This window comes from Thermophilibacter immobilis, assembly GCF_015277515.1.
In the GTDB taxonomy this organism is placed as follows: domain Bacteria; phylum Actinomycetota; class Coriobacteriia; order Coriobacteriales; family Atopobiaceae; genus Thermophilibacter; species Thermophilibacter immobilis.
Genome location: NZ_CP063767.1, coordinates 1723776 through 1781446, shown reverse-complemented (window position 1 = coordinate 1781446; position 57671 = coordinate 1723776). Strand labels below are relative to the sequence as shown.

The 57671-nt window shown below is 64.4% G+C and carries 49 protein-coding genes (2 of these 49 cut by a window edge); 35 read left to right on the top strand and 14 right to left on the bottom strand.

Features of this window, described 5'->3' with window-relative positions; genetic code table 11:
• Both dcuC and INP52_RS07995 read right to left on the bottom strand, forming a co-directional pair.
• A protein-coding gene (gene dcuC / locus INP52_RS08000; RefSeq protein ID WP_228478313.1) for a C4-dicarboxylate transporter DcuC crosses the window boundary here: on the bottom strand, positions 1-31 show its start. 1346 nt of this gene lie to the left of the window's left edge; 31 of the gene's 1377 nt are visible here — the first part of the coding sequence; it begins with the start codon at positions 29-31; its stop codon lies off the left edge, out of view.
• Positions 32-114: 83 nt separating this feature from the next.
• Positions 115-1323, bottom strand: coding sequence for a mandelate racemase/muconate lactonizing enzyme family protein (locus INP52_RS07995; protein WP_194370687.1), 1209 nt, complete (start codon positions 1321-1323; stop codon positions 115-117).
• 460 nt (positions 1324-1783) lie between these two features.
• Between INP52_RS07995 and INP52_RS07990 the strand changes: the two genes are divergently transcribed.
• The 8 genes from INP52_RS07990 (at position 1784) to INP52_RS07955 (ending at position 10659) form a co-directional block, all read left to right on the top strand.
• Complete coding sequence (locus tag INP52_RS07990; protein WP_194370686.1) at positions 1784-2686, top strand: LysR family transcriptional regulator; 903 nt, start codon at positions 1784-1786, stop codon at positions 2684-2686.
• A 235-nt stretch (positions 2687-2921) separates the two neighbouring features.
• A complete protein-coding gene (locus INP52_RS07985) occupies positions 2922-3797 on the top strand; it encodes a MurR/RpiR family transcriptional regulator (RefSeq protein ID WP_194370685.1) in 876 nt (291 codons plus the stop codon).
• Between the two features lie 129 nt (positions 3798-3926).
• A complete protein-coding gene (locus tag INP52_RS07980; protein ID WP_194370684.1) occupies positions 3927-4874 on the top strand; it encodes a Gfo/Idh/MocA family protein in 948 nt (315 codons plus the stop codon).
• Between the two features lie 164 nt (positions 4875-5038).
• Positions 5039-6457: a PTS fructose transporter subunit IIC gene (locus INP52_RS07975; RefSeq protein ID WP_194370683.1), complete on the top strand. Its 1419-nt coding sequence runs from the start codon at positions 5039-5041 to the stop codon at positions 6455-6457.
• Positions 6458-7360 (top strand): ketose-bisphosphate aldolase, encoded by a 903-nt coding sequence (locus tag INP52_RS07970; RefSeq protein ID WP_194370681.1) that lies wholly within the window; start codon positions 6458-6460, stop codon positions 7358-7360.
• Positions 7361-7763: 403 nt separating this feature from the next.
• Entirely contained in the window at positions 7764-8195 is a 432-nt protein-coding gene (locus INP52_RS07965; RefSeq protein WP_194370679.1) for a hypothetical protein, read from the top strand.
• Positions 8196-9314: 1119 nt separating this feature from the next.
• The gene (locus INP52_RS07960; protein WP_194370672.1) at positions 9315-9761 is read left to right on the top strand and encodes a hypothetical protein; all 447 of its coding nucleotides are present in this window, start codon (positions 9315-9317) and stop codon (positions 9759-9761) included.
• Between the two features lie 49 nt (positions 9762-9810).
• Entirely contained in the window at positions 9811-10659 is an 849-nt protein-coding gene (locus INP52_RS07955; protein ID WP_194370670.1) for a pirin family protein, read from the top strand.
• A 61-nt stretch (positions 10660-10720) separates the two neighbouring features.
• On the opposite strand, the gene INP52_RS07950 is transcribed toward INP52_RS07955, so the two are convergent.
• Both INP52_RS07950 and INP52_RS07945 read right to left on the bottom strand, forming a co-directional pair.
• The gene (locus INP52_RS07950) at positions 10721-13090 is read right to left on the bottom strand and encodes a DEAD/DEAH box helicase (protein WP_194370668.1); all 2370 of its coding nucleotides are present in this window, start codon (positions 13088-13090) and stop codon (positions 10721-10723) included.
• Between the two features lie 15 nt (positions 13091-13105).
• The gene (locus INP52_RS07945) at positions 13106-14488 is read right to left on the bottom strand and encodes an ATP-binding protein (protein ID WP_194370666.1); all 1383 of its coding nucleotides are present in this window, start codon (positions 14486-14488) and stop codon (positions 13106-13108) included.
• A 216-nt stretch (positions 14489-14704) separates the two neighbouring features.
• Here INP52_RS07945 and nadA point away from each other — a divergent pair, with 216 nt between their 5' ends.
• The 5 genes from nadA to INP52_RS07920 all read left to right on the top strand — a co-directional run bounded on the left by nadA (position 14705) and on the right by INP52_RS07920 (position 19332).
• Positions 14705-15631: a quinolinate synthase NadA gene (gene nadA / locus INP52_RS07940; RefSeq protein WP_194370664.1), complete on the top strand. Its 927-nt coding sequence runs from the start codon at positions 14705-14707 to the stop codon at positions 15629-15631.
• 2 nt (positions 15632-15633) lie between these two features.
• Positions 15634-16929 carry an L-aspartate oxidase gene (locus INP52_RS07935; RefSeq protein ID WP_194370663.1) on the top strand — a complete coding sequence of 432 codons (1296 nt, stop codon included), beginning with the start codon at positions 15634-15636 and terminating at the stop codon, positions 16927-16929.
• Positions 16926-17780, top strand: coding sequence for a carboxylating nicotinate-nucleotide diphosphorylase (nadC, locus tag INP52_RS07930; protein WP_228478312.1), 855 nt, complete (start codon positions 16926-16928; stop codon positions 17778-17780). Before INP52_RS07935 ends, nadC begins: the two co-directional genes overlap by 4 nt.
• Entirely contained in the window at positions 17777-18316 is a 540-nt protein-coding gene (locus INP52_RS07925) for a transcription repressor NadR (RefSeq protein ID WP_194370661.1), read from the top strand. Before nadC ends, INP52_RS07925 begins: the two co-directional genes overlap by 4 nt.
• An 86-nt stretch (positions 18317-18402) precedes the next feature.
• Complete coding sequence (locus INP52_RS07920; protein ID WP_194370659.1) at positions 18403-19332, top strand: hypothetical protein; 930 nt, start codon at positions 18403-18405, stop codon at positions 19330-19332.
• Positions 19333-19421: 89 nt separating this feature from the next.
• On the opposite strand, the gene INP52_RS07915 is transcribed toward INP52_RS07920, so the two are convergent.
• Positions 19422-20846 carry a Sapep family Mn(2+)-dependent dipeptidase gene (locus INP52_RS07915; RefSeq protein ID WP_194370657.1) on the bottom strand — a complete coding sequence of 475 codons (1425 nt, stop codon included), beginning with the start codon at positions 20844-20846 and terminating at the stop codon, positions 19422-19424.
• Positions 20847-21296: 450 nt separating this feature from the next.
• Positions 21297-21977, bottom strand: a complete 681-nt coding sequence (gene trhA / locus INP52_RS07910) for a PAQR family membrane homeostasis protein TrhA (protein ID WP_228478311.1) — start codon at positions 21975-21977, stop codon at positions 21297-21299.
• A 108-nt stretch (positions 21978-22085) separates the two neighbouring features.
• On the opposite strand from trhA, the gene INP52_RS07905 reads away from it, so the two are divergent.
• The 6 genes from INP52_RS07905 (at position 22086) to leuB (ending at position 28178) form a co-directional block, all read left to right on the top strand.
• Positions 22086-22571 (top strand): hypothetical protein, encoded by a 486-nt coding sequence (locus INP52_RS07905; RefSeq protein ID WP_194370654.1) that lies wholly within the window; start codon positions 22086-22088, stop codon positions 22569-22571.
• 184 nt (positions 22572-22755) lie between these two features.
• Positions 22756-22992, top strand: a complete 237-nt coding sequence (locus INP52_RS07900; protein WP_194370653.1) for a DNA/RNA helicase domain-containing protein — start codon at positions 22756-22758, stop codon at positions 22990-22992.
• A gap of 417 nt (positions 22993-23409) precedes the next feature.
• The gene (locus INP52_RS07895; protein ID WP_194370652.1) at positions 23410-24945 is read left to right on the top strand and encodes a 2-isopropylmalate synthase; all 1536 of its coding nucleotides are present in this window, start codon (positions 23410-23412) and stop codon (positions 24943-24945) included.
• Positions 24946-25170: 225 nt separating this feature from the next.
• Complete coding sequence (gene leuC / locus INP52_RS07890; RefSeq protein ID WP_194370651.1) at positions 25171-26427, top strand: 3-isopropylmalate dehydratase large subunit; 1257 nt, start codon at positions 25171-25173, stop codon at positions 26425-26427.
• 14 nt (positions 26428-26441) lie between these two features.
• On the top strand, positions 26442-27044 hold the full coding sequence (locus INP52_RS07885) for a 3-isopropylmalate dehydratase small subunit (protein ID WP_332307363.1): 603 nt from the start codon (positions 26442-26444) through the stop codon (positions 27042-27044).
• A 3-nt stretch (positions 27045-27047) separates the two neighbouring features.
• On the top strand, positions 27048-28178 hold the full coding sequence (gene leuB, locus INP52_RS07880) for a 3-isopropylmalate dehydrogenase (protein WP_194370649.1): 1131 nt from the start codon (positions 27048-27050) through the stop codon (positions 28176-28178).
• 247 nt (positions 28179-28425) lie between these two features.
• Here leuB and INP52_RS07875 read toward each other — a convergent pair whose 3' ends face one another.
• The gene (locus INP52_RS07875) at positions 28426-28809 is read right to left on the bottom strand and encodes a VOC family protein (protein WP_194370647.1); all 384 of its coding nucleotides are present in this window, start codon (positions 28807-28809) and stop codon (positions 28426-28428) included.
• Positions 28810-28945: 136 nt separating this feature from the next.
• On the opposite strand from INP52_RS07875, the gene INP52_RS07870 reads away from it, so the two are divergent.
• The gene (locus INP52_RS07870) at positions 28946-30154 is read left to right on the top strand and encodes a MalY/PatB family protein (protein WP_194370645.1); all 1209 of its coding nucleotides are present in this window, start codon (positions 28946-28948) and stop codon (positions 30152-30154) included.
• A gap of 54 nt (positions 30155-30208) precedes the next feature.
• On the opposite strand, the gene mgtA is transcribed toward INP52_RS07870, so the two are convergent.
• The 3 genes from mgtA to nrdD all read right to left on the bottom strand — a co-directional run bounded on the left by mgtA (position 30209) and on the right by nrdD (position 36158).
• The gene (mgtA, locus tag INP52_RS07865; protein ID WP_194370643.1) at positions 30209-32938 is read right to left on the bottom strand and encodes a magnesium-translocating P-type ATPase; all 2730 of its coding nucleotides are present in this window, start codon (positions 32936-32938) and stop codon (positions 30209-30211) included.
• Between the two features lie 265 nt (positions 32939-33203).
• The gene (gene nrdG, locus INP52_RS07860) at positions 33204-33764 is read right to left on the bottom strand and encodes an anaerobic ribonucleoside-triphosphate reductase activating protein (protein ID WP_194370641.1); all 561 of its coding nucleotides are present in this window, start codon (positions 33762-33764) and stop codon (positions 33204-33206) included.
• A 171-nt stretch (positions 33765-33935) separates the two neighbouring features.
• Entirely contained in the window at positions 33936-36158 is a 2223-nt protein-coding gene (nrdD, locus tag INP52_RS07855) for an anaerobic ribonucleoside-triphosphate reductase (RefSeq protein WP_194370639.1), read from the bottom strand.
• Between the two features lie 260 nt (positions 36159-36418).
• On the opposite strand from nrdD, the gene INP52_RS07850 reads away from it, so the two are divergent.
• Entirely contained in the window at positions 36419-37579 is a 1161-nt protein-coding gene (locus INP52_RS07850) for a pyridoxal phosphate-dependent aminotransferase (protein WP_194370637.1), read from the top strand.
• Positions 37580-37613: 34 nt separating this feature from the next.
• Positions 37614-38198, top strand: coding sequence for a nitroreductase family protein (locus tag INP52_RS07845; protein WP_194370635.1), 585 nt, complete (start codon positions 37614-37616; stop codon positions 38196-38198).
• A 147-nt stretch (positions 38199-38345) separates the two neighbouring features.
• Here INP52_RS07845 and INP52_RS07840 read toward each other — a convergent pair whose 3' ends face one another.
• The gene (locus INP52_RS07840) at positions 38346-41291 is read right to left on the bottom strand and encodes an insulinase family protein (RefSeq protein ID WP_194370634.1); all 2946 of its coding nucleotides are present in this window, start codon (positions 41289-41291) and stop codon (positions 38346-38348) included.
• A 96-nt stretch (positions 41292-41387) separates the two neighbouring features.
• Between INP52_RS07840 and INP52_RS07835 the strand changes: the two genes are divergently transcribed.
• On the top strand, positions 41388-42350 hold the full coding sequence (locus INP52_RS07835; RefSeq protein WP_228478310.1) for a DMT family transporter: 963 nt from the start codon (positions 41388-41390) through the stop codon (positions 42348-42350).
• Between the two features lie 66 nt (positions 42351-42416).
• Here the strand turns inward: INP52_RS07835 and INP52_RS07830 are convergent, their stop codons facing one another.
• Positions 42417-43481 carry a coiled-coil domain-containing protein gene (locus INP52_RS07830; RefSeq protein ID WP_228478309.1) on the bottom strand — a complete coding sequence of 355 codons (1065 nt, stop codon included), beginning with the start codon at positions 43479-43481 and terminating at the stop codon, positions 42417-42419.
• A gap of 169 nt (positions 43482-43650) precedes the next feature.
• Positions 43651-44115 carry a universal stress protein gene (locus tag INP52_RS07825; RefSeq protein WP_194370633.1) on the bottom strand — a complete coding sequence of 155 codons (465 nt, stop codon included), beginning with the start codon at positions 44113-44115 and terminating at the stop codon, positions 43651-43653.
• Positions 44116-44300: 185 nt separating this feature from the next.
• On the opposite strand from INP52_RS07825, the gene INP52_RS07820 reads away from it, so the two are divergent.
• The 7 genes from INP52_RS07820 (at position 44301) to INP52_RS07790 (ending at position 52814) form a co-directional block, all read left to right on the top strand.
• Positions 44301-45242, top strand: coding sequence for an undecaprenyl-diphosphate phosphatase (locus INP52_RS07820; protein ID WP_194370631.1), 942 nt, complete (start codon positions 44301-44303; stop codon positions 45240-45242).
• A gap of 9 nt (positions 45243-45251) precedes the next feature.
• The gene (locus tag INP52_RS07815) at positions 45252-46700 is read left to right on the top strand and encodes a D-alanyl-D-alanine carboxypeptidase family protein (RefSeq protein ID WP_194370629.1); all 1449 of its coding nucleotides are present in this window, start codon (positions 45252-45254) and stop codon (positions 46698-46700) included.
• A gap of 85 nt (positions 46701-46785) precedes the next feature.
• Positions 46786-48006 (top strand): alpha/beta hydrolase, encoded by a 1221-nt coding sequence (locus INP52_RS07810; protein ID WP_194370621.1) that lies wholly within the window; start codon positions 46786-46788, stop codon positions 48004-48006.
• Between the two features lie 103 nt (positions 48007-48109).
• Complete coding sequence (locus tag INP52_RS07805; RefSeq protein ID WP_228478308.1) at positions 48110-50680, top strand: ATP-dependent helicase; 2571 nt, start codon at positions 48110-48112, stop codon at positions 50678-50680.
• 29 nt (positions 50681-50709) lie between these two features.
• A complete protein-coding gene (locus INP52_RS07800; protein ID WP_228478307.1) occupies positions 50710-51477 on the top strand; it encodes a mechanosensitive ion channel family protein in 768 nt (255 codons plus the stop codon).
• An 89-nt stretch (positions 51478-51566) separates the two neighbouring features.
• On the top strand, positions 51567-52055 hold the full coding sequence (locus INP52_RS07795) for an S-ribosylhomocysteine lyase (protein WP_194370619.1): 489 nt from the start codon (positions 51567-51569) through the stop codon (positions 52053-52055).
• 60 nt (positions 52056-52115) lie between these two features.
• The gene (locus INP52_RS07790; RefSeq protein ID WP_194370617.1) at positions 52116-52814 is read left to right on the top strand and encodes a 5'-methylthioadenosine/adenosylhomocysteine nucleosidase; all 699 of its coding nucleotides are present in this window, start codon (positions 52116-52118) and stop codon (positions 52812-52814) included.
• A 262-nt stretch (positions 52815-53076) separates the two neighbouring features.
• Here the strand turns inward: INP52_RS07790 and INP52_RS07785 are convergent, their stop codons facing one another.
• Positions 53077-53937, bottom strand: coding sequence for a DegV family protein (locus INP52_RS07785; RefSeq protein WP_194370615.1), 861 nt, complete (start codon positions 53935-53937; stop codon positions 53077-53079).
• A 136-nt stretch (positions 53938-54073) separates the two neighbouring features.
• Here INP52_RS07785 and INP52_RS07780 point away from each other — a divergent pair, with 136 nt between their 5' ends.
• The 5 genes in view from INP52_RS07780 to INP52_RS07760 are tightly spaced (at most 54 nt apart) and all read left to right on the top strand, a layout consistent with a single transcriptional unit that may run on beyond the window.
• Positions 54074-54697 carry a DUF1836 domain-containing protein gene (locus INP52_RS07780; RefSeq protein ID WP_194370614.1) on the top strand — a complete coding sequence of 208 codons (624 nt, stop codon included), beginning with the start codon at positions 54074-54076 and terminating at the stop codon, positions 54695-54697.
• 48 nt (positions 54698-54745) lie between these two features.
• Positions 54746-56161, top strand: coding sequence for a Na+/H+ antiporter NhaA (gene nhaA / locus INP52_RS07775; protein ID WP_194370612.1), 1416 nt, complete (start codon positions 54746-54748; stop codon positions 56159-56161).
• 52 nt (positions 56162-56213) lie between these two features.
• A complete protein-coding gene (amaP, locus tag INP52_RS07770; RefSeq protein ID WP_194370610.1) occupies positions 56214-56876 on the top strand; it encodes an alkaline shock response membrane anchor protein AmaP in 663 nt (220 codons plus the stop codon).
• A gap of 5 nt (positions 56877-56881) precedes the next feature.
• A complete protein-coding gene (locus tag INP52_RS09935) occupies positions 56882-57244 on the top strand; it encodes a DUF2273 domain-containing protein (protein ID WP_228478306.1) in 363 nt (120 codons plus the stop codon).
• A 54-nt stretch (positions 57245-57298) separates the two neighbouring features.
• A protein-coding gene (locus INP52_RS07760; protein WP_228478305.1) for an Asp23/Gls24 family envelope stress response protein crosses the window boundary here: on the top strand, positions 57299-57671 show its 5' portion. 197 nt of this gene lie beyond the right edge of the window; 373 of the gene's 570 nt are visible here — the first part of the coding sequence; it begins with the start codon at positions 57299-57301; its stop codon lies beyond the right edge, outside the window.

The window sequence follows — 57671 nt, the reverse complement described above, 5'->3', positions numbered from 1 at the left end:
CAAGCGTAAGGATTACCGCGAGTATTTCCACGTTATTCATCCCCCTTTTAGTTGGTGTAAATACGTATGCCACGAGCCGGATCCTGGGCGCCCGACTCGTGGCATACGTATGGGTTAACCGTTCAGGCCACGCTTGGCGCTGTTTACCTGTGCATGTTTGAGGGCGTGCTCGATTGCCCAGTCGGACGTCTCGTTTCCGAGCCCTGGAAGATCGGGCACCTCGTAGACACCGTCGACGGGCTGATAGTCGTATTTGCAGAGCCTCCTTATGTCGGGCTGAGTGCTGCGGAAATGATGCTCGTGGATGCAGAAGTTCGGAATCGCGGCTTCAACCTGAAGTGACGCCGCCGTCGAAAGCGGACCTCCCGAGCAATGAACCTGCATAGTGACATCGAAGACCTCTGCCATATCACAAATCTTCTTGACCTCGGTGATGCCTCCACAGTTGGACGCGTCGGGCTGTGCCAGCTGAACGGCATTGTTTAGGAAGTGGCCCAGATAGTTCCAACGCCCATACAGGCGCTCTCCAGTAGCGATGGGGGTCTTGACCTTTTCATGAACGGCCTTGTCCATCAGCGGGTTCATGGGAATGGTCGGCTCTTCGATGACCATGCAGCTGTACTTGTCGCACAGCTGTCCAAGCTTTATGGCGCTTATGGCGTCAGTGCGGCTATGACACTCGACCATGAGGTCGAAATCCCAGCCACACGTAGCGCGAACCGCGCCCATGCGGTCATCAAGCATCTTCATTGTCTTGGGGGTCGGGATTCCCTCGACGTCGTGCTTGGGCAGTCGAGTGCCGTCCGGAGCAATCTGGGTAAAGTCAATTTTCACGCAGTCGTATCCCTGGTCAAGCGCGTATTGCGTAACGGAGGCATACTCCTCCGGTGTTTTCCAGGGTCCGATCTTGTCATCCCAGCCAAACTGAAGCTGTGAGGCATAGGTCCGCAGCTCGCTGCGGAACTTCCCTCCCAGAAGTTCGTAGATGGGGACGCCGAGCTTTTTGCCGCGAATGTCCCAAACGGCCATGTCAATGGCGCTAATGCCGGCGAAGATGATGCCTCCTCCGCCAAGGCCCCATGAGCTGGCCTTGAACATCTTGCTCCAGATGACCTCGTTCTCCATGGGGTCCATGCCAATTGCAAGGTGGGCGATGTCCTGGAGCATTCCGAACGCGCCTGGGGCGCCGATCCCGTAGGGGATGCCCGCCTCCCCGTCTCCAAAGATGCCTTCATCCGTATGCACCCGGCATACAACTGGACGCCGGTACTCTCGTTGATTTCCCGCGTCAAGCAGATAGACGTCAATACTTGTGATTTCCATGTAGGGAGCCTCTCTTAGATGTTCCATGTTCTGTGCATTTTTGACGTGATCTTTCGCACTGGCGCCAGTGCTGATCGGTGCTGGGCACCGCTTCCTTTTCATTTTATGAATGCGTCGGAATCCAACAAGTATTTATTGTTTATTCTAGGAGTAACTTAGTATTACTAATACTATTGATTTCATAGAATGAGTTTATTTTATCAGTACTTATTACCTATAAAATTATTAGATCAATGGTAAATAATGGTAAATGAAATAAATAATAGTAATACTAAATGAGTTTTAGGAAGGATACTATAGAGCGCAGTATTACAAATGAATGCCAACAATGCCGTTCACAGGCGATTGGCGAAGGTAAATGGTAAAAGATTGTCCGATCACCGACTCGAACGAGTGGCAGCTTTGAAGGAGTGAGAAGATAAAAAATGACTAATGCCATATAAAGAGAGGATATTAAATAATGCAGCTGAGAGACATTCAATATGTCCTTAGTGTCTCAAAGTTGGGTAGCTTTACCGAAGCTGCAAGCGCGTGCTTTGTGAGTGAACCAGCTTTGTCGCAGGCCATTAGCAAGTTGGAGTCTCAGCTGGGCACAAAGCTGTTCCTGCGCGGAAATGGTCGGCATCTTACTCTTACGGATGCAGGAAAGGTTTTTGTGGGCGAGGGAGAGAACGTTCTCGACGCGATGAGCGCGCTAAAAGAAAAGATGGAAGCCTGTATCGGAAACAGGGGAAAACACCTAAGGCTAGCAATAGCACCCTACTACGAGAAGTGCTATCTCTCTAATGTCTTGGCCAGTTTCCAACAGTCTCATCCCTCGGTTACTTTTTCAATCATAGAGGCCATGTCGGATGAGGGGGAGCGCCTGCTCGTCATGGGCGATGTCGACCTGGCCTTTGTCATCTCTCCTAGGAAGGATAAGTCTATTAAGTGCAAGTGTGTGTTTGATGACGATCTGGTGCTCATCATGCCAAGGACAAGAGTTTTCATGGCCAACATGCCACAAGAAGACAGGCCATGTTCAATGGATGATTTTCGTAAGTTGTCCAGCGTCCCCTTCATAGTCCCAAAGCAAGGTCGTAGGCTTCGTGAGAGTGTCATGGCAATTTGCAAATCTGCGGGATTCCGCCCGATTTGCTCAATTGAGACCGAGAGCTCGAGCAATATATATGAGCTTGTTAAGAGTGGATGCGGTGTTGGCATTGTTCCTTCTGGGATTATAAAGGGAAGTAATTGCTCTGATATTTTCTATTACGCGTTGAAAACTCCGTTGAGCAGGCGTCAGCTTTCGGTAGCCTATAATGAGCGGGCCTCATCAGATCTGGCGTTGAATTTTGCCCTGTATGCGGTCTCCATGCGTTGAGCTACTAAGTGAATTTATCGTTGTAATGGCGAGACCTTGCACCGATCGCTCACCTCATCGATAGGGGCGGGAGTGTCTGCCTTGTTAAGGCCAGGAGCTCAATGCGGTCTTTGGCGGTGCTGCGGGATGCTTTGGGTGCCTCTTCTCTCCTGTCCGTAGAAATAACGTTTCACAGTATGTTTCATTGTGATTATTATGCTAGAGTGAGAGCCCAACAGCCGTCAGGGAGATGTTCATGAGCAAGAAGTTGGGAACGATTGACACGATCTGTGCTGGTTACGACACGCTATCCGATACGGAGCGCCGCGTCGCGGACTTCATACTTCAAAACGGCGGCGAGATACCGCGCCTGTCCGTGAGGGAGATCGCGGAGGGCAGCCAAACCTCGAGCGCAACCGTCTCCCGATTCGTGCGTCATGCTGGATATGAGAGCTTCTCCGCTCTACGCCTGGCCATCGCCGAGGAACAGGGTGTCATAGAGGACGATGGCAGTTTCCCGGCAGCAACTGAGATTTCTCCTGATAACGCGGCTGGTTCGATAGAGTATATTTTGGCGACAAAAATTCAGGAGCTGAGGGGTACGGCATTGCAGCTCGAGCCTCAGCTTGTCAATAGCGTGGTCGATTTGATCAGGTGGGCCGACACTGTTGAGTTTGCCGCTGTAGGAAACTCCATCCCCCTCTGCTCGAACCTTTCTTTTAAACTGGGACAAATTGGCATTCGTACGATCTGCCCTCCCACTACGGAGGCCATGATTTTGGCATCCCTCTCGCTGCGAAGGGGAGACGTCCTGTTTGTGGTATCGGCCTCCGGATATTCTAGGCGTCTTGAGACCATCGTGGATAATGCGGAGGATTCGGGAGCTACTATAGTATTCGTGACGTCAAACCCCACGTCTGAACTTGCGCAACGCGCAGATGTGGTCCTCAGTGCAGTCTCACGGGATCAGATGCTTGCGGGCAGCCAGTTCTCGTCCCACATTTCGACGGACTTCGTGCTCGAAACTCTCTTCCTCTTTGTTTTTGCGGGCGGCGGCGCCACCCATGAGCACGCGCGCATGGAGCGTAAGAGCTTGGGGAAGGACAAGGAATCCACTCCCACCTTCAGCTAACGCTTACCGCCGATTTACTACCGTACGCGTTCTCGAGGGGCATGCTGGTTATGTATTTCATAGTAATTGATACTATGAAATAGAATTCCACATAGAGGATGGGAAACGGAGAGAGTCAGGGAGGGACGTATGCGCTGGGGAATCATGGGGCTGGGTCACATCGCCCGCGAATTCGCTGAGGCACTCGCATCTAAGCAGGGCATCTATGCGGTGGCCTCGCGCGACTTGGCAAAGTCTTGCGCTTTCAAGGATGAGTATGGTGCTGTCAAGGCATACGGCAGCTACGAAGAGATGCTTCGGGACCATTCGGTCGAAGCCGTCTACGTGGCAACGGTTAATTCCCGCCACTTCGCCGACGTTCGAGCCTGCCTTGAGCACGGCAAGCATGTCTTGTGCGAAAAGGCGATTTGGGGGGATTATGACGAGCTTCTGGAGCTTCAGGACCTTGCGAGGAAAGGGGGGCTCGTGCTTGCCGAGGCCATGACAATTTTTCACATGCCCCTCTTTAAAAAGATTGCTAATATGATTGAAAATGATAATCTAGGTACCATCAAGATGGTCAAGGCAGACCTTGGTAGTCTCAAGGAGGATGACCCCGCCAACCGCTTTTTTAGCAGGGAGCTTGGTGGCGGGGCGATGCTCGACATAGGGACCTATGCACTTTCGTTCCTGCGCTATTTTCTGAGGGGGAGTTTCGACGAGATTCGTTGCGTAACCCAGGCATACCAAACTGGTGTTGACGAGATGTGGGCAATTAGCCTCCATACGAGCGAGGACATGATCGGCTGTGCCAACCTTGCCTTCCGGGCAAAGCTGCCCAAGCGAGCCATTGTCGCTGGAGACAAGGCCTACGTTACTGTCGATAACTATGTGCGTGCAGAGGAGGCTACGTTGGTCTATCCGGATGGAACCTCTAGTTATATTGCGTGCGGAAAAACCTCGGACGCCTTGGCGTACGAGATAGAGGACTTTGAACGAGCCGTTTCTGGAGACCTGGCAGCCACGTGCTTTGACATGTCTCTTGATGTGGTGAAGACCATGGATGGGCTGCTCAGGAAGAGAGGCTACAAGAGTTAGGCTCTACCCGCCAGCCCTTAGAAATCAAAAACTTATCTTTGCCCTACGGCAAAAGCCATGTGCCCAGTCTGCACAGGTGGAGAGGAGGTGTCTGCAGAATGGCCTGGTCGTCTTAGGGCGTGTGCGTAGATGTTGACGCTTACCCGTGCGAAAGGGGAGAACCCATGCGTATCGTTGCCGTAACAACCTGTCCAACTGGTGTTGCCCATACGTATATGGCTGCGGAGGCAATACAAAAAGCCGCCGAGCAAAAGGGCCATTGCATTAAGGTCGAGACTCGCGGGGCCATGGGGGCAGAAAACGAGCTGACCAAGGATGAGATAGACTCCGCCGACTTGGTTATCATTGCTGCCGATGCTGCCGTAAGTAAGGAGCGCTTCGTAGGAAAGCGTCTTTACGAGGCCGGTACGTCCAGAGCTGTGAAAAATGCTGATGAGTTCGTTGAGAATGCGATTATCCGAGCTCGGGTATGGGGGAGTTCGACGACGGAAGCCTCAGGACCTGACCAGAGGATGGCCGCCGATGAAAAGGAAGGTGCCCGCGGAGCCGTATCCCAAATTTATCGTCATCTCATGGCTGGCGTGAGCTTTATGATTCCCGTGGTCGTTGCGGGTGGCATTCTGCTGGCCATCAGTTTCATCTGGGGTCTTGACTCTGCGACGGCGGGAGACCCGTCTTACAACCCCATTGCCGCCGCACTGAACTTCATTGGCGGTGGAGACGGAGCCCTTGGGCTCATGGTCCCCGTCCTTGCTGCAGGCATTGCCTATTCAATTGCTGACAGGGCGGGAATCACCGCTGGGCTTATGTGCGGCTGGATCGCCAAGTACATCGGAGCTGGCTTCTTGGGAGGCATGATTGGGGGGTTCCTGGCCGGATATACCGCCCTACTGCTCGTGAAGTATATAAAGGTTCCCAAGAGTCTCGAGTCCATCAAGGCGGTTCTCCTGATTCCTGTCCTCTCGGTGGGGATTTCTGCGCTGATCATGTGGTTTGTCGTCGGTGCGCCCGTCTCTGTATTGCTTGGCATGTTGGAGGGCTGGCTTACCGGCCTCAACACGAGCAACAAGCTCGCTCTTGGCATCATAACGGGGTGCATGATGGCCTTTGACATGGGTGGCCCTCTCAATAAGTCCATTTTTGCGTTCAGCATGATTGCCTTTGAGGCGGGTAACTATGTGCCGTTCGCATCCGTTATGGCCGGTGGCGTTACGCCCCCACTCGCCCTTGCCCTCTCTTGCGTCCTCTTTAAGAATAGGTACACCTCCGAGGAGCGAGAGATGGGCAAGTCCGCTTGGATTCTGGGAGCCTCCAACATTACCGAGGGCGCGATTCCCTTTGCTGTTGGTGATCCCCTGCACGTTATCCCCTGCATCATGGCCGGCAGCGCCGTCTCCTCGACCTTCTCGCTGGTCTTTAACTGCGCATGTCGCGTCCCGCACGGTGGTCTGTGGGCGACACTCATTCCAAACGTCTTTGACAATCCCCTGATGTGGGTCCTCTCGATTGCGTGCGGCACGGTCGTGGGGGCGGTGCTCCTGGGCCTGGTCAAGAAGCCGCTGTCTGATGGGGAGGAGGTCTAGATGCTGATCAACATGAATCAAATGCTCGGTGTGGCAAAGAGCCACGGGTTTGCCGTTGGCGCTTTCAACCTATCCGATTCGAATCTCTTTCGCACGGTCGTGGAGGCAGCCGAGGGCAACGATGCGCCGGCCATCGTTGCCATCCACCCGATGGAGCTTGCGTACTGTAAAGATGATTTTCTCAAGTACGTGCTCGCGCGAGTCTCAAATAGCCCCGTGCCATTTGTGGTACATCTTGATCATGGTGACTCAATCGAAAGTGTCATGCGCGCGGTAAGGATAGGCTTTAGCTCGGTAATGATTGATGGCTCAGCATTGCCCTTTGAGGAGAATGTGGCCGAAACGGCCGAGGTCGTGCGCTACTGTCACATGCTGGGCGTCTCGGTGGAAGGGGAGCTGGGGACTATCGGTGACACGGGGATCTCTATCGAGGGGGGTGTGACCAAGGTTATCTACACCGACCCGAGCGATGCCCGTACCTTTGTTGAGCGGACCGGAGTCGACACCCTGGCCGTTGCCATCGGAACCTGTCACGGGCTGTATCCCCGGGGGGTGGAGCCCAAACTTCGTATGGACGTCCTCGAGTCCATAAAGGCCGTCGTGGACGTTCCCCTTGTATTACATGGGGGATCGGGCAACCGCGACTCCGAGGTGGCCGAGGCAGTGAGCATTGGTATCCAGAAGGTGAACATCTCATCTGACTATAAGAGTGCCTTCTTTGATAGGGCACGTGAGATCTTGTCCCAAGCGGGCTCCGGCTGGGAGCCCAATGCAATCTTCCCCTCGTGCATTGAGGCTGGCAAGGTGGTCATTGCCCAGAAGATGGGGCTGTTCGGCTCCGTGGGAAAGGCGAGCCTTTATCGGGAAGCCGGCATGCCTCAGTGGCGACAGGCGTATTGCTAGGTTCTGTACATGGCGCGAGGCGGCTCACGTTTGTCGGGCTGATATTCGAGAGAATTGATGATCTTAAGTGTATAAATGGGGAGGGCTTCTGAGATAGTTTTTCCGGGGGCTCTCCCTGTGGAGTTCTGGGTGATGGAAATGCTCCCAACAACTAAGCGCTAAATAGGTTTTTGCGTCTAGAAAAAGATGGTTTTAGATCTAGCTAGTAAAGAAACTTGTGGTTAAGATTCCAGTTAATAAGCCTGCCGGGTCTCTGTCTTGTAGATTACCATGCAGCATGCACGCTGGCGGGTTTTGTTTTGGAAAGACGGGGCCTTGAAGTATAAGGTTAGATATTATCGCTTGAGCGGGTACTGACATTATTACGCAGAGGATGGGGATGCGCCTCGAGGGAGACTACGCGTTGGGACGTATCGTAACCGATGAGAAGAGTGTGGACAAGATAGTCGAGGACTATCAGATCTCGTGTGGCAGCGCCCATGTGAGGCTCTCCCGTGCTGCGGGGAACTTGGCGAGTCCCTGCGTTGTGTTTGCGGATTCCGAAGAAGATGGCTACGAGCCAGCTAACTTCGTGCTTGATGCAGCTCACGCAGCTAGAGTCGGATTGGGAAGGATGAATCTCCCACGCATGCGCGAGGCGGCAAAGAGCAGCCTTGCCGAGAAGGGGGCCCTGCTGCAGGACAAGAGGACGACGGAGAACCTGGTCTCGGCGCTAACCGAGGAGTGCGCGGCTACCGAAAGGAAACTAGCTGCTATAAGTCCGGTACAGAGAAGGAGTTCTGCTATTCGCGCGAAAGACTTCTTCAAAAGCACTCGGAGTATTTCCGTGCAGTGAGATCCTTTGTCCTTGCGCATCCATCGTCTATAGATCGACATGAGTCGTTTGGCTTCGATGGTGACATCATGTGCACTGATATCAGGGGCAGTAAAACTCGTGTCATGGAACTTCTTGACTCGAGAGTTAGCGAGCTCACCCTTGACGGCCTCACTAAAACAGATGGACTAAATGATTCTGACGTCCTCCTGTCTGTCTACTCCAGACTCGACGGCGCCCGATTCCCTCAGTTCATCGGATTCAATAGGGTAGATATCCGTGACACAGCAGCACTGGCTTCGCCTTCCAATCCCCCTTATAAACAAGGGATAAATGGGAATCAGAGGAAGCGATTTTGATAGCGTCCTTGTCCAAACGCAAGCTATGTTCGGTTTTGGTTAGACGCAGCATCTTGACAAGGCGATGAAGTCAGTTTTTTAATTAAAAATTTTTAAGTAAGCATGACAGCGAAGGTTGTCTCGCTCTGTTTCCCGCCGTCAAGATTCGTGCTCTTCGTGGAAGCCATGTCCGCTATCCATTGCACAGGTGAGCTTCGGCTTCCTGTATATCCATCTCCATCTCATGGGCTGCTAGTCCCCCATATCTTGGCAAGGTCACGACATCTGTCGTATCCTATGAGTTTCCTCGCTTGGCTCGACGGCTGAGGGCAACACCACCAAGAGTTCAGTCCGTAAAATACGGCATATCAAGGCTCTCGTCCGCGTGAAGGAGACCATAGTTGGCGAGGATATTTGAGACGGGGTTGTCTGAGTGGCATATGGCGGGGTTTATAGGGCGTTTGCGTACAATGTGCGTCGTGCTTGGTACGTGAGTCGTAACCGATCGAGGCCTTGCAGCAGTTTTTTGGCGACCTCCTGAGTATTCGAGTCCTGAGCTTTGTTAAAGGAGCAGGTCAGAGGCTTGCGCGAATTGGTGATACTTGGGCTCCCTCAAAAAAACTGCTGCAAAGCCCCTTCTGAGCCCAAGAGGTTGTCAGAAGAGTCTCATCATGACTCTCGTACGCCCATGGGGGCATCTCAGCCGTCACTCATACACCCCCCATGGCGTATATTCTGGGCCAGGAGCATCGGCCGACTCCCGCTCCTGCAGCCACGGCATCTTGGGATGGGGGTACCCCACATGGACTTCGACTCCTACCAGAAGAGGTACGGCTACCGCACGCGCGACCTGGAGCGCTATCTTGAGAGGGGCCTGATCAAGGGCGCTCGTAGGATTGCCGGAGGTAGGTGGTTCATTCCCGAGGACGTGAGGCCGGACTACGTCATCAGGAAGAAGGCCAGCCGAAGGTTCGAGGACGACGCCTTCGACTTCCTCAAGGCCCTCAACACGAGGCGCACCGTCAGCGCCCGCGTGCTTCTCTGCACGGACGGGGAGTACCAGCGTCTCGTGCAGTTTCTGCTGCGCGAGGGCCTTGTCGTCGAGGATGAGAAGCACACCGACCATGCGGCGGGGGAGGGGCTCTCCCTCACGCGACACGCTCTCGACCTGCTGTCGCAGAGGAAGGACCGTTTTGTGGAGTGGTGCCAGACCACGATAGCCGCAGCCGCCAAGGGGGTAGTTTCCTAGCAGGGGGCGCCATGCTGATGTGCGCTCCCCCACAAAGAAGGGAAAGACCATGAAGGAACGCACCGTAGAAGACCAGGTCACCGGCTACAGGACACAGGACGGGGCGGGGGTGAGCCTCGTGCGGGTGCTGGGAAACCGGACGGCCGACGCCTTTGACCCCATCCTCATGCTGGACTCGTTCGACAGCACCAACCCCGCGGACTACGTGGCGGGCTTCCCCATGCACCCGCATCGCGGGATCGAGACAATCAGCTACGTCTATCGCGGCACCATGGTCCATCGCGACAGTCTGGGTCACGCCAAGTCCATCTCGGATGGAGGCGTGCAGTGGATGACGGCGGGCTCGGGCATCCTCCACGAGGAGATGATTCCCGAGGCCGACCGCCTGCTCGGCGTTCAGCTGTGGCTGAACCTGCCGGCGGCGGACAAGATGGTCGCCCCCGCCTACCACGGCATAGAGAGCTCGGACATCCCCGAGGTGGCACTGGGGGGCAAAAGCCTGGTCCGCGTGCTCGCGGGTTCCTACGGGGAGGCCCGGGGCTTCCAGAGCCAGCAGCTGCCGCTCGACTACTACGACGTGCAGCTGGAGCCGGGGGCGTCCGTGAGCGTGCCCGTGGGAACCGACCGCAGCGTCATGGCCTTCACCCTTATGGGACAGGCCCAGGTCTGCGGTGCATCCATTGCCGAGAAGACCGCCGTGCGCCTTGCGGACGGCGACACGGTCACGATCGAGAACCGCGGAGCCGCGCGCACCCAGACGCTGCTCATGAGCTCGCGGCGCCTGGACGAGCCGGTCGCCTGGGGCGGTCCCATCGTGATGAACACGCGCGAGGAGCTCTCCGACGCCTTTCGCGAGCTCGAGGCAGGGACGTTCCTCAAGGAGGAGATTCAAGGCTGATCGGCGGATCAATCTGTGATGGGACGGCCTCGGTCCTCGTTGGTCCGAGGCCGTCTCCTTCTTAGGCGAGGGTCCTCCTGGACCGCTCCCACTCGGCCGCGCGCGCCTTCATGCCATCGACGTCGAGGACGCCCTCGGCGAAGCCCTTGCGGACGAGCGAGACGGGCACGAGCTCGTCGTACTTCTCGAAGTAGGGGACCTCGCTGGGGTAGAGGAGCTCCATGGGGTCCTCCAGCCGCTCGGCCGCGTCGCACACCACGGCGAAGAAGCTCCTCTCGTCCTCGCGCATGACGAACGTCATGAAGTAGGGGCGCGAGGAGTCGAGCCCCTTGATTCCCAGCTCGTCCGCGCACTTGATCTTGATGAGGCGCTCGAGGGCGAGAAACGCGTAGGTCCCCAGCCAGGGCAGGAGACACCACATGGTGGCCCCCTTGTCGGACTCGCCCAGGCTCACGAGGGGCGATCTGGTGAGATGCGAGCTCCTCGCCACGTGGCGGGCCTGGGCCAGGCGGGCGCAGGCGTGGTCCCTGAGGTAGGGGTAGGGAGCGCTCTGATCCAGGACGCGTCGCATGCGCTCGAGGATCTTGGTGTTGACGTCTCCGGCGCACTCGCCGAAGTAGGCTGGGACCTTGCCCTTGACCTTGGTCACGTAGAGTAGGTGGCGCTCGTGGTCAATCTCCTCGACGAGCCAGACGTGCCCGGCAATGGCGACCTTCTCGCCGGGCGGGGGCGGGGCCACGAGGGTGCCTATCTCGGTCGACTCGCAGCGCACCGCGTACTCGACGTTCTCCTTGAAGACGGCGTAGAACTTGTAGGAGCTGGTAACGCGTTCGCCCGCCAGACCCACGATGAGCCCCCCGGACTCGGTCCGCTCGATGAAGTCGCGCTCGAGCAGGTGGCGCAGGAGCTCACGAAAGTCATCGGCGCTCACGCGATGGAAGTAGGTGAGCGTGAGCACGCGTCCGGCGAGCTCGGCGGGGGAGAGCTCGCCCTCGGAGGCAAGGATGGCCAGCGTCTGGTGGCACAGCAGGCTATAGGGCAGGCGGTCCAGGCGTGGCGGCTCCACCCACCTCTCCTCCCGATAGAGCTGGACGAGGGCGATGCCCTGCAGAAGCTTCCAGGGAATGGTATCGGGCAGCGGCGCGCGCGGCTCCTGTTGCTCCTCGCGCATGACGAACCACATCTCGGGAGGTTGCCCGCGCCGGCCCGTGCGACCCATGCGCTGCAGAAATGAGGACACGGTGAACGGGGCGCCGATCTGGAAGGCGCGCTCGAGCTTTCCCACGTCAATGCCCAGCTCGAGCGTGGAGGTGGCCACGCAGGTGAGGTCGCAGGCGTCATCGCGCATGAGTTCCTCTGCCTCCTCGCGGATGGCGGCGGAGAGGTTGCCATGATGGATGAGGAAGCGATCGGGCTCTCCGTTGGCCTCGCAGTAGCGGCGCAGGGTGGTGGTGACCTCCTCGGCCTCCTCGCGCGAGTTGCAGAAGACCAGGCACTTACGACCCTGCGTATGCTCGAAGACGTAGCCGATGCCTGGGTCCGCGAGTGGGGGTGCGATGTCTGTGGGGTCCTCGGGGTCTGTCCTCGTGCTCAGACAGTCCTCGCTGCGCTGCGGAACTGCGCGCGAGGACAGACCCCGAGGACCTGCAGAGCCAAGGGTCTCCACTGCCAAGACCTCGGCCTCAAGGTTACCCGACTCATTTTGAAAAGAATTTACATCCGCCTGGGGACCGTTTTGGTAGAAGTGCTCCATGGAGAGGCGCCAGGTGCGAGGGGGCTCCTCCACGCGAGGAATCACCGTGGGACGTCCGGTGCCGGAGGCGAGAAACGCGCCCACGGCCTGGGGGTCTCCGATGGTGGCAGAAAGACCTATGCGGCGGGGATTTACGCCAGCCATGCGGGAGAGGCGCTCGATGAGGCAGAGGGTCTGGCCCCCGCGATCCGCGCGCAAAAGCGAGTGGACTTCGTCGATGACCACGTAGCGCAGGTCGCAGAAGAGGCGCGCTACGGCTGCATGGCGGTGCATGAGCAGGGCCTCGAGGGACTCGGGCGTGATCTGCAGGATGCCCGAGGGACGCTTCATGAGTTTGGCCTTGTGGGAGGCCGAGACGTCCCCGTGCCAGTGCCAGACGGGAACGTCCGCCTGCTCGCAGAGGTCAGTGAGGCGATAGAACTGGTCGTTGATGAGCGCCTTGGTGGGCCCCACGTAGACGGCCCCGACCGAGGCGGGCGGGCTCTCCCAGAACTGGGAGAGGATGGGGAAGAAGGCGGCCTCGGTCTTGCCGGAGGCGGTGGAGGCGCACAGCAGCACGTGATCATCTGTGTCAAAGATGACCTCACCAGCGGCGACCTGAATCGCACGCAGGTTCTCCCAGTCGTGATCGTAGATGAAGTCCTGCACGAACGGCGCATAGCGGTCGAAGACGCTCATGGGTCGCCCCCCTGGTCAGATGGTGAACTCGGCGTAGGGGTTGGATCCGTCTGAGACTTCGCCCGAACTCTCGCCTGTGTCTGAGGCTCCCGCCGCGCCTGGCAGGTCGGGTGCAGATGAGAAGGCATCCGACTTCAGGATCTTCTCCACGCCCGCGTCGGGGCTCTGGCAGACGATGTCGAGAAGCTCTATGAAATCTCGAATGACCTCGCGCGGGGTGAGGTGGGTGTCTGCCCCCACGCGCCCGAACTCGATCTTGAGGAAGCTCACCAGCTGCTCCTCGGTGAGGGTGCGCTCGTAGCCAAAGTAGCCGGCGTGGATGTCCGCGAGCTTCTCGATGAGGACGAGCAGCTCCTCGTAGGTGAGGGGCTCGAGGTGGATGACCGGGGCGAGCATGTCCACCATGCCCTCGGAGGCAAAGCGGCCCTGCGTGAGACGGCTGCGCAGCGCCTCGTAGGAGAAGACTCCACGCCGGCGATCCTCGATGGACTGGGGTGTGCCCCCCATGATGATGCCCAGGTGATGAGCCTTGCCCTGGAGGGTGTCGTTGTACATGGTGAGGATCTTCTCGTAGTTGTACTGACGCGTGGTGGCGTTGGGGATCTTGTAGAGGTTCACGAGCTCGTCCACGAGCACGATGAGCCCCTGGTAGCCGGCCTTCTGCAGGAAGCGCGCGAAGAGCTTGAGGTACTCGTACCAGTCGTCGTCCGTGATGCACACGTTGACGCCCAGCTCCTGGCGGGCCTCGGTCTTGGTGCGATACTCCCCGCGAAACCACTTGATGACCAGGCCCTTGGTCTGATCGTCGCCCTCGAGGTGGGCACGCCACCAGAGGGTGAGGACGCGTGCGAAGTCGAAGCCGTGGACCATCTCCTCCAGGGACTGCGTTACGGCGTAGATGCGCCTCTCGACCGCATCGCCAAAGCTGGGATCATCTGGAGAGAGGCCCTCCTCGGAGATCACGTCCGCGCGCACGGCGTCCACCCAGCGGTCCAGGATGAGCGGCAGGGCCCCACCCTCGGGCCGGGTCTTGGTGGAGAGATTGCGCATGAGCTCCTTGTACGTGGCGAGCCCCTGCCCGTGCGTGCCCTGGAGCCGGCGCTCGGGGGAGAGATCGGCATCTGCCACCACAAAGCCCCTGCCCATGGCGTGCGTGCGGATGGTCTGCAGGAGGAAGCTCTTGCCCGAGCCGTAGCGGCCCACCAAGAAGCGAAAGCTTGCGCCTCCGTCCGCCACGAGGTCAAGGTCATGGAGCAGGGCTGCCACCTCGCGCTCGCGTCCCACGGTGATGTAGGGCAGGCCTATGCGGGGGACGACGCCGCCCTTGAGCGAGTTAATGATGACCGCTGCGATGCGCCTGGGCACCTTGGGCGCGTCTTTTTGCGGGGTGGTACTCATGCGGGGTGCTCCTCTCGTCATCGTGAAGGGCATCATACCACTCTTGAGTCTCAGAAGCAAACATATGTTCTATTTTATGGAGGAAGGAGAAAGAAGGAGCTGACAGGCACATAGGCTAATCGTTCCCACGTCATCACCTCCGGCTCATACTGTCTTGTCACCTGTAAAGTTAAATGCCATACTAGGCAGGCATGCAGGTGCGAGGAGGGGGAGAGAATGGTATCTGACGAGATGCGCGCAGAGGTCGAGCGGCTCAAGGCCGAGCAGGACGCCGTGATCCTGGCGCACTACTACGTGACGCCCGAGGCCCAGGAGCTCGCCGACTACGTGGGGGACTCCTTCTTTCTCTCCAAGCTCGCGGCCACGCTCGACTGCAAGACGCTCGTCTTCGCCGGGGTGCGCTTCATGGCCGAGAGCGCCAAGCTCCTCTCGCCAAACAAGCGCGTCCTCATGCCCGAGCCCTCGGCGGACTGCCCGATGGCCCACATGATGCGTCGCGAGACAATTGACCAGGCGCGCGCCACCTACGGAGACGACCTCGCCGTGGCCTGCTACGTGAACTCCACGACCCAGATGAAGGCCCTCTCCGACGTCTGCGTCACGTCGTCCAACGCGGTCAGGATCGTGCGCGCCCTGCCTCAGCCACATGTCCTGTTCATCCCCGACCAGCACCTGGGCCACTACGTGTCCGAGCAGGTTTCCGAGAAGAACGTCATCCTGAACGACGGCTTCTGTCCCACGCACGAGGCCATCGAGGTCGTCGAGGTCGAGGCACTCCAGGAGCGCTATCCCCATGCGGTGACCCTCGCGCATCCCGAGTGCGGCTCCTGGGTCCTCGAGAAGGCCGATTTCGTGGGCTCGACCTCGCAGATGATCGAGGCGGCCGTCTCCTCCGATGCCACGGACTTCATCGTCCTCACCGTGCACGGGGTCCTCTCCGAGCTCGAGCGGCGCTGCGCGGGCACGGGCAAGCGCTTCCACTTTCCCGCCACGACGCCCATCTGTCCCAACATGGCGCGCGTGAGCGGCGAGAAGGTCCGCTCCTGCCTGGCGGACGGTACCGGAGAGGTGGACCTTCCCCCGGACGACGTGGCCGAGCGCGCCCGTGCGGCCCTCTCCCGCATGCTCGAGCTGGCGAGGTAGGCATGGAGGCTGCCGAGAAGCGCGTGGACCAGAACCGCGTCATCAACTGCGACGTGGTCATCGTGGGGTGCGGGGTGGCCGGTCTCTACGCCGCGCTCAACCTGCCCCCAGCCCTGAGGGTGGTCCTTCTCTCCAAGCAGGACGTCGCCACCTGCGACTCCATGCTTGCCCAGGGCGGCATCTGCGTCCTGCCAGACGCCTCCGACTACGATGCCTTCTTCGAGGACACGCTGCGCGCGGGCCACTACGAGAATCGCCTGGAGAGCGTGGACCTCATGATTCGCGCAAGCCGGTCGATCATCGAGGACCTCGCGCGTCGTGGGGTGCGCTTCGCTCGGCGCGCGGACGGTGGCCTCGACTACACGCGCGAGGGCGCGCACTCCCGGCCGCGCATCGTCTACCACGAGGACGTCACTGGCGAGGAGATCACGACGCACCTCCTGGCCTGCGCCCGCGCGCTCCCCCACGCGACCATCCTCGAGCACGCCTGCATGACGGACCTTTTGGAGGGCTTCGACGAGCGGGGGCGCAGGGTCTGCCGCGGCGTCGCGGCCACGGCGCCGGACGGCTCCACGCTCAATCTCGTCGCCGGTGCCACGCTCCTGGCCACGGGCGGCATCGGGGGCCTCTACGAGTATTCGACCAACTATCCCTGCCTCACGGGAGACGGCTGTCGCGTGGCCGCCGCGCACGGGGCCCTGCTCGAGCACATGGACTACGTGCAGATTCATCCCACCACGCTGTGGACCGCTCAGTCCGGACGGGCCTTTCTTATCAGCGAGTCGGCGCGCGGGGAGGGCGCGGTGCTCCTGAACGACGCCGGAGAGCGCTTCTGCGACGAGCTCCAGCCGCGCGACGTGGTCTCGGCGGCCATCCGGGCCCAGATGGAGCGCACCGGCGCCGCGCACGTCTGGCTCTCGTTCGAGCACGTGCCGCGCGACGTGGTTACGGGCCACTTCACGCACATCCGAGCCCGCTGCCTGGAGGAGGGCTACGACATCCTCGCCGAGCCCATCCCCGTGGTGCCCGCCCAGCACTACTTCATGGGCGGCGTCCACGTGAACGCGGACTCCGAGACCACGCTGCCGCACCTCTTCGCCGCAGGCGAGACCTGCTGCAACGGCGTGCACGGCAAGAACCGCCTGGCGTCCAACAGTCTGCTCGAGTCCCTCGTCTTCGCCCAGAGGGCTGCCGACAAGATCATGCGCGACCGCTTCGCGGCCGACACCGCCGCGCAGCTGGCGCAGGCCGCCCGTGCTGCTACCATGACCTCATACGAGAGGGGAGACGCCCGATGATCGATCCCATGGTCCAGCTCCAGATGGACGAGCACATCCGTGCCGCGCTCGCCGAGGACGCGCCCTTCGGCGACGTCTCCACGGCCGCGATCATGCCCGAGCCGCACCCGGGGCGCGTGCAGCTCATCGCCAAGGCCAGAGGCGTGATCGCGGGTCTGTCGGTCTTCTCGCGCGTCTTCTCCCTGCTCGACCCACAGACGACGGTCACGCCGCTCGTGGCCGACGGCGATGTCGTCACGAGCGGCCTGCACGTGGCTACCGTGGAGGGCGACGTCCGGGTCCTGCTCGAGGGCGAGCGCACGGCGCTCAACTATCTGCAGCGCATGAGCGGCGTCGCCACCTACACGCGCGGCGTGGCCGAGGCGCTCGCGGGCACGCCCACCACGCTCGTGTGCACGCGCAAGACCACGCCGGGCATGCGCCTGTTCGAGCGCGAGGCCGTGCGCCTGGGCGGGGGCTCTCTGCACCGCTTTGGCCTCTCGGACGGGGTACTCCTCAAGGACAACCACGTTGACGCGGCGGGCGGCGTCGCGCAGGCGGTCGAGCGCGCCCGCGCCTATGCGCCCTTCGTGCGCCAGGTCGAGGTGGAGTGCGAGACGCTCGGCATGGTCCGCGAGGCGCTCGCGGCTGGGGCAGACGTCATCATGCTCGACAACATGGACCACGCCACCATGGCCGCTGCCGTGGCCCTCGTGGGCGGCCGTGCCAAGACGGAGGCCTCGGGCAACGTGGACGCCTCCAACGCCGGTGCCTATGCGGGCCTGGGCGTGGACTACGTCTCGTGCGGGGCGCTCACGCACTCCGCCCCCATCTTGGACCTCTCGCTCAAGCATCTCGAGGTGCTGGGATGAGCCGGGGAGACGAGCGCCGGCAGGCTATCGTGGATGCGCTGCACGCGTCCGCCGAGCCCCTCTCGGGCGCGTCCCTGGGGAAGGCCTGCGGCGTGAGCCGTCAGGTGGTCGTGCAGGACATCGCCCTGCTGCGCAGCCAGGGCGCGCACATCGTCTCGACCAACCGAGGCTATCTGCTAGGACCCGCCCCTGCGCGTCCGTGCCGCCTCTTCAAGTGCCGCCACACGCAAGACCAGACCGCCGAGGAGCTCCTCTGCGTCGTTGACCTGGGCGGACGGGTGGAGGACGTGTTCGTGAACCATCGCATCTACGGGCTGATCTCCTCCAAGCTGGGGATTGCCTGCCGCCGCGACGTCGAGCTCTTCATGGAGGGCCTCTCAACCGGGCGCTCCGCCCCCCTCATGATGGTCACGAGCGGCTACCACTTCCATCACGTGAGTGCCGCGGACGAGGAAACGCTCGACCTGATCGGGGAGGCCCTCGACAAGCGCGGGTTTCTCGCCCCCCTGACGGACTATGAGCGCGAGACGCTCTGAGACCCCGCCGGACAGGAAACGGACCGTCCCGGTTCGAATTGGTATACTTGGACTTTCAGCTTATCTTGGCAGGAGGTGCCCGCTCCATGAGTGACGTCAAGCCATCGATTCGGCGCACGCCCACGCAGGCGGTGCTGCGCATCGTCTCCATCATCATGCTCATCCTCGGCGGCCTGACGCTGGCCGGCGGAATCGTGGCGATCGTGGCTGGAAACGCGTTCGGCCTCGCGAGCGGGGACCTGTGGACCTCGATCACCTTTGGCGTCATCATCCTGGTGGCTGCCGGCCTGCTCATCCTTACGGCCGTGCTCGGGCTGGCCGCGTCCAACGACTCCTCGAACGTGGGCCGTTACCGCTTCTTGTGCTACCTCGTGGGCCTCGCGGTGCTCGTCGCCATCGTGTGGGGATGGGGTCTGGGCACCTTCATCCTCTTTAACCCCCTGGTCCTGGCCACGACCATCGTCTATGTGCTCATCTGCTCCACCCTGGCCGACAAGGTCAAGGAGGAGCACGACGCGGGCGTGCGCGGCGAGACCTTCCTGCGCTCGCGCCACCAGCGGACCCTGCACCTGCTCAGCGAAGTCATCGTCTTGAAGGGCGCGCTCACGGGCGTGGTCGTGGCGGTCGTGGCAGTCGCGCTGATCTCCTCCGGGGAGGGCGGGCGCATAACCCTCTCGGGCATTTCGATGACGCTCGACCAGTCCCTGCTCCCGCAGCTCGCCGCCACGGCCGTCTCGGCCGCCGTGGACCTGGTCGCGGGAGGGCTGGGCATTTGGGGGTCCAACCGGCCCGAGAAGATTCGTCCCTTCCTCGTCCTGGCGGTTCTTGCCCTCGTCATTGATGTGGTCCAGGTGGCCGGTTCGATCGTGGAGCACGGGGGCATCAGCGGTCTCGCGTTCGACCTCATCTTGGACCTGCTGTTCATGGGGGCGTGCACATGGATGTCGGTGCGCATTCTGAGGCAGCCGCCCCTGCCGGAGCTCGTCGAGAACTCGGCGACGGTTGTTCCACAATAGATGAGCGAAAAAAAGATATGGGTGACAAAAAGCGGGACCGCACCTAAAAGGGTGTGGCCCCGCATGGCCTCTGTAGCCGACTTCAGGGCCTAGGCCGTGAGGTCGAGCTCCATGAGGCGCGCGATGGACACGATGTAGATCTTGAGCGCGCGGCGCAGGGACTCCTCGGAGATGCCCTCGTCGGGGCCGTGCTCCATGCCGATCCAGGAGGGCTCGGGCTCGGTGGGCTCGTGCGCGCCAAAGGCGCAGGCGCGCTTGAAGTGGCGCGCGTAGGTGCCGCCGCCGATTACGAACGCCTGGGCGTCACGCCCGGTGTACTCGGTGTAGGTCGCGAGAAGCGCCTTGATCTCGGGGGAGTCGGGGCTGATGTAGAACGGCACGGTGTCCGAGATGCAGCGATAGGTGCAATCGTGGGCACCTGCGAGCTGGCTCAGCGTGGCCGTGATGGCCTCTCCCGTCGTGGAGGTGGGGTAGCGTGAGTCCACGGTCTGGTAGAAGCGTCCCTCCCTCGTGCGCACGGTGCCCGCGATGCAGGTGAGCGGGCCGAACTTGTCGTCGACAGAGTCGATGTGCATGGTGGTGCCGTCGGTGTCGGTGGTGAGGGTGCGCTGAAGCTCGAGGAAGGGGTGCTCGGCCTCGCTGTAGACGCCCTGGTCGAGCAGGTAGCGGGCGAGAATCCCGATGGCGTTGACAGTGCCCGCCGGAAGCGAGGCGTGGCCCCCCTTGCCCGTGGCGACCACGCGCACGAGTCCCGAGCCCGCGTCTTCGAGGGCGATGCTGTCGGCGGCTCCCAGCTCGTCGAGCGTGGCGCGCACGAGTGCCGTGGCCTGACCGGGGATGGCGTTGGGCACGGTGCCCCCGTTGAGCTCCACGATCTTCTCGCCGGCCACGGCAGCCGAGGAGAACTCGCCGTGGTAGACGCCCTTCTCGCCGCAGATGAGCGGGAAGTCCGCATCGGGGGAGAAGCAGAAGGCGGGCTCGGGATAGCGCTCCAGGTAGTGGGGGACGTCCCCCATGCCGGTCTCCTCGTTGTTGCCGATGATGCAGCGCAGCGTGTACGGCAGCTCGTGGCCGGCGGCGGCGCGGCGGGCAAAGAAGTGGCCCACGTAGAGCGAGAGCACGAAGGGACCCTTGTCATCCAGGACGCCGCGGCCGATGAGGTAGCCGTCCTTGCGGGTGACGTCGAGGGCGGGGTAGTTCCAGCCTAGGCCAAGGGGGACGATGTCGGTGTGGGCGATCGTGGCGACGTAGGTCTGAGGCCCAGAGGCTCCGGGCACGTCCCCGAAGCCGAGGTAGCCGTCGACGTTGGTGGTCTCAAGTCCTAGGCGATCGGCGATCTTGATGCCCCCGAGCAGGGCCTCGTTGGCCTTGGGCCCCCAGGGCTTGTCGGGCTCGGCGTGCTCGAGGTCCTCGACCGACTCGATCTTCACAAGCGAGCGGATGTCTTCGATGACGTCCTCCCACACCTCGTCGACGTAGGCGTCGACGTCTGCCTTGAACTTCTCGTCTATCATGGTGCCTCCTTGAATCGTGCGATCGTTGTTTTGACGTCCATCTTAGCGCGTCGAGGCACGGCATATCTTGTAGCCTTCACCTGGGCGTCGTTGTGGGGCGCTGGTCGTGTTCATTAGCCGAGAAGTGCCGCAAGTGCCCCGCGCGACACGCGCCGTGCTTCTCGGACGGGGCGCTTGACGCGTTTGCTAACCGAGAAGTGCCGCAGGTGCCCCGCAGAGCGACGTCTCCAGATGCGCAACGGGGCACATGACGCGGTTGTCGACTGAAAACAGCCGCATGTGCCCCGCAGGGGCAATTCCCATCTAGGGCGACGGGGCACTTGACGCGTTTGTCAGTAGAAGAATGTCGCAACTGCCCCGTACGGTATCTTTTCGCCTGGCACAACGGGGCGCTTGACGCGTTTGCTAACCGAGAAGTGCGGCAACTGCCCCGCTGGGGCAAATTCGAACTCAGATGACGTAGAGCAGCGCGGACAGCGTGATGCAGACGCTGCCGGCAAGCGTGAACAGGTGGAAGACGAAGTGAAGGTAGGGAATCTGCTTGGGAATGTAGAAGAGCGCGCCGACGGTGTAGCTGATGCCGCCGGACACAAGGAGCCAGAAGGCGGGCGTGGGCAGGAGCAGCAGGAGGTCGTTGATGTGGAAGACGACGAGCCAGCCCATGAGCACGTAAACGAGAGCCGTGAACCACGCGGGCTGGCGCTCGCGCAGGAGGACCTCGGCGGTGACGCCCACGGCCGCGATGGCCCAGATGGCCACCGTGAGCCAGAAGCCTCCCCGATCTGCGAGGGTGATAAGCGAGAAGGGCGCGTAGCTGCCAGCGATGAGCAGGTAGATGCCACAGTGGTCGAGCACGCGGAAGATCTTCTTGGCAGATTGGGGGGCGAGGGCATGGTAAAGCGTCGAGAACAGGTACTCCAGGATGAGAGAGACACCCATGATCACGGCGGCGACGAGGCGTATTCCGCCGCCGTGTGACAGGGCGGTCGCAACGAGCAGCACGAGCGCCGTGATGGAGAGAAGGACGCCGACGCCATGCGAGACGGAGTGGGCGATCTCTTCGCCGAGGGTGTAGGGACGGGGGGCGGGCTTTTGCTTTTTCTGCTTTTGAACTGCAGTTTCACTGATCACGATCAGGGCCTCTCTCGTTGGGCCAAGGGGTGCGGAGGTGCGGGTACAATGGCCACGGTATCGGATAGGGAAGAGCATACGCTTCCCTTGCAGCCGGGGGAGATTGTTGTGAAGAAAATCACGTTCCTCGTGAACCTGATCGGTTTGATCCTCGTGGTCATGATCTGCGGCGCGTTTGAGGTGTGGTATCGCGGGCTGGACAGCGAGGCGGGCCCCGTGGCCGTTCAGTCGGGCGTGCTCGTGCAGGTGATGATTATCCTCGCAGGTCCGGTGAGCATGTTCTCGCTGGGGGCCCTTGCGGGTCTTCTCATTGCCTGGTTCAAGAAGATCAAGCTGCGGCGTGCCGTGCGCGTGGCGCTGAGGGTGCTTGACGTCCTGGTTCTGGCCAACACGGTCCTCGCGTTCGTTCCCCTGCTGGCGGGCGATGCGGGGAGCTCCCTGTCCGCCTTCATGGTGGTGTTCTTGTTCGTCTCGTTCGCGGTGCCGGTGCTGCCTGTGTTCTTTGGCTTTGCCTATGCGCTGAGCCTCGCTGGGGTGGACGAGACCAGAAAGCCGTTCATCACGGGGCCCTTCACGCCCGATGAGGACGAGTAAACGAACCACCACCGAAGAGTACCTCTGTGCGCTAGGGGGACAATGAAATTCGAAGAGGCATCAAAACGAGCTCTTGCATTCAGAGACGCGCGAGACTGGGCACAGTTTCACAATCCGAAAGGTCTTGCCATCTCGATTAGCCTGGAGGTCTCCGAGCTTTTGGAGGTGTTCCCAAGGCTACGATTTGAGCTATGCCTATGTCATCATCGGGAATGACCTCGAGCTCGACACCCAAACGGGCAGGCTCTGGGCAAACAAGAGCAGTTACTTTGACAGAAACGGCTACGCTACAGCCAAGCCGGAGGAGCTGACTCGCTACCTCATAAATATCTACTACGTCCTTCTTACGCGGGGAATCTTTGGAACGCACGTCTACGTGGAGAATAAGGCACTTAGAGAGTATCTGCAAAAGTACTTTTAACTACAGCCGTCTTTTTGAGTTTGGGTTCTCAAAAACGTGCCGGGAATGTTTCCGGCGCGCTACTGTTACGTGAATGAGGGTGCGTCTGTGCGATAGTGCCTTCATAAGCGCCCGATGTGGGCGCCGTATCAAGGGAGGTACCATGGCACGGCACGAGGCTGCAGGCGTTCGAGTGAGCGGGTGCGCAATGGCACGCGATTTTCTCGGCGGCTCTGAGCTTCTAGCCCTTGACCTGGACCTTACCCTCCCGCTACCCAGCGCGCGCTAGGACGGCGCTGCCTCCTGCGCGCGTGACGTCGAGTCGCCGGCCGTAACCGGCGCGCCTTTGCCCCGCAGCCTCTTCTCTTCTCGTGACATCGCACGGCCCTCCCTTCTCGCCAGACGCGCCCTGAGGGCGCACGAACGATGGGACACACCATGACCAGGAAGATTCACATCTTTGACACCACCCTGCGCGACGGCGAGCAGTCGCCCGGCGCCTCCATGAACACGGAGGAGAAGCTCGTCATTGCCCAGCAGCTCATTCGCCTGGGCGTCGACGTGATCGAGGCGGGCTTTCCCATCTCGAGTCCCGGTGACTTTCGCTCCGTGTCAGAGATAGGCCGCCTGGCCGGAGATGACTGCGTGGTCTGTGGCCTCACGCGCGCCGTTGACGCGGACATCGACTGCGCGGCCGAGGCCCTCAGGAGCGCCAAGCGCCCGCGCATCCACACGGGCCTGGGCGTGTCCCCGAGCCACCTGCGCGAGAAGCTCCACATTAGCGAGGACGAGTGCGTCGCGCGCGCGACGCACTGCGTTTCCTACGCCAAGCGCTACGTGAACGACGTCGAGTTCTACGCGGAGGACGCCGGTCGCTCCGACCAGGCCTTCCTCATCCGCGTGATCCAGGCTGCCGTTGACGCCGGCGCCACCGTGGTCAACATCCCCGACACCACGGGCTACTCCATGCCGGAGGACTTCGGCGCGCGCATCAGGAGCCTGGTGGACAACGTCATAGGCATAGAGAACGTGACCATTGCGGTCCATACCCATAACGACCTGGGCATGGCTACCGCGCTCGCCCTTCAGGGCGTGAGAAACGGCGCCACTCAGGTGGAGTGCACAATCAACGGCCTGGGCGAGCGAGCCGGCAACACCGCGCTCGAGGAGGTCGTCATGGCCATCAAGATGCACGGTGACGAGCTCGACGCCCACACCGACATCGTGACCCGCGAGCTTACGCGCGCGAGCCGTCTGGTCAGCCGCATCACGGGCATGAACGTGCAGGCCAACAAGGCCATCGTGGGCGCCAACGCCTTCGCGCACTCCTCGGGCATCCACCAGGACGGCGTCCTCAAGGCACGTGACACCTATGAGATCATTGATCCCGCCGACGTGGGCGCGGCCGGCTCCGAGATCATCCTCTCCGCCCGCAGCGGCCACGCGGCTCTGCGCCACCGCCTCTCCGAGCTGGGCTACACCTTCGTCGACTCTGAGTTCGATGAGGTCTACCAGCGCTTCCTTGAGATTGCGGACCAGAAGAAGGAGGTCTACAACGAGGACCTCGAGTCGATGGTCCAGGAGCGCCAGCGCGAGGTGGCCGCCGTCTATACGCTCGATGCGCTGCAGGTGAGCTGCGGAAACCCGCTCGTCCCCACGGCCACCGCGACCATTACCGATGAGGTTGGCGCCACGCACGTGGTCTGCGCGACGGGCTCGGGCCCCGTGGATGCCTCCTACAAGGCCATTGACAAGGTCGTGGCGGTTCACGGCGACCTCTCCGAGTTCTCGGTCAAGGCCGTCACGCGCGGCATCGACGCCATCGGCGAGGTCACGGCCCGCATCACCGCAGACGACGGGCGTATCTACACCGGCCGCGGCGCGGACAACGACATCATCGTGTCGAGCGCGAAGGCGTACGTGAACGCCATCAACCGGATGATCCAGACGGCGCGGGCGAAGGAAGGCAAGTAGGTCCGGCCCGGCGCCCGTCTTGCCGGCTCGAGCAGTTTGCGCGGAGGGCGCGCAAAAACTCGCCGGACAAGACGGGCGCCGGGCCTGCTCGTCGGCGTTTCTGCGGCGGGTGTTCCCGTACTTTTCGTAAGCTCTGTAATTTTTTCTTATTGTAAGTTGTACGTTAATGAGAGCGTAGGGGTGTTGTAGCACGATCGGGACCCCGACTTTCAGGAGGGAAGAGACATGGCACAGACCATGGCGGAGAAGATACTCGCGGCCCATGCGGGGCTCGAGGAGGTCGTGCCGGGCCAGCTCGTTGAGTGCGACCTGGACCTCGTGCTCGCCAACGACATCACGGCCCCTATCGCCATCAAGACCGTGCGCGAGATTGGCGCGAGCGTCTTCGACAAGGACAAGATCTGCCTGGTGCCCGATCACTACGCGCCCAACAAGGACATCAAGAGCGCCGAGCAGACCAAGGTCACGCGCGACTTCGCCCACGAGATGGCCATCACCCACTACTTCGAGCAGGGCTGCATGGGCATCGAGCACGCGCTGCTGCCCGAGCGCGGCATCGTGGTTCCGGGCGACCTCGTGATCGGCGCCGACTCCCACACCTGTACCTACGGCGGCATCGGGGCCTTCTCCACGGGCGTGGGCTCCACGGACGCCGGCGTGGGCATGGCCACCGGGCGCGCCTGGTTCAAGGTGCCCGAGACCATCCGCATCGAGGTCGAGGGCGAGCTGCCACCGGGTGCCACGGCCAAGGACATCATCCTCTACGTGATCGGGCTTATCGGCGTTGACGGTGCCCTTTACCAGGCCATGGAGTTCGCGGGCTCCACGATCGAGGACCTTTCGGTCGAGGGGCGTCTGACCATCGCCAACATGGCCATCGAGGCGGGCGGCAAGGCGGGCCTGTTCGAGGTCGACGAGAAGTGCCGCGACTACGTGAGCCGACGCAGCCAGCGCCAGATCGTCGAGTACCATCCGGACCCCGATGCCCACTACAAGCAGGTCCTGCGCATCGACGCGGCCGACATCGTGCCCATGGTCTCGTGGCCGCACCTGCCCTCCAACACCCACCCGGTCACCGAGAGCCGTCACATCTTCGTTGATCAGGCCGTCATTGGCTCGTGCACCAACGGTCGCATCGAGGACATGCGCGCGGCGGCCGAGGTCCTGTGCGGTCGCACGGTCAACGACAACGTACGCTGCATCGTGATCCCCGCGACTCAGGGCGTCTGGCTCGAGTGCGTCCACGAGGGCCTCATGGACATCTTCGTCAACGCGCACTGCGTGGTCTCCACGCCCACCTGTGGGCCCTGCCTCGGCGGCTACATGGGCATCCTCGCCGCCGGCGAGAGGTGCATCTCCACGACCAATAGAAACTTCGTCGGAAGGATGGGCGATCCGACCTCGGAGGTCTACCTGGCGAGCCCTGCCGTGGCAGCGGCGTCAGCCATCATGGGCCACATTGCCCTGCCGTCTGATTTGTAGATCGTTGCGGGGGCATGGCCCTTGTCCCCGTGCTCAAACAGTTTGCTGGCGCAAAAACTGCGCGCGGGGACAAGGGCCACGCCCCGGGTGCGGTTTACGGAGGTGCGGAAATGCAATTCAGGGGAACGGTGTTCCGGTATGGACGCGACGTTGATACCGATGTAATTATTCCAGCGCGCTACCTCAATACGTCGGATCCGGCGGAGTTGGCGAAGCACTGCCTGGAGGACTTGGATCCGACGTTCGTCAAGCGTGTCAAGCCGGGAGATATTGTCGTAGCCGATGAGAATTTTGGGTGCGGATCGTCACGTGAGCATGCGCCGGTGGCCATCAAGGCGGCAGGGGTGTCGTGTGTGATCGCCAAGAGCTTCGCGCGCATCTTCTATCGCAACTCGATCAACATGGGGCTTCCCATCCTCGAGTGCCCGGAGGCGGCTGCGGCCATCTCCGAGGGCGACGTCGTCTCCGTGGACGCCGACACGGGAACTATCGTGGACGAGACGAGTGGCATGACCTTCTGGGCCGCGCCGTTCCCGCCGTTCATCCAGGAGATCATCAACGACGGCGGCCTGGTCGCGCGCACGAAGCGCGTGCTGGCCGAGAAGCAGGGAGCGTAGCGCATGGCCCCAAGGACGTATCGCATCTGCACGCTGCCGGGTGACGGCATCGGCCCCGAGATCATCGCCGAGGCCAAGAAGGTGCTCGCCGCCGTGGGAGCTCGGCACGACGTCGAGTTCGTTTGCACCGACCAACTCATCGGCGGAGCGGCCATCGACGCCACGACCGAGGCGGGCGGGCCTGTCTCGGCGCTGCCGGACACCACGCTCGAGGCCGCCCGCGCCTCGGACGCCGTGCTGCTCGCAGCCGTGGGCGGCCCCAAGTGGACCAACACAAACGCCGGGGCGATTCGTCCCGAGCAGGGACTTCTCGCCATCAGAAAGGAGCTCGGCCTCTACCTCAACCTGCGTCCGGTCCGGATGTTCCGCGCGCTCGTGGGGGCCTCCTCTCTCAAGCCCGAGCTGCTCGAGGGGGTCGACCTCCTGATCGTGCGCGAGCTCACGGGCGGGCTCTACTTTGGCGCACACGAGCGCGAGTGGGGCGTCGAGGGCGCCGGCGGGAACGGAGCGCGCGGCGAGTTCGCGCGCGACACGATGGAGTACTCCGAGTACGAGGTCGAGCGCGTGGTGCGCTGGGCCTGCCAGGCCGCCAGCCGCCGGCGCGGGCGCGTCTGCTCGGTGGACAAGGCCAACGTGCTCGAGACCTCGCGCATGTGGCGTGAGGTCGCCCACGCGGTGGGCGCGGAGTTTCCCGAGGTCACGATCGAGGACATGTACGTGGACAACGCGTCCATGCAGCTCGTGGCCAACCCGGCCCAGTTCGACGTGCTCGTGACCGAGAACACCTTCGGCGACATCCTGTCCGACGAGGCCAGCATGCTTACGGGCTCGCTCGGCATGCTCGCGTCGGCGAGCCTAGGCGACGGTGTGGCCCTCTACGAGCCCAGCCACGGGTCTGCCCCCGACATCGCGGGTCGGGGAATCGCCAACCCGATCGCGCAGGTCCTCTCGGTCGAGCTCATGCTGCGCTACAGCCTTGGCATGGACGAGGCCGCCGACGAGCTCTCGGCCGCGGTGACGCGCGTGCTCGACGAGGGCTGGCGCACGGTCGACATCGCCGACGAGCTCACTGCCGCCGACCGCGTCCTGGGCACCTCCGCAATGGGCGACAAGATCGTGGAGGCCCTCGGCTAGGCCCTTTCGGGTTTGGGTTCCTCGTGGAGACGAATCGGGGTGCGCTCCCGAGAAAAGCACAGGTTGAGATCACGGCCTCTCGCAGAGCGACCAGAAAGCGGACCCAAACCCCGAAATGGGTTTGGGTTCACTTTTTTCATTTGTGGGGTTTGTAACTTTTTCAGTGCGTCGCTGACCTGCATTTTTAGAGGAAGCCAGAGAGAGGGCGGCTCGTCTGCGAACCCAAACCCGAAGAGAGTGATTTGCGTTAGACCGTGAGCTCGATTGGGATGTCCTCGGGGCCCAGAACGCAGCTCTCGTAGTATCCGTCCCCGGTGGTGCGCGGGCCGCTTGTGACCTCATAGCCGTCGGCGGCTAGATGCGCGGTCAGGCGATTCACCTCGTCGGGGCTGCCAAGGCTCACGGCAAGGTGGGCCCAGCCCACCTGTAGCAGATCCTTCTCGCCATCAGCGAGCTCGGGCCTGCACATGAGCTCGAGGCGGGCACCCTCGTCCAGGCTCAGGAAGTACGAGCGAAAACCCATCCTCGGATTGTGATAGAGCGGGCCCACGACTGCCTCGAAGTAGCGGACAAAAAAGTCTCGTGCGCCCTTGAGGTCGCGGACGTAGAGTGCGGCATGTTCGATGTGCATGGTCCTCTTTTCGTCTAGGGGTTGCCGAGAGGTTGCGTTTCGCTTGATTGTAGTGTCGTCTCGGGGCATAACGGTCGGCTATGATGCCAAGGGAACACGGACCAGCCGCCCAAGGGGCGACCAGAGAGGAGCGCACGTGGCCTATGACTTTATCTCCATCATGGAGCGTCGCGGCAAGGACGCCATCGCGCTGGATGCGCTCGGCACCGGTGGCTCGGCTCCCGAGCTTCCCGACGAGGGCTTCGACCCCATCCCCATGTGGATAGCTGACATGAACTTTCCCACGGCCCCCTCGATCACGCGGGCCATCGTCGAGCGAGTCCAGCATCCGGCCTTTGGGTACTTCAATCCGCGCGACGAGTACTACCAGGCCATCATTGACTGGCAGCAGGACCGCAACGGCGTCGATGGCCTCGAGGCCAAGCACATCGGGTACGAGAACGGCGTGCTCGGCGGGGTGATCTCCGCGCTCACGGCCTTCGCCGCTCCGGGCGATGCCGTGCTGCTGCATAGCCCCACCTACATCGGCTTCACGCACAGCATCGAGGGCAACGGCTATAAGATCGTGCTCTCGCCGCTCGTGCTCGACGCCGACGGCACGTGGCGCATGGACTACGAGGACATGGAGCGAAGGCTCGCCGAGAATCACATCCACGTTGCGGTGTTCTGTTCGCCGCACAACCCCTGCGGGCGCGTCTGGGAGCGCTGGGAGATCGAGCGGGCCCTGGAGCTCTATCGAAAGTACGACTGCGTGGTCATCTCGGACGAGATCTGGTCCGACATCGTGCGCCCGGGCGTGCGCCACACGCCCACGCAGAGCGTGAGCGAGGACGCCCGTCGACGCACGGTGGCCCTCTACGCGCCGAGCAAGACCTTCAACCTCGCGGGCCTCATAGGCAGCTATCACGTCATCTACGACGACTACCTGCGCGACCGCGTGTGCGCCAAGGCCGCCAAGTCGCACTACAACTCGATGAACGTGCTTTCCATGCACGCCCTTATCGGTGCGTACGGCAGCGAGGGGCGCGCGTGGCTCGACGAGCTCAACCAGGTCATCGCGGGCAACGTGGACTGGGCCTGCGACTTTGTGGCCGAGCACTTCGAGGGGGTGCGCGTGAGCAGGCCCCAGGGTACCTACATGCTGTTCCTTGACTGCACCGAGTGGTGTCGGGCCCACGGGCGCGACATCGACTGGCTCGAGCATGCGGCCTGGCGCGTGGGCGTGGACTGGCAGGACGGCCGGGCCTTTCACGGCCCCTGTCACGTGCGCGTGAACCTCGCGCTGCCGCTCGCGCGCGTGCAGGAGGCGTTCAGGCGACTCGACACGCACGTCTTCAACGCGTAGGGCCTCTCGCCCGTCTGGTCGCCTTCTTGTTGCGGATCCCGTCCCCCGGCATCCCTACAGGAACTCCCCGTGGCGGCGGACGTAGAGGTGCTTGACGAGCGCCAGGACGCAGACGTAGCCCACGACGACCCCGGCGAGCAGCGCAAAGTAGCTCGCGGGCAGCGCCGCGAAGTCGAGCGCGGCGGCAACGGGCGTGAACGGCAGCACGGTGGCCAGCGCGATTCCCGCGAGCCCTAGCACGGTGAGCGGCGCCGCGGCGCGGCTGTCCAGAAACGGGCGACGCGCCGTGCGCATGAGGTGGACGGCGAGCGTCTGCGACCACATGCTCTCGACGAACCAGCCGGACTGGAACACGGCCACGAAGACGACCTGTCCCGTGGCATCGAGGGTGCCCCAGGTCCCACCCGTCACCGCAGGGCAGATCCAGAAGAAGAGTGCGACAAACGTGAGGATGTCGAACAGCGAGCTCACGGGCCCCATCCAGAACATGAAGCTCTTGACGGATGAGCTGTCCCACACGCGTGGGCCGCGCACGAGCTCGTCGTCGACGCCGTCCCAGGGCAGCGCCGTGCAGGTGAGGTCGTAGATGAGGTTCAGAAGGAGCAGCTGGACCGGTCCCATGGGCAGAAACGGCAGCAGGGTCGCGGCCACGATCACCGAGATGATGTTGCCGAAGTTGGAGCTCACGGTCATCTTCACGTACTTGAACATGTTGGCCAGCGTGCGGCGCCCGCAGACGATGCCACGCTCGAGAACCATGAGGTCCTTCTCGAGCAAGATGACGTCGGCGGCCTCGCGAGCCACGTCGACGGCGGAGTCCACGGAGACGCCGCAGTCGGAGGCTCCCATCGCGGCCGCGTCGTTCACGCCGTCACCCATGAAGCCCACGACGTGCCCGAGGTCGCGCAGGGTGCTCACGACGCGCGCCTTGCTCGCCGGTGCCAGCTTGGCAAAGACCGAGGTCCGCTCCACGCGGCTGGTGAGCTCGGCGTCGTCCATGGCCTCGACCTCGGAGCCCGTGAGCACGCCCTCAACGGGGATGCCTATGGTCTCGCACACGTAGACGGCCACGCGCGAAGAGTCCCCGGTCAGGACCTTCGTCGACACCCCGTGCTCGGCCAGCGCCCTGACCGCCTTCGCCGCCGTCTCCTTGGGCGGGTCCAGAAACGCGAGGTAGCCCACGAGGACCATGTCCTTCTCGTCGGCGGTGGTGAGCCGGTCGGCCCCGGCCGGGTCGTCCTTGAGGGCGACGCCCAGCACGCGCATGCCCCGCTCGGAGAGGCCCGCGGCGCGCGCCATGACCGTGCGCTCGAGCTCGGGCGTGAGCGGCTCGCGGATTGCGTCGAGCTCGACCTGGCTGCAGACGGAGAGAATCTCCTCGATGGCCCCCTTGCAGATCATGCGGGTGCGGCCCGCCTCGTCTCCCACCACGACGCTCAGACGCCGGCGCTCGAAGTCGAAGGGGAGCTCGTCGACAAGGGTGTAACGCCCGCAGAGCTCCTCGGCGTCCTCGTCCTCCTCGAGCGCACGGCGGATGATGGCGGAGTCGATGAGGTTCTTGACGCCGGTCTCGAAGAAGCTGTTGAGAAAGGCGGCGCGCAGCACGCGCACGTCCCTGTTGCCCCGCACGTCGAGGTGGCGCTCCAAGATGACGCGGTCCTCGGTCAGGGTTCCGGTCTTGTCGCAGCAGAGCACGTCCATGGCCCCCAAGTCCGAGATCGCGTCGAGGCGCTTGACGATGACCCGGTCCCCGGAGAGGTCGACGGCACCCTTGCCCAGGCAGACGGTCACGAGCATCGGCAGCATCTCGGGCGTGAGGCCCACGGCCACGGCCAACGAGAAGAGCAGCGCGGCGAGCCAGTCGCCCTTGGTGAGGCCCGAGATCAGGAACACCGCGGGTACCATGACGACCATGAGCCCCACGAGCAGGCGGCTCGTGGCGGCGATGCCCGCATCCGACGAGGTCTGGCGCGCGGTGGCCATGGGGCCGAGGGAGCCGGCGGCCTCGCCGAACAGGGTGCGCTCGCCGGTGGCCACCACGACCCCGGTGGCGGTTCCCGAGATCACCGTGCTGCCGAGAAACACGAGGCTCTCGAGGTCGGTCACGGTCGCGTCGGCGGCATCGCCTTCGGTGGCCGCCGCGCGCTTCTCGACCGGCGCGGACTCCCCCGTGAGCGACGACTGGCTCACAAAGAGGTCGCGTGCCGTGAGGATGCGCAGGTCGGCGGGGACGATGTCGCCGGAGCAGAGGTGCACGACGTCTCCGACCACGATCTCGTCGAGGGGGACCTCGGCGCGGCCGGCGCCCTCGCGCTCGACGTTGCAGGTGGTCTCGATCATCTCGGCCAGGGCGGCGGCGGCGTTGCCGCTGCGCTCGTTCTGGACGAAGCGCAGAACGCCCGAGATGAGCACCATGAGGCCGATGATCGCGGGCGTGGTGAGGCTGCGCTGGGACGCCTCGGCGAAGGCCCAGTCCGTGAGCACGGACACGATGGCGATGACGACGAGGATGTAGGTGAAGGGGTCGGCAAAGGCACCGAGCACGCGACGGGGCAGCGCCGGACGCTCGGTGTGGGCCATGCGGTTCTCGCCCCAGAAGGAGCGCATGGCGTCGACCTCGTCGGCGGCGAGCCCGCGCGGGTGGGCCCCGAGCTCGTCGAGGACCTCGGCACCGGAGAGCTCGGCCACGTGCTGCAGCCATGAGCGCCCGGAGACGGTCGTGCGCTGGCTCTGGTTCTTGCTCGCGCGCGTTGGGGTGCGCGAGAGGAGGGTGGTCAGAAGCATTGCGCCACCTCGCATTCCCGGGAGAACAAAAAGGGCTACCCATGGGGCAGCCCTCGGGGGTGCGCATGCTACAAGCTAGGCGCAGCGGCGCTCGCTCTCCCGTGCGACGGGCGCCTCCCCCTCGGACTGATGAATCGATAAGTTGTGACTGTCGCCGTCACTCATGGGGAAGGCACCTCCTCTGGTCGCCCCGGCTTTGGCCCCATCCTAGCCTCTTGACGCGCGCGGGGCAAGCGAGCCAAAAGTGGTCGTTGCCTGCCCGCTCCTAGTCCATCGCGTGCGTGGAGAAGACCGGATCGTCCTGCCACCAGACGACCTCGTCGTCGGGGGCCTCGAGCGTGGCGGGCACGTCGATGAGACGCTGGTTGGATGAGCCGCGAAAGCGCAGGGAGATGTCGTAGTTCTCCTGCATGAAGGGGCCGTCCACGAGCACGTCGAGCGTGTCGAGGATGCGGTCGGTCACGTCCCCGAGGTTCCACGCGCCGCCGGGCGCGAGCTGCTCGAAGGTGTGCCCCGAGTAGAGCCAGATGGACTTCGTGGACCCAAACCGGTCGCGCACCCGCTCGAGAAAGCCCACGAGGCCCTCCTGGTTCTCGGGCTCCATGGGCTCGCCGCCCAGGACCGAGAGCCCGCTCACGTACGCCGGCTCGAGCGACGCCATGATCTTCTCCTCGACCTCATCCGTGAACGGTTTTCCCGCCGAGAAGTCCCACGCCTCCTCGTTGAAGCAGAACGGGCAGTGCAGTCGGCATCCCGACACGAACAGCGTCGTCCTCACGCCCACCCCGTTGGCAATATCACAATATTTGATATTCGCGTAGTTCATCTCATGTCCTTAAAAAACCTTGACGAAGCCTGGAGCGGGGCGCACGGAGGAGATCAACGCCCCGTGCTGTACAGAAGAGTCTCGCGGCAGACCCGACCGAACGGGCCCACCGCGAGTTTTTGCGTAGCAAACTGTCTGAGCGCTGGGCCCGTTCGGTCGGGTCCCAGGAGTTTACAGGTGCAGCACGCGGTCCTTGATCTCCTCCGTGCGCCCCTGGTTCCAGAACTGAGTGCCTATGTAGCCGCAGGTGCGACGGGCCACGTTCATCTTGGACTGGTCGCGGTTGCCGCAGTTGGGGCACTCCCAGACGAGCTTGCCGTCGTCCTCCACAATTTTGATCTCACCGTCGTAGCCGCACTCCTGGCAGTAGTCGCTCTTGGTGTTGAGCTCGGCGTACATGATGTGGTCATAGATGTACTGCATGACGGAGATGACGGCCTCGAGGTTGTCCTGCATGTTGGGGACCTCCACGTAGGAGATGGCCCCGCCGGGGGAGAGGCGCTGGAACTCGCTCTCGAACTGCAGCTTGGTGAAGGCGTCGATCTCCTCGCTCACATGGACGTGATAGCTGTTGGTGATGTAGCCCTTGTCCGTGATGCCCTCGATGATGCCGAAGCGGCGCTGGAGGCACTTTGCGAACTTGTAGGTCGTGGACTCGAGCGGGGTGCCGTAGAGCGAGTAGTCGATGTTCTCGGCGGCCTTCCACTCGTTGCACTTGTCGTTCATGCGCTGCATGACGGACAGCGCGAACGGCGTAGCCTCGTGGTCGGTATGGCTGTGGCCGGTCATGGCCTTGACGCACTCGTAGAGGCCCGCGTAGCCGAGGCTGATCGTGGAGTAGCCGCCGTAGAGGAGCTTGTCGATTCTCTCGCCCTTGTCCAGGCGGGCGAGCGCACCGTACTGCCACAGAATCGGCGCGGCGTCAGAGAGGGTGCCGAGCAGACGCTCGTGGCGGCAGCGCAGGGCGCGGTGGCAGAGCTCCAAGCGCTCGTCGAAGATCTCCCAGAAGCGGTCCATGTCGCCCTTGGCGGAAAGCGCCACGTCGGGCAGGTTGATGGTCACGACGCCCTGGTTGAAGCGTCCGTAGTACTTGGGCTTGCCCGGCTCGTAGTTGCCGGCCTTGGCCACGTTGTCGTAGCCGTTGCCCGAGCGGTCGGGCGTGAGGAAGGAGCGGCAGCCCATGCAGGTGTAGACGTCGCCCTCACCCTCGACCTCGCCCTTGGAGAGCTTGTACTCGTGCATCTTCTTCTCGGAGATGTAGTCGGGCACCATGCGGCGGGCGGTGCACTTGGCCGCGAGCTTGGTGAGGTAGAAGTACGGCGTGCCCTCGGCCACGTTGTCCGGCTCGAGGACGTAGATGAGCTTGGGGAAGGCCGGCGTGATCCAGACGCCCTCCTCGTTCTTGACGCCCTGATAGCGCTGACGCAGCATCTCCTCGATGCACAGGGCCAGATCCGCCTTCTCCTGCTCGTTGTTGGCCTCGTTGAGGTACATGAAGACGGTGATGAAGGGCGCCTGGCCGTTGGTGGTCATGAGGGTGACGACCTGGTACTGAATGGTCTGGACGCCACGCGAGACCTCCTCGCGCAGGCGCTTCTCAACGATCTGGTTGAGCTTCTCCTCGCCGGGGTGGGCGTCGATGGCCTCCATCTCGGCCGCGACCTGGCGACGGATCTTCTTGCGGGAGACGTCCACGAACGGTGCGAGGTGGGTGAGCGAGATGGACTGGCCGCCGTACTGGCAGGAGGCCACCTGCGCGATGATCTGCGTGGCGATGTTGCAGGCCGTCGAGAAGCTGTGCGGGCGCTCGATGAGCGTGCCTGAGATGACGGTGCCGTTCTGGAGCATGTCCTCGAGGTTGATGAGGTCGCAGTTGTGCATGTGCTGCGCGAAGTAGTCGGAGTCGTGGAAGTGGATGATGCCCTCGTTGTGGGCGTCGACGACCTCGGCGGGCAGCAGCTTGCGCATGGCGAGGTCCTTGGAGACCTCGCCGGCCATGTAGTCGCGCTGGACCGAGACGACGGTGGGGTTCTTGTTGGAGTTCTCCTGCTTGACCTCCTCGTTGTTGCACTCGATCAGCGAGAGAATCTTGTCGTCGGTGGTGTTCTTCTGGCGCTTCTGGCCCTGCAGGTAGCGATAGATGATGTAGCGACGGGCCACCTCAAAGTGGTCGAGGGCCATGAGCTGGTCCTCGACGAGGTCCTGGACCTCCTCGACCGTGACCGTGTGACCGGCCTCGAGGCACTCGTCGGTGACGTTGAGAGAGGAGAACTTGATCTCGCGATCGGTGAGGCGCTCGGCAGCGGGCACCTCGAGGTTGGCCGCGCGGATGGCGTTCTCGATCTTGATGACGTCGAACGTGACCTCGGAACCGTTGCGCTTTATGATTTTCATAGCGAGCCCCTTTACCGTGCCTCTATCTGCTTTTCTCTACTATGACACAACTTGTGGTGGTCCTATCCGAGAACTAGCACAATATGTTGTTGATAACATGTACAAAGTTGAAAGGCGCTGTTGATAAGCCCCCTTGGCGCAGGTAGCCGAATGCGCCTTGGATAAGCTCTTTTGCCATCCTTTGGGGGCCCACCGTGCATGCGTGAAGGCCCGGTTGGGATAGAGTGAGGGCGTCGGGGACGAGGCGAGGGGGAACGGGCATGGAGCTGTCGAGGCGTCTGGACGCGTTCGAGGACGAGGTGTTCGCGGCGCTCAACGTGCGCCGGCGCGAGCTCGAGGCGCGGGGGCGGCGTGTGTGGGACCTCTCGGTGGGGACTCCCGACTTCGCCCCGCCCCAGCACGTGATCGACGCCCTGGTGAGAAGCGCCTCGGACCCCGCCAGCTGGAGGTACGCGCTGCGCGACACCGACGAGCTCACCGGTGCCGTCTGCGCGTACTACGAGCGGCGCTTTGGCGTGGGGGGCATCACGCCGGACATGGTGGCGAGCTGCCGGGGCACGCAGGAGGGCCTGGGCTACGTCTGCGCGGCGCTGTGCGACCCGGGCGACGTGGCTCTGGTCCCCGACCCGTGCTACCCCGTCTTTCGCAACGCGACCATGCTCGCGGGCGCCCGCCCGCACTACTACCCGCTCACCGCCGCGCACGGCTTCCTCCCGTGCTTCTCCGAGATTCCCGACGACGTGGCCGACGCCGCGAGGTACCTGATCGTCTCCCTGCCGGCGAACCCCGTGGGCTCGGTCGGGACGCCCGAGGTCTACGAGGAGCTCATCGCCTTCGCCCGTGCGCACGACCTCGTGGTGATCCATGACAACGCGTACTCGGACATCGTCTTCGACGGGCCCGCGGCCGGGTCCTTTCTGGCTTATCCCGGGGCGCTCGAGGTGGGCGTCGAGTTCCTCTCGCTCTCCAAGTCCTTCAACGTGACCGGGGCGCGCCTCTCCTTTCTGGTGGGTCGCCCCGACGTGGTGGCCGCCGCGAAAAAGCTGCGCGGGCAGGTCGACTTTGGCATGTTCCATCCCGAGCAGGCCGCCGCGGTCGCGGCCCTCACCGGCCCGCTCGAGCCGGTGGAGGCGCAGAGGCTCGCCTACCAGGAGCGTCGCGACGCCCTGTGCGACGGCCTTGCGTCTTTGGGCTGGGAGCGCCCCAACGCGCACGGCTCGATGTTCGTCTGGGCGCGCCTGCCGGGTGGGCGCGAGGACTCTGTGGCCTTTGCGGCCGAGCTCATGGAGGGGGCGGGCGTGATCGTGACACCGGGAGCGAGCTTTGGGCCCGCGGGCGAGGGCTACGTGCGCATGGCGCTGGTCCTGCCTCCGGAGGATTTGCGTCAGGTCGTGGCGGCCATCGGCGCGGCGGGAATCTAGGGACGCCGGACGGGCGTCCCGGAAAGGAGCGATCATGGACGGTCAGGAGTTCGAGGGTCTGGCGGCGTCGTCGAGGAGCTTTCGGCGCTACGACGGCAGCCTGGTGGAAGAGGACGCGCTGCGCTCGCTCGTGGCGGCGGCGCGTCTGGCACCCTCGGGCAACAACAAACAGGTCCTGCGGTTCAGACTGGTCGCGGGCGCCCCGGCGTGCGCGACGACCTTCTCGCACCTGGGCTGGGCGGCTCTGCTCAAGGACTGGGACGGGCCCACGGCCGGGGAGCGCCCCGGCGGCTACGTGGTCATCTGCCTGCCCAAGAAGCTGGCGACAAACCCGATTCGCCTCATGGACACAGGGATAGCCGCGCAGACCATGGCCCTCGCCGCCCGCGCACGGGGACTGGGCTGCTGCATGCTCAGGAACTTCGACGCGGCCCTGGCGGCTGACCTCGCCTTGCCGGACGACCTTACGCCGGTTCTCGTCTTGGCCGTGGGCGTACCCGTCGAGCACGTGGTGCTCGAGGACGTGGGCGCGTCAGGGGAGCACGGCCTGGCCTATTGGCGCGAGACCGACGGGTCGCACCACGTCCCCAAGCTCTCCGTGGGAGAGCTTCTCGTCTAGGCATACTTTGCCGACCATGCCCGAACGCCCGATTCAAGTGGATTTTGGCCCCGAATCGGGCGTTCGGGCATGGTCGGCAATCTAGCCGTCCGGTCATTTCCTCATGGAGGCATCCGGTGCGTGTAGGCTGTGGGCCTCTCGCCGCCCCTACGCGCCGACGAGTTCGGTGACGGAGTCAAAGGCGACGCCCGAGGCCTCGATGGCCTCGCGCCCGCCGAAGACGCAGATGCCGCGGGCGCAAGTGTCGTCGGCGAGCGCGGGCGCAAGGGCGCGCACATCATCGACCGTGCAGGCGAGCTCCTGGGCGCGGACGAGGTCGCGCCATCCGGCCGGCCGGCCGCCAAAGCGCACCATGTCCTGGCGTCGGGCCAGCTGCCGGGGCTTCACGGGGGCGTCGTGGGCGGCAACGGCGGAGACGACGTAGCCGTCGAGCTCTGCGGAGTCGGGCCGCCACCCGGCGAGCCATCCCGCTGCGCCGTCGTAGCGCCCGAGCGTGGCGTCGACGGCGGGGTCGCGGAAGGACCAGAACTGGCGCAGACCCTCGGTGGTGCGCTTGAAGCCCACGCCGTAGGCGCCGCCCTTGACGCGCACCTCGTTCCACAGGTAGTCGTAGGACAGCGCCCGCGTGGCGACCTGCCAGGCCCCGAGCGTTCCGGCGTCGGCGGAAGACGGCGCGGCCGCGCGGGCGACGTAGCTCACGTTGGAGGGAATCACGAACGCCTCGTTGCGCGGAGCCGGCGCGGGAATCGCGAGCCGGTGGGCGACGTCACCCGCGGGGGTCAGCCCCAGCGGGCCGCCCGCCTCCCAGAAACGCTCCCGCTCGGCCGCGTTCCCAGTGAAGCTCACCGTGACCTCGTCGGCTGTGAAGATGTGCCCGGCGAGGGCGGAGAGGCGCGCCTCGAGCCCCTGCGCCCGCGCGTCCCAGTCGGCGAGGAGCCCCTTCAAGAAGAGGTAGTAGTCGAGCCCCGCCATCTGGCTCGCCGCCCCAGAGGCCGCCGAGAAGTACGTGCTGGTGCGGGCCAACGCGGCCGCGTGCCCCGAGCCCACGAAGTACTGCTCGAGGGCGATCTTGCGCTGCGTGAGGGCGTCTCTCATGCGCGCCGCGTCGGAGAAGAGCGTCTCCGCCCAGACCTCGCGCGGTAGCGTGGCCAGTATGTCGACGTTGGCGCGCAGGGAGCTCGCGCCCACGACCAGGACGGGATCGGCAAAGCCCAGGTCGTCGTCGCGCGTGTAGGTCTCGGTGAAGAAGTCGAGCCCACCGAGGTTCTTCCCGATGAGGGTGTCGAGCTCGGAGGCCGAGTGGCGAGCCGTGTCGAGCCGGCCGAGAAGGTCGGTGAGCACGCCGACGTACGGCAGTTCCTCGAAGGAGAGCCGACGCAGGTCGAAGTAGTGATAGACGTAGTCGATTCCGTGCGTGTCGAGCTCGTGGGCGATGCAGGGCAGAGGGGCCTGGGTGTCGCGCGGCTCGGGTTCGGCGGCGGGGGCCTCCACGTCGTCCACCGTGAGGCTCGGCAGGCTGGCCAGCCCCTCGGGCGTGTCCGGTGCCTCCTGCTCGTGGCGAAGCGCCTCGACCTCGCGCGTGACGGCTGCCAGGTCCTCCTCGCTCATCTGGGCCCGCGTCTGCGCGAGCTCCAGGGTCTCGTCGGCGGCGTCTCCGCCCTCCACGGGCACGAGCTCCACCTCGGCCGCGTGCGCGCTCTCGCAGATGAGCCCCTGGAGCAGGCGTTCGAAGTACCCGGCGTCGAGGCCGGCCTTGAGCTCGGCGAGGGCATCCTCGTAGCGCAGGTAGTCCAGCGGTCGCTCGTCGTCGTAGAGCCAGCCCGACATCGCCTGCATGGAGAGGGCCACGCCGTCGGGGTAGCCGCCCCAGTCTCCCTCGCGCAAGGTGAACTCGGCCTGGGCCAGGGCCGCCTCGAGCCGCTCGCGGTCGATGCCGTCGCGGGCGAGCTCGCAGCAGACGTCCTCCACGAGGGCGCGGAACCGCTCGGTGGCTCCCTCGTGCAGGCCCTTGAGCACGAACATGGCCTGGGGCTGCAGCACCCCGTCGATGAGCATCGCGCTGAAGTCGTCGGCGAGGTCGGCGTCGAGGACGCGCCTCTTGAGCGGGGCCTCGTTGGAGCCGCAGAGGGCATCGAGCAGCACGTCGACGGCGAGCACGCGCGTGCGGTCGGCGGCGGTTCCCAGCACGTAGGACAGGCCGATCGACGAGTTCGTGGGAGCGGTCGCCATGCGGACCTCGCGCCGTGTGGGGCGCACCGGGGCCTGGAGCTCGAGCTCGTTGGGCGCGCCGGCGTCGCGCGCCTGTGCCGTGTGGAAGCGCTTGTCAATGAAGGCCAGCTCGCGGTCTATGTCAAGGTCGCCATAGAGAACCGTGTAGCTGTTGGCCAGGGTGTAGTGGCGCGCATGGTTGTTCAGGAACTCCTTGTAGGTGAGGGTGGGGATCTTGCGGGGGTTGCCGCCCGACTCGTGGGCGTATGCCGTGTCCGGGAACAGGGCTGCCGAGAGGGCCTGGTAGAGGACGTCGTCGGGATCGGAGAGCGCGCCTTTCATCTCGTTGAAGACCACGCCGTTGTAGGAGAGCGACGCGTCATCCCCCTCGCCCGTGACCTCGAGGTGCCAGCCCTCCTGCTCGAAGATGCGGGGGCGCTCGTAGATGGCCGGGTGCAGAACCGCGTCCAGGTAGACGCCCATGAGGTTCTCCAGGTCGGCCGTGTTGGTGGAGGCCACCGGGTACATGGTCTTGTCGGGGAAGGTCATGGCGTTCAAGAAGGTCTGCATGCTCGTCTTGAGCAGGTTGACGAAGGGCTCCTTGACGGGGTAGCGCGCGGACCCGCACAGGACGGAGTGCTCGAGGATGTGGAAGACCCCCGTGTCGTCGGTCGGAGGGGTCTTGAAGGAGATGGAGAAGGACTTGTTGGGGTCTGCACAGGCGAGCCAGAGGGCACGCGCGCCGGTGGCGTCGTGGCGCATGACGTAGGCCGAGCCCGAGATCTCGGGGAGGGGCACCGCCCGGGTGACGGTGAAGCCGGCGTGGGCGGTGCCTGCGGCGAGTGCGGGGTCAAGGGTGTCAAAGCGCTGCTTTGCGTGGTCCATGGGTGCCTCCGGGAGTTGAGTTTCATCTGGGTCAGCATACCCTACCTGCGACGGTGCTAGTCTATCTGGGCACAGGACGGACGAGAGGGGACGCGCGTGGCAGACAGCGAGACCAGAGGGGCCGGGAGGGCCGAGGACCTCGCCGAGGCCCGAAGAGGTGAGGGTGACGACGAGCGGCGCCGTCGCGTGAGGCGCGGGATCGCGGCCACGCTCGTGGGAGGGACCCTCTGGGGCCTCAACGGGACGGTGTCCAAGTGGCTCATGGACACCTATGCCATCGACCCGCTCTGGCTCGCGTGCCTACGCCAGCTCACGGCCTGCTGGCTCTTTCTCGCCGCCGCGGCGCTCACGCAGCGCGGGCGCGCGCAGCTCAGGGGTGTGTGGGGCAGCCCACGCGACCTTCTCGCCATACTGGGCGTGAGCGTGGGGGCGATCCTGTTCTCCCAGGTGGCCTACCTCGAGGCGATTCACTGGACCAACTCGGCCACGGCCACCATCATGCAGAGCCTGGGCATGGTGCTCGTGCTGGCCTACGTCTGCCTCAAGATGCGCCGCCATCCGCGGCGTCGCGAGATCCTGGGCATCGCGCTCGCGCTCGTGGGCACCTTCCTGGTGGCGACGGGGGGCAATCCCGGGCAGCTGAGCCTGCCTGCCGAGGGGCTCGCCTGGGGACTTCTGTGCGCCGGGGCCGCAGCCTGCCTCTCCATCCTGCCGGCCAGGCCCATGGCTCGCTGGGGCAACTTCACGGTTAACGGACTGGCGTTTCTCTGCTCGGGCATCATGCTCACGGTCGCCTATCGACCCTGGGAGCACATGCCGGCGCTCGACGCCGCGGCCGTCGTCGTGCTCGTGCTCTGCGTCGTGCTGGGAACCTTTGGCGCGTACGCCCTGTACCTGCAGGGCGTGAAGGACGCTGGTTCCATGCGCGCGAGCCTTCTGGGCACGATCGAGCCGGTCACGGCCACCGTCGCCACGGTCGTCTGGCTGCAGACGTCCTTCGGGGCCGCCGACATCGCGGGCTTCGCGCTCATCATCGCGATGGTCTATCTCACGGCGTGAGGGCAGGCGGTGAGGCAACCTCGGCGAATCACGAGACCCGTGAGTCACAAGGGGCCTACGCCTTCCCTAGATCATCTCCATGTTGGCGAGCACGGAGGAATACCACTGGTTGGCGCTGGGAGGGCAGTACTTCTGGGCCGCCGCAAGGGTGAGCTGGCCGCCGTAGCCGGAGGCCAGGCCGCTGACGTGCGCCCAAATGGCCTCGTCCCAGCTGCTCCAGCCCGTGCTGCCCCAGCCCCAGGCGTTGTAGGGCTTGAAGCAGTAGAGGCCCTTGCTGCTCTCGACCGCCGAGATGGCGGGCGAGAAGCGCGGGTCGACCCCATAGGCCTCGGCGGCCTCGGCAAATGTGCTGCCGTGCCCCGCGAGAGGGGACCCCGCGAGATAGGCGTCGATGCGCGCGCCCCAATCCGCGCCGTAGTCGACGGGGTCGGGATCGTTCTCGGTGGGTGCGACGACCTGGGCGTCCGTGCCCGACTCGGTGGTGAAGGTGGCATCTGAGGCGGCTGCGGCCTGGGCCGCCTCGACGGCTGCCTGGCGTTCAGCCGCCTCGGCGGCCGCCTGGGCGTCAATCTGCTCCTGGAGCTGGTCGCGCGCGGCCTGGGCCTGGGCGAGGGCGTCGGAGGCGTTCTGGCGCTCCGTCTCGGCCTGCTGCATCTGGGTCTGAAGATCGCTCTGCGTCTGCTTGAGCTCGTCGCACAGGGCCGTGAGCTGCTCGATGGCATCGGTGTTGTAGGACTGAATGGCGTCGAGATACTGGACGGTGCTCACGAGCTCGTAGAAGCTGTCCGACGATAGGAGGAGGTCGATAAGCCCGCCGGAGCCCTGCTGCATCTTGTAGAGGACGCGCATGGAGTCAGCGGCGCGCTCGCGCTGAGCCGGGAGCTGCTCCTCAATCTGGGCGACACGCTCCTGGTTGGCGTCTATCTGGTCCTCGAGCTCCTCGACGTGGGAGCTGGCGTCATCGTAGGCCTGATTGCTCGCCTGTACCTGCTCCTGAGCGCTCTGCAGCTCGGCGAGGTCGTCAGCCCGAGCGGTGCGAGGCAAGGTGAGAAGGGCGCAGGTGGCGGTGAGAAACACCGAGAGCGCGGCCAGCGCAGCTCTGAACGATCGTTGACCTGATGTGTCACACACGGGTATCGACAACCTCCGCGATCTGGGTCCCGTCAGGCGGGCGTGCAATCGTGCAAGCTACCGGATTCTACTGCGTGCGGAGCCTGCTCACGGTTCCTTCACGACTGCAAGCACCTCCCCCCGCTCAGAAAGGGGGGAGGTGCCGCGAGAAGATGTACTGTTCAGGACCCTACTTGATGACGAGCGTGTCGCAGGTTGTGTTACGCGTGAGGAAGGTGGAGATAGAGCCGAGAATTGCGTACTTGATGGAGGAAAGGCCGCGCGCCCCGCAAATCACCAGATCCGGCTCGATGACGTCGAGCATCTCGTCCTTGAGGGTCTCGCGGATGCGCCCGGCGCGCACGAGCACCTCGACCTTCTTGATTTCGGGGGTGGCCTCAGCTGCCTTGACCCTGCCCGCGATTGACTCGCGGAAGCTCTTCTCCAGGGCAGGGATGACGTCGACGGGGAAGGTCCCCGCGGCCTCGAGTGCCGTGGAGTCGATGACGTGGCCGATGTAGAGCTCGGAGTTGTCGTTGGCAGCCATGAGAACGGCACGGTCGAGTATGCGGTTCTGCTCGTCCGAGCCGTCCAGGGAGACAAAGATCCTGTCGTAGCCGAGGTCCTGATAGGTTTGGGTGACATGGTCAGCCATGAGGGCTCCCTTCGTCCTCCGCGGGGCTTTCCTGCGGCTTGCTCTGCTTATGCCCTAAATCCGGCGAGCGGGCCCCTCTTCTCGACAGACGGCATAGTTTTTCGGTGGCGGCGGCTCCTTGCAGGTGAAGGGCATGCGCGAAGCGGCGATGATGGGACGGTTTGCTAGGTGCGTGGGAGGTAGCGTTGAACTTTATCGAGCTTGTCAAGGCAGCCGTGTTCGGCATCGTGGAGGGCGTCACCGAGTGGATTCCCATCTCGTCGACCGGCCACATGCTGCTACTCAATCAGTTTCTGACCATGAGCGTCTCGGATGACTTCTGGAACATGTTTCTCGTCGTCATCCAGCTGGGCGCGATCCTGGCTGTGTGCGTGATCTTCTTCGGCAAGCTCAACCCATTCTCGAGGCGCAAGAGCGCTCCCGAGCGCCGCTCCACCTGGACGCTGTGGGCCAAGACCATCGTGGCCTGCCTGCCAGCCGCCCTTATTGGCATTCCCCTCGATGACTGGATGGAGAAGCACCTGGGCGGCCCGTTCGTCATCGCGGCGGCGCTCATCGTCTACGGCGTCGCGTTCATCGTGATCGAGACCCTGCGCGAGCGACGTGTGGCGGATGGGGGGTCGCATGGCGCCGCGCCCGCGTCCCGGAAGGCGGGCAGGCATTTTGCCGCGCCGTCTGGCGACACGTCCCCCACGTCCTCCGAGCTCGCCGACGCCCAGGCGCGCATCCAGACGGTCGACGATATCGACTGGAAGACGGCCCTCGGCATCGGGGCGTTCCAGGTGCTCTCGATCGTGCCGGGCACCTCTCGCTCCGGCTCCACGATTATCGGTGGCCTCATCCTGGGCTGTTCGCGCACGGCGGTCGCCGAGTTCACGTTCTTCCTGGCCATCCCGGTCATGTTTGGCGCCAGCGCCCTGCGCCTGGGCAAGTACCTCCTGGCCGGCAACGGCTTCACGGGCATGGAGGCGGCGATTCTGCTCACGGGCTGCGTGGTCGCCTTCGCGGTCTCGCTTGCGGCCATTCGCTTTCTCATGGGCTTCGTGCGCAAGCACGACTTCAAGCCGTTCGGCTGGTACCGCATCGTCCTGGGCGTGTCCGTCATCATCTGGTTCGGGCTGCGCTAGGGGGCGGGGATGGAGAAGTACCTGATGAGGGGGCGTCTGCGCGCCCTGGTCCTGACGCTGGCCTGCGCGCTCTGCGTTTTGGGCACCTGTGCGCTCCCAAGCCTCGCCCGTGCCGACGACGACGTCGATGCTACCTGGTCGGCCGACGAGGAGCCCACGGTGAGTTCTCCCGCCGCGTTTCTCATCGATCGCGACACGGGTACGGTGCTGCTCTCCAAAAACGCCGACGAGACGCACTATCCCGCTTCCACCACCAAGGTCATGACCGCGCTGCTCGTCCTGGAGAACGCCAGCCTGGACGACACGCTCACCATGGAGCAGGCCGACTTCGACGAGCTCACCTCAGACAGCTCCACGGCCGGCCTCAAGGTCGGCGAGACGCTCACGGTGCGCGACCTTCTCGCCTGTCTGCTTCTACCCTCGGGAAACGAGGCCGCTTACGCGCTCGCGCGCCACGTCTCGGGGGACTGGCAGACATTCGTCGACCTCATGAACGCGCGCGCCGCCGAGCTGGGGTGCACGGGCACCCACTTTGCCAACCCCTGCGGCCTGCACGACGACGACCACTACACCACGGCCCACGACCTCGCGCTCATCTTCGAGGCCGCCCTCACGCACGACGCGTTCGTGGAGATAGCCGGCAGCGGCACCTGGGACCTCCCCGCCACCAACGAGAACAGCGCGCGGACGCTCGAGACAACCGACCTGCTCGCTGACCCGTCAAGCCCCGTGTACATGGGGGGCCTGGTGGTGGCCGCAAAGACCGGCTACACCCTCGAGGCAGGCAAGTGCCTGGTCGCGTCTGCCCAAAGCGACGAGATGCGCCTCGTGGGCGTCGTGATGGATGCCTCGTCCGTGGCCGATGCGAGCGGTGTGACGCAGAACTTCTACGACATGCGCACGATGTTCGAGTGGGGCTTCGGCGCCTGGACGACCGGCAACGTGGTGAGCGGGGGAGACGCTCTCACCTCCGCTGACGTCAGGCTTTCGCGCGACGGAGACGCCGTCGACGCCGTGTCCACTGGATCCGTCCTGGCCACCGTGCCCAAGGGAACCACCCTGGCCGACCTCACGGTCCAGCCCTCATGGGACGAGCCCCTGCGCGCGCCGGTCGAGGCGGGTCAGGAGCTCGGGGAGGCGACGGTGCTTCTGGGAGACCGCGTGCTCGGGACCACGGGGGCGTCCGCTGCATATGACATGAGGCTCTCGGTCGTGGACTTCGTGATCGACTGGCTCTCGGACCCGATTCACCTGGTGCTCGCTGTGTTCGTGTTCGTGACCGTGATGCTGGCGATCGGGATCGCCAGCTCCCGCATCAGACGTCACCGCTCGCCCTACCAGATCGCGGTCGGCGAGCGGCGGAGCGTGGCACCGGGCGTGGGCGGCCAGCGCCTCAGGCCACCGACGTCATCTGAGCGGCGCGGCGGCAGACACGCCGGCAAGCACAGCAGGCGCTAGGCGCTGACGAGGCCCCCTCCTGTCTCCGTAATCGCCACGAGAGACGGTATAGTGAGTCAGACGTGATCCGACGAGAGGACGTGCCATGGCGTGGCCCAAGACCAAGAAGCCCCGCGGACCCAAGAGCTCGCGCCTGTACGAGGACATGATGCGCCCCGCCGACCCGGAGCTCAAGGCGGCCTCGTGGCGGCCAATCGCCACGCTCGTGGCATTCACGCTGCTCATGGTTGGCGCGAGCGCGGCCTTCTTCCTCTACGCCCAGCCGCTTCTGGGCGTGGGCTTTCTTCTGGTCGGCGTCCTGCCATCCGTTCTGACCGTGGTCGCGGCCAACGCGCAGCTCACCCGGGACCTTGGCCCACGCCCCGTCCCAGACGGCGCTGACGAGCTTGGCGACCTCCTTGGTGACACGGGCGACGAGCTCGTGCGCTCCCTGTCCGGGTCGCTCCTAGGACCTGAGCTCGCCAAGCTCGAGGAGGCGCGCACTCGCGAGGCCGCCTCCACGCGCTCCTGGCTCGAAGCCCTGCCTGACGACGTCGCCTTCGAGACGGTCGAGGCCACCTCGGATGACAGGACCCGCCTGGTGGGCCACGCCCTCGCCTGCGCCCCCGGCTCCGCGCGCTGGCTCGTCTTCGCGCATGGTCTCGACGGCACCTGGCGCGCGGGCATGACCTTTGCCCGCAGCTTTGCCGAGAAGGGCTTCAACCTGCTCTTCGTTGAGCTTCGCGCCCATGGCTCCTCCGGCGGTGCCTGGGTGGGCACCGGATGGCTCGACCGTCGCGACCTGGTGGCCTGGAGCCAGTGGGTCGTGCGGCGCGCGGGCTCGGACGCACGGGTGGTGCTCATGGGACAGTCCATGGGGGCCGCCGCCGTCCTCATGGCCTCGGCCGAGGAGGACCTTGCACCCCAGGTCGTCGCCTGCGTCTCGGAGGCCTCCTATGCAGACTGGTGGAACCTTGCGCTCAACAGGTTTACTCGGACTCACACGAACCCGGGCACCGTGCGGCGCAGCTCGCCCCACCCCTTCCTCGACGTTGAGCGCCTGCTGCTCAAGTCCAAGCCGGACGGCTACGACCTGACCCTCTCCCGTCCGGTGGACGCGATTGCCCATGCGCGCGTCCCGGTCCTTCTTATCCAGGATGCCCGTGACCAGACGGTACCGGCCCACATGGCACGCAAGCTCGACGCTGCGGCTGCCGCAGACCATGAGCTTCTCGTTGTCGAATCGGCGGGCCACTGCCTGGGGGCCATTGCTGATCCTGAGGCCTATTTCACGCACGTTCTCTCGTTCGCGGAGCGCTTCGCGTGAGCGCCGCGCGGGGCATGTGGTTTCTCGGCCAGCCGGATTTTGGTCCGGATGGGCGGCTACACTCGTAGGGAAGAAGACCTCGCGAGAAGAACTTGGATGCTCCATGAACCCAGCGCAGCGCTCGTCCGGTGCGCCGACGATGACGTCGGCGCCCTCCGTTGACCTTGACAGCCTCAATCCCGCCCAGCGTGAGGCAGCCGAATGCACGACGGGCCCGCTGCTCGTGCTCGCCGGCGCCGGCTCGGGCAAGACGCGCGTGCTCACCTATCGCATCGCGCACATGATCGCCGACGAGGGTGCGCGCCCCTGGCAGGTCCTGGCCATCACGTTCACCAACAAGGCGGCCGCCGAGATGCGCGAGCGCCTGGGAGCGCTTCTGCCGACGGGCACGCGCGGCATGTGGGTCTGCACGTTTCACGCCATGTGCGTGCGCATGCTGCGCGAGGACCCCGAGCTCGTGGGCTATGCTCCCAACTTCACCATCTACGACGATGATGACTCCAGGCGCCTCGTCAAGTCGATCATGGGCGACCTCGACATAGATCCCAAGCAGTTTCCGCTCAACGCCATCCGCTCCAAGATCTCGGCGGCCAAGAACGCGCTCGTGGGTCCGGACGAGATGGAGAGCTCGTCGAACCCCCCCGACCGCGCCGCCGCGCGGGTCTATCACGCCCTCACGCGTCGTCTCGAGCGTGCCAACGCGATGGACTTCGACGACCTTCTCGTCAAGACCTTCGAGCTCCTGTCCAAGAACCCGGTCGTGCTCGAGCGCTACCAGGAGCGCTTCCGCCAGATCAGCGTGGACGAGTACCAGGACACCAACCACGTCCAGTACGCGATTACCAACCTTCTGGCCGCCAAGTACAGAAACCTCATGGTCGTGGGCGACGACGACCAGTCCATCTACAGCTGGCGCGGTGCCGACATCCAGAACATCCTCGACTTCGAGAAGGACTACCCGGACGCTCATACCGTGCGCCTCGAGCAGAACTACCGCTCGTGCGGTCACATCCTGGCCGCCGCCAACGCCGTGGTGGCCCACAACGCGCGCCGCAAGCCCAAGCACCTGTTCACCGACTCCGGCGACGGTGACCGCATCAAGCTCTTCCAGGCGTCCGACGAGCGTGACGAGGGGCGCTGGATCGGCTCGGAGATCGAGAAGCTCCACGACGCGGGCGCGAGCTACGACGACGTGGCCGTCTTCTACCGCACCAACGCGCAGTCGCGCATCCTCGAGGACATGTTCCTGCGCGCCGGCGTGCCGTACAAGATCGTGGGCGGCACGCGCTTCTTCGACCGCGCCGAGGTGCGCGACGTCATGGCCTATCTCAAGGTCGTCGTGAACCCGGACGACGACGTGGCGGCCCAGCGCGTGGTCAACACCCCCCGGCGCGGCATCGGCTCTACCTCCATCGCCAAGATCTCCCAGCTGGCCTCCGACGAGGGCATCTCGTTCTTCTCGGCGTGCGAGGAGGCGATCGGCGAGGAGGGCCTGCTCGGTGCCAAGGTGCGTGGGGCGCTCGCGGAGTTCACCGGCGCCATAGAGGCGGGTCGGCACTTCTCGGGGGAGCTCGCGGACGTGGTCGAGGCCATCGTGGACAAGGCGGGCCTCATAAAGGCCCTCGAGGCCGAGCACTCCGTGGAGGCCGACGGCCGCATCGAGAACATCAAGGAGTTTTTGGGCGTGGCGGCCGAGTTCGACGAGACCCACGACGATGCCGCCGAGACCCTCGAGAGCCTCGCCCAACTCCGCGCCGCCGGAGCTCTCGACAGCTCTTCTCCCCTAGCCGGCCCGAGCTCTGCCCCCGCGAGCACGACGGACCCGTACGCAGGCGAGCCGGCCCAGAGCGCGAGCTCTCCGACCTCCGCAGGCCGTGCCGCTCCGCCCGCAGGCGACTTTGCGCAGCATGAGCCAGCGGGCGAAGCGGCACGGCCCTCCGTAGCCTCCGACAAGCTCCCTGCCCTCATGGAGTGGCTCGCCTTGCGCAGCGACCTCGATTCGCTCGCGGGTCAGACGCACGCCATCACCATGATGACGATTCACTCGGCCAAGGGGCTGGAGTTCCCCGTGGTCTTCGTCTCCGGCATGGAGGAGGGCATCTTCCCGCACACCTCCCACGGCGAGGACGGCGCGCTCGTGGAGGAGGAGCGCCGCCTGGCCTACGTGGCCATCACCCGTGCCCGCGAGAAGCTCTACCTCACCCACGCCGCCACACGGCGTACCTACGGTGCGGTCCAGGCCAACCCGCGCAGCCGCTTCGTCAACGAGATTCCTGACGCCGACCTCGAGCCGGTGGGCGTGGGCTCGTCGGGCTTCACGGGCGTGGGCTGGGAGAAACGCGGCGACCGGCGCGGGACCTTTGGCAGCGGGCGCGGCTCCGAGGTCTACGGGGGCCACGTCTTCGGGTCCAGGACGCGCTCCACGGGCGGTGCGCCGCGCACCCAGGACGCAGCACCGATCGCGCCGCGGGCGCGGGTGGCCGGCTCGCCGCGCCCCGGGGCGTCTCAGGAGGCATCGGCCTTCGCAGTCGGGGACCGCGTCTCGCACAAGACGTTCGGCCCGGGCGTGGTGCTTGCGACCTCCGGCGACACCATCGAGGTCAAGTTCACGCGCACGAACAAGACCAAGAAGCTCCTCAAGGGCTTCGCGCCGCTCGTGAAGATCGAGGGATAGCCAGACCAGACTCGGCGGGAAGGTGGAGCGTGGACGAGGTGACGATCCTGGGCCTGTCGGTCGAGGAGCTCGGCGGCAGGGCCCTCATGTTCGTGGTGGTCGTGGTGATCGCTCTCGTGGTCCAGCGCGTTTTGGTACGCATTGCGAGCAGGGCGCTCGAGGCCTCGAACGTTCCGAGCGCGTCCATCTTCGTCAACCTGCTGCGCGCGCTCATCTGGTCCGTCACGCTGCTCGCCGTGCTCAAGCCGGTCTTTGGCATAGACCCCACCTGGCTCGTGACCACGATTGGCATCGTCTCGGTCGCCGTGTCCCTGGGCCTGCAGGACACGATCTCGAACGTCGTGAGCGGCTTCGGGCTCATGCTCGCCAAGGTCGTGAAGCCCGGAGACGACGTGACGGTGGGCTCGACCAGCGGGCGCGTGGTCGACGTCACGTGGCGCAGCACGACCGTGCGCACGCGCGGAGGCGACCTCGAGGTCATCCCCAACGCGCTGCTCAACAAGACCTCGCTCACGCACGTGACCCGCTGGTCCCAGACCCTGTGCGAGGTCCCCTTCGTCGCGTTGCCCGCCGCCGACCTCGACCTTGTGGCTGCCGAGGCCCGAGGGCTGGCCGCCGATGCCCTGGACGGCCTGCTCGATCCCGAGCTGGGGGTCGACGTGGTCTTCTCGGCGCTCGCGTCCACGGGGACCGAGGGCGCGGTGCGCGCGCACGTTCGCGACGGGGTGGCCCTGTCGGAGGCGGCCGATCGCGTGGTCCGTGCGCTCCAGGGGCGCCCCTGGATTGCGGGTGCGTGAGCAGGCTCGACGCCGGGCGCGGCGCAGCTTGTGACGGCGCGCTACACTGGGACGCCGAGAGGACCCCGTTTTTAGACCTGGGAGCCACCATGGAAAAGATTGCCAGCTTCACCGTCAACCACCTGCTGCTCGAGCCGGGCGTCTACGTGAGTCGCGTCGATCGTGACCCGGCCACCGGGGCCGCGCTCACGACGTTCGACCTCAGGATGTGCGCCCCCAACCGCGAGCCCGTCATGGACACGGCCGCCGTCCACGCCATCGAGCACCTGGGGGCCACCTACCTCAGGAGCGACCCCACCTGGCGCGACCAGGTGGTCTACTTCGGGCCCATGGGTTGCCGCACGGGCTTCTACCTCATCCTCTTCGGTGGTACCACCTCCGCCGAGGTGGTACCGCTGGTGCGGGCCACCTTCGAGTTCGTGCGTGACTTCACGGGCGAGGTTCCCGGAGCGCGTCCCGAGGAGTGCGGCAACTGGCACGACTCCGACCTTGTCGGCGCGCGCTGGTGGGCGAGAAGATACATGGAGGAGACGCTCGACGGCATCGACGAGGCCCACCTCGTCTACCCGCGCGGCTAGGAGGCAGAGCTGGGTGGAAGTCGGCAGGGCACAGAAGAGACGGGCGAGGGAGGAAGTTCGATGCGCATAGGAATCATCGGGGCCATGGACGTCGAGGTGGAGCTCCTGAAGCAGCAGCTCAAGGACATCCAGCTCACCATTGTTGCTGGCATGGGGTTCTGCGCGGGCTCGTTGGGCGGCGTCGACGTCGTCGTGGTGCGCTCCGGCATAGGCAAGGTCGACGCGGCCGTCTGCGCGCAGGTGCTCGTGGACCACTTCGCGGTTACGGCCATCGTCAACACGGGGATCGCCGGCTCCCTCGATGACGAGCTGGACATCGGAGACCTCGTGGTCTCCACCGACTGCGTTCATCATGACTTCGACGCGAGCGGGCTCGGCTATGGGCCGGGCGAGGTCCCGGGCCTGGGCACCGTTGGCTTTCCCGCGAGCGCGGAGCTGCGCGCGGCGGCCCTCGCGGCGGCTCGCGTCGTGGCGCCCGAGGTTCGCGCCCACGAGGGGCGCGTGGTCTCAGGCGACCAGTTCGTCTCGGACGCTGCACAGAAGCGACGCCTCGTTGAGACGTTCGGAGGGGCGTGCTGCGAGATGGAGGGCGCGGCGATTGCCCAGACGGCCTGGTTGAACGGCGTGCCGTTCGTCGTGGTGCGAGCGATCTCGGACAAGCCCGGAACCGAGGGGCAGGCTGCGGACTACGCGACGTTCGAGTCCGCGGCCGCGCTGCACTGCGCGAAGATCGTCTCCCACATGGTGGCGTCGCTGTAGGCACGTGGGCGTTCTTCTCGGCACGGATCGATTGCCCCGCTGCCTGTCAGCGCAGAATTTTGGCAAGTTTTTGATGGACTTTCTCGTCTCGCGACACGAGAATCCACAAAGGCGCAGGAAACGAGAAAAAGTACCCGCCGAGCGCTGCCTGAGAGGCGTCTGGCATCAAAAAATTGCCCCAGTCCTGAGGCTGGGGCAATCGATCCTTAGGGTGGGGCGTCGGGAGGCATGACGGTCAACGGACGCCGAAGACCTCGAGGTCCTACAGCCCCAGAACGGCCACGCCCACGAGGCTCGGCCCGGTGTGCACGAGAAGGTCGGACGAGACGCCCGCCCGCACGACCTCGATTGCGTTGTCGATTTGCCGCAGCAATGCCGCCTCGAGCCTGTCGGCGAGCTCCTCGTTCTCGAAGCAGCAGACGGCAAGGCGCACGTGGGGCCAGCGCCGGGCCTGCTCCTCGGCGAGCCTGACCTCCGTGTCGAGCGCGCTCTGCCAGCCGCGCGCCTTCTTGGCGATCACGTAGTGGCCGTCCTTCTCGCTGCAGGTCATGACGGGCTTGATGTTGAGCACCGACCCAATGCGATAGATCGCCTCGCTGATGCGTCCGCCCTTGCGCAGAAACTCGAGCGTCTGCACCGAGAAGAACACGTGGGTGCGCTCCGAGGTGGCCCTGAGCTCCCGGTCTAAAAGCCCGAAGGGAACCCCCGTCTCGATCTTGTGCACAGCCTCCATGACCACGAGGCCCGCCGCCACGCCGATGCTCTTGGTGTCCACGACGAGCGCCGGGAAGTCCTCGAGCTCCTCGGCCATGAGGCGCACCGTCTCGTAGGTCGCGGAGAGCCCGGATGAGATGGTCACGAAGACCGCCGCGACGTAGCCGTCCGCGCGTGCCTGCTCGAAGGCCGCGCGAATGCGCTCGGGGGAGGGCAAAGAGGTCTTGGGAATCTCCTCGTCAAGGCGTCCGACCAGCTCGCAAGGGGTAATGTCAACGCCACTCTCGTAGGAGGAGCCGTCTGCGTAGCTGATGCGCAGGGGAACCACCCGCACATCGTGCGCGGCGACAAAGTCAGCGGGCGTGTCGGTGCCGGAGTCGGTGATGACGGCGATGCGCTGGTCGTTCATGGTCTCTCCCCCTGAGGCCCCGTGGCGCGGAGCAATCGATCGGCCTAGGGAGAACTATAGCCATTCGATATGGTTCTGGATACTAGATTTCCCATTCATTAGAATTAACGCGAAGCGAACCAGAAGGGAGACGACCATGGCACAGGAACCGTCGTACGAGAACGAGGAAGTGGCCGCTGACAACACCGAGGCAGCTTATGCCGAGCTCACGCAGCGCATGCGCTCCGTTCATCTCTCGCGCCTCTCCGAGCTGCCGCGCATCGAGCTCTATCTTGACCAGCTGCTCGCGCTCGTCTCGATGGAGCTCGGCTTCATGTGCGTCCCGGGGGAGACCCTTGTCACGGGCTCCATGGTCAACAACTACGTCAAGCAGGGGGTCGTCCCCGCGCCGCACAAAAAGCGCTACACGCGGCGCCACGTGGCCACGCTCCTGTTCGTCTGCGCCTTCAAGCGCGTCTTCTCCATCGCGCAGGTCGCCGAGCTCATGGGCCTGGTCTACGCGTCCGGCGCCGATCTTGCGCTGCTCTACGACGAGGCGTGTGCCGCGCTCGAGCGCGCCCTGGCTGCGCGCTTCTCGTCTGAGGGGGCGCGCGAACCCGAGCGGGGCATACGCGTCGTCGACGAGAAGGGCGACCCGGTGGCACCTGGTCTCGCGCGTCTGCTCGATTCCGCCGTGGCGGCGCTCGCGGCCAAGGTCTACGTCGAGAAGACCCTCGACGTGGCCGAACGCGCGCGGGGGACGGCCGACCGGCGCGTCTAGGCCACCTGAGGCACAAGACCCCTACTGGGCTTACGAAGAAAGAGGAACATGGCAAGCATCTACAGCGAGCCTGCGGTCATTAGGCGCATTGAGCGCAGAGGGGCTCTCTCTCGGGCCACGACAAGCGGCGTGGTCGCTTCGGCGGCAATGGTGGCGGCGGCGCTTCTCGCCCTCGTGATCGCGAACACGCCCGCCTATGACGCGATCGAGCGACTCCTCAAGACGAGCCTGGAAATTGGGTTCGGGGAGACGATTGTCTCGCTGACGACCGAGTCCTTCGTGAACGACTTCCTGATGGCGGTCTTCTTCCTGCTCGTGGGCATCGAGCTCAAGTATGAGATGACCGTGGGGCAGCTGCGTCGTCCGCGGCAGGCTCTGTTGCCCATGCTGGCCGCCGTGGGAGGAGTCTGCGCCCCGGCCCTCATCTACCTGGCCGTCAACGGGGGCAGGCCCACCGCCTCGGGCTGGGCCGTGCCCATCGCCACGGACATCGCCTTCGCGCTCGGGGTGATCTCTCTGCTCGGGGACCGCATCTCTCCCGAGACCAAGGTCTTCTTTCAGACGCTTGCGATTGCGGACGACATTCTTGCCATCGTCGTGATCGCCCTGTTCTACGGTCAGGTGCCCGACCCCCTCTGGTGCGTCGCGGCGGCGCTCTCGACCGTCGCTCTCGCCCTGCTCAATCGGGCGCGCATCTACTCCCTGCGTCCCTACGTGATTGTGGGGCTGGTGCTGTGGGTCTGCATGTACAACTCGGGCATCCACGCCACGCTCGCGGGCGTCATCCTTGCCTTCGCGCTGCCGAGCCGCTCCGACGTGCGCCTGTCCCACCTGGGAGGCTGGCTCTCCGAGCGCGCCCGCGACCTCGAGGACACCTATGACGATGCCCACCACGTCCTGGGCCAGCACGACTTCACCGAGGGGGCGCTTGGCGTCGAGCGCGTGATGCACCACGTGACCCCGCCCCTGCAGCGCATGGAGCATCACGTCTCGACCTTCGTGAACTTCCTCGTGCTGCCGCTGTTCGCCTTCGTGAATGCGGAGCTGCACCTGGTGGGAGCGAACCTCGGGTCTATTCTCACGAGCCCCGTGGCACGCGGCGTCTACCTTGGGGCCGTCATGGGAAAGCCTCTGGGAATCATCCTGGTGACGTACGTGCTGGTCAAGATTGGCTTTGCCCGCCTGCCCCGGAACATGGACTGGGTGCAGGTCATCGCGGTGGGCATCATGGGAGGGCTTGGGTTTACGATGTCGATTCTCATCTCGGGGCTTGCCTTCGACGGCCAGGAGGACGTCATCGCCGCGAAGTGCGCGATTCTTCTGGGCTCCGTGACCTCGGCAATCCTTGGCATGGTCTTCGTGAGGCTCGCAACCCGGAGGGGCGCCCCACGAAGGAGGCGCATTCGCCGTGGAAGGACGGCTGTGGGCGCACGCGAATCACGTCCGGGCCAAGGGGTATCCTAGAATCTAGGTGCACGCGCCCGGCCTCGCGGGCGCAGTCTGACGGGAGACTCGCATGAGTGGATTCAAGCGTCTCTGCATGGTCGTCTTCGTGCTGGCGGACCTCTGCGCCCTCGCGGCCCTCGCCCTCACGTGGTATGGCCCCTGGACCGGCGTTGCGTCGGCCCTCCTCAACGTGGGAGGCTACGCGCTGGCGGTGCTCGTCTGCCTTGCGGTGAGCGTCCTCGGGCTCGTGATCCTGCTCGCGCGGGCCCTCTTCGTGCGCAAGGTCCGCACGGTCGAGGTCGCCACGGTGGACGGGGGCACGATCTCGGTCACGCGCGACGCCATCGCCGCGCAGGCCTCCCACATCGTCGAGGCTGACGGCACCTGCACCGCCTCGCGCGTTCGCGTGGACGCCAAGCCTCGCGGGCGCGTGCGCGTCCACGTGCGAGTGCTCCCACGTGAGACGGTGGACGTGGTCCTCAAGGGGGCCGAGCTCCACGAGGAGCTTCTGAGCGGGCTCGCCGCCGTCTGCGGAGACACGGTCGAGGACGTGAGCCTGGAGTTCGTCGAGCCAGAGTCCGTGACGCTCGCCGCAGCCGTTGCGGCTGACGACGAGGCCGTCGCGGATGCCCCCGAGGCCTTGGCATCGAATGCAGCCGCGCAGTCTCCCGACTCCACGAGCGAGATCACGGTGTCCATGGGCACCGCGCACGACGAGCAGAGGGGGGCGTGAGCGCCATGGCCGACGAGAAGACTCCCAAGCCCAAGGTCGTGCTCGACGATGCGGCCTCGTCTGCGCCCGAGCCGACGCCAGCGAGCGCACAAGACACGGGCGATCAGCCCACAGACGGCTCGGACGGGTTTCGCATGGGGGCGAGTCGCGTCTCCGCGTGGGTGAGCCGGACCTTCCCTGGTCACGAGAATGCCTTCTGGGGAGGCGTGTGCGGCCTCGTCAGCGCGCTCGTGTTCTTTGCGATTGGGTTCTGGCGCACGGTGCTTATCGGCGTCCTGGTCTTGGTGGGCGTGGCCGTGGGCCAGCTGCTCGACGGGGACCCCCGGCTGATCGACGCGCTGCGTCGCCTCTTTTCCAGAAATCAGTAGGACGGACAACGGACCTCGGGCGGTCACGTGCCGCCCCGGCAGCGAGGAGCGAACATGAGCACAGATGAGATTATGGACGCGCAGGCGACCGAGCCTCCCGAGGACTCCCGGCTCGTGGATGCTGCGGGGCAGGTGCTGGGTGAGGGCTCTTCCCCGTCCTCTGACGAGCTTCTCGACGCGAGCCAGGGCATCGACCTCGTGCCGGAAAGCGACGAGGACGAGGATTCCGAGGACTCGCTGACCTTCTCCAATGGCGTCATCGAGAAGATCGTGGCACTCGCCATGCGCGAGGTCCCCGGCGTGGTGGGCATGAAGGGCAGCTGGTTCAACCGCGTGCAGGACGCCTTCGGCGCGGCCGACACCACCAAGGGCGTGAGCGTGGAGGTGACCCCCGAGAGCGCCGTGCGCGTGAACATCAGCGTGCTCA

What these genes read in the sequence shown, in the direction of transcription:
- INP52_RS07995 (WP_194370687.1), bottom strand. Translation starts at nt 1,323, where the DNA reads ATGGAAATCACAAGTATTGACGTCTATCTGCTTGACGCGGGAAATCAA.
- INP52_RS07990 (WP_194370686.1), top strand. Translation starts at nt 1,784, where the DNA reads ATGCAGCTGAGAGACATTCAATATGTCCTTAGTGTCTCAAAGTTGGGT.
- INP52_RS07985 (WP_194370685.1), top strand. Translation starts at nt 2,922, where the DNA reads ATGAGCAAGAAGTTGGGAACGATTGACACGATCTGTGCTGGTTACGAC.
- INP52_RS07980 (WP_194370684.1), top strand. Translation starts at nt 3,927, where the DNA reads ATGCGCTGGGGAATCATGGGGCTGGGTCACATCGCCCGCGAATTCGCT.
- INP52_RS07975 (WP_194370683.1), top strand. Translation starts at nt 5,039, where the DNA reads ATGCGTATCGTTGCCGTAACAACCTGTCCAACTGGTGTTGCCCATACG.
- INP52_RS07970 (WP_194370681.1), top strand. Translation starts at nt 6,458, where the DNA reads ATGCTGATCAACATGAATCAAATGCTCGGTGTGGCAAAGAGCCACGGG.
- INP52_RS07960 (WP_194370672.1), top strand. Translation starts at nt 9,315, where the DNA reads ATGGACTTCGACTCCTACCAGAAGAGGTACGGCTACCGCACGCGCGAC.
- INP52_RS07955 (WP_194370670.1), top strand. Translation starts at nt 9,811, where the DNA reads ATGAAGGAACGCACCGTAGAAGACCAGGTCACCGGCTACAGGACACAG.
- INP52_RS07950 (WP_194370668.1), bottom strand. Translation starts at nt 13,090, where the DNA reads ATGAGCGTCTTCGACCGCTATGCGCCGTTCGTGCAGGACTTCATCTAC.
- INP52_RS07945 (WP_194370666.1), bottom strand. Translation starts at nt 14,488, where the DNA reads ATGAGTACCACCCCGCAAAAAGACGCGCCCAAGGTGCCCAGGCGCATC.
- nadA (WP_194370664.1), top strand. Translation starts at nt 14,705, where the DNA reads ATGGTATCTGACGAGATGCGCGCAGAGGTCGAGCGGCTCAAGGCCGAG.
- INP52_RS07935 (WP_194370663.1), top strand. Translation starts at nt 15,634, where the DNA reads ATGGAGGCTGCCGAGAAGCGCGTGGACCAGAACCGCGTCATCAACTGC.
- nadC (WP_228478312.1), top strand. Translation starts at nt 16,926, where the DNA reads ATGATCGATCCCATGGTCCAGCTCCAGATGGACGAGCACATCCGTGCC.
- INP52_RS07925 (WP_194370661.1), top strand. Translation starts at nt 17,777, where the DNA reads ATGAGCCGGGGAGACGAGCGCCGGCAGGCTATCGTGGATGCGCTGCAC.
- INP52_RS07920 (WP_194370659.1), top strand. Translation starts at nt 18,403, where the DNA reads ATGAGTGACGTCAAGCCATCGATTCGGCGCACGCCCACGCAGGCGGTG.
- INP52_RS07915 (WP_194370657.1), bottom strand. Translation starts at nt 20,846, where the DNA reads ATGATAGACGAGAAGTTCAAGGCAGACGTCGACGCCTACGTCGACGAG.
- INP52_RS07895 (WP_194370652.1), top strand. Translation starts at nt 23,410, where the DNA reads ATGACCAGGAAGATTCACATCTTTGACACCACCCTGCGCGACGGCGAG.
- leuC (WP_194370651.1), top strand. Translation starts at nt 25,171, where the DNA reads ATGGCACAGACCATGGCGGAGAAGATACTCGCGGCCCATGCGGGGCTC.
- INP52_RS07885 (WP_332307363.1), top strand. Translation starts at nt 26,442, where the DNA reads ATGGCCCTTGTCCCCGTGCTCAAACAGTTTGCTGGCGCAAAAACTGCG.
- leuB (WP_194370649.1), top strand. Translation starts at nt 27,048, where the DNA reads ATGGCCCCAAGGACGTATCGCATCTGCACGCTGCCGGGTGACGGCATC.
- INP52_RS07875 (WP_194370647.1), bottom strand. Translation starts at nt 28,809, where the DNA reads ATGCACATCGAACATGCCGCACTCTACGTCCGCGACCTCAAGGGCGCA.
- mgtA (WP_194370643.1), bottom strand. Translation starts at nt 32,938, where the DNA reads ATGCTTCTGACCACCCTCCTCTCGCGCACCCCAACGCGCGCGAGCAAG.
- nrdG (WP_194370641.1), bottom strand. Translation starts at nt 33,764, where the DNA reads ATGAACTACGCGAATATCAAATATTGTGATATTGCCAACGGGGTGGGC.
- nrdD (WP_194370639.1), bottom strand. Translation starts at nt 36,158, where the DNA reads ATGAAAATCATAAAGCGCAACGGTTCCGAGGTCACGTTCGACGTCATC.
- INP52_RS07850 (WP_194370637.1), top strand. Translation starts at nt 36,419, where the DNA reads ATGGAGCTGTCGAGGCGTCTGGACGCGTTCGAGGACGAGGTGTTCGCG.
- INP52_RS07845 (WP_194370635.1), top strand. Translation starts at nt 37,614, where the DNA reads ATGGACGGTCAGGAGTTCGAGGGTCTGGCGGCGTCGTCGAGGAGCTTT.
- INP52_RS07840 (WP_194370634.1), bottom strand. Translation starts at nt 41,291, where the DNA reads ATGGACCACGCAAAGCAGCGCTTTGACACCCTTGACCCCGCACTCGCC.
- INP52_RS07825 (WP_194370633.1), bottom strand. Translation starts at nt 44,115, where the DNA reads ATGGCTGACCATGTCACCCAAACCTATCAGGACCTCGGCTACGACAGG.
- INP52_RS07815 (WP_194370629.1), top strand. Translation starts at nt 45,252, where the DNA reads ATGGAGAAGTACCTGATGAGGGGGCGTCTGCGCGCCCTGGTCCTGACG.
- INP52_RS07810 (WP_194370621.1), top strand. Translation starts at nt 46,786, where the DNA reads ATGGCGTGGCCCAAGACCAAGAAGCCCCGCGGACCCAAGAGCTCGCGC.
- INP52_RS07805 (WP_228478308.1), top strand. Translation starts at nt 48,110, where the DNA reads ATGAACCCAGCGCAGCGCTCGTCCGGTGCGCCGACGATGACGTCGGCG.
- INP52_RS07795 (WP_194370619.1), top strand. Translation starts at nt 51,567, where the DNA reads ATGGAAAAGATTGCCAGCTTCACCGTCAACCACCTGCTGCTCGAGCCG.
- INP52_RS07790 (WP_194370617.1), top strand. Translation starts at nt 52,116, where the DNA reads ATGCGCATAGGAATCATCGGGGCCATGGACGTCGAGGTGGAGCTCCTG.
- INP52_RS07785 (WP_194370615.1), bottom strand. Translation starts at nt 53,937, where the DNA reads ATGAACGACCAGCGCATCGCCGTCATCACCGACTCCGGCACCGACACG.
- INP52_RS07780 (WP_194370614.1), top strand. Translation starts at nt 54,074, where the DNA reads ATGGCACAGGAACCGTCGTACGAGAACGAGGAAGTGGCCGCTGACAAC.
- nhaA (WP_194370612.1), top strand. Translation starts at nt 54,746, where the DNA reads ATGGCAAGCATCTACAGCGAGCCTGCGGTCATTAGGCGCATTGAGCGC.
- amaP (WP_194370610.1), top strand. Translation starts at nt 56,214, where the DNA reads ATGAGTGGATTCAAGCGTCTCTGCATGGTCGTCTTCGTGCTGGCGGAC.
- INP52_RS09935 (WP_228478306.1), top strand. Translation starts at nt 56,882, where the DNA reads ATGGCCGACGAGAAGACTCCCAAGCCCAAGGTCGTGCTCGACGATGCG.